The 57,671-nt window shown below is 28.1% G+C and carries 56 protein-coding genes, 4 pseudogenes and 1 riboswitch (1 of these 61 running past the window's edge); of the genes and pseudogenes, 9 read left to right on the forward strand and 51 right to left on the reverse strand.

Going from position 1 to position 57,671, the window contains the following annotated elements; all coding sequences use genetic code 11:
* Window positions 1–123 precede the first annotated feature (123 nt).
* From hcp to WJW32_RS02945, 13 genes are all read right to left on the reverse strand, one after another.
* On the reverse strand, window positions 124–1,761 hold the full coding sequence (gene hcp / locus WJW32_RS02885; protein WP_340254711.1) for a hydroxylamine reductase: 1,638 nt from the start codon (window positions 1,759–1,761) through the stop codon (window positions 124–126).
* A gap of 129 nt (window positions 1,762–1,890) precedes the next feature.
* Entirely contained in the window at window positions 1,891–2,616 is a 726-nt protein-coding gene (locus WJW32_RS02890) for an EcsC family protein (protein WP_340254714.1), read from the reverse strand.
* Between the two features lie 22 nt (window positions 2,617–2,638).
* Window positions 2,639–3,136 (reverse strand): GNAT family N-acetyltransferase, encoded by a 498-nt coding sequence (locus WJW32_RS02895; RefSeq protein ID WP_340254716.1) that lies wholly within the window; start codon window positions 3,134–3,136, stop codon window positions 2,639–2,641.
* Between the two features lie 127 nt (window positions 3,137–3,263).
* Window positions 3,264–3,542 (reverse strand): STAS domain-containing protein, encoded by a 279-nt coding sequence (locus tag WJW32_RS02900; protein WP_340254719.1) that lies wholly within the window; start codon window positions 3,540–3,542, stop codon window positions 3,264–3,266.
* A gap of 11 nt (window positions 3,543–3,553) precedes the next feature.
* The gene (locus WJW32_RS02905; RefSeq protein ID WP_340254722.1) at window positions 3,554–5,548 is read right to left on the reverse strand and encodes a methyl-accepting chemotaxis protein; all 1,995 of its coding nucleotides are present in this window, start codon (window positions 5,546–5,548) and stop codon (window positions 3,554–3,556) included.
* A gap of 37 nt (window positions 5,549–5,585) precedes the next feature.
* Complete coding sequence (locus tag WJW32_RS02910) at window positions 5,586–5,972, reverse strand: ATP-binding protein (RefSeq protein ID WP_340254957.1); 387 nt, start codon at window positions 5,970–5,972, stop codon at window positions 5,586–5,588.
* 24 nt (window positions 5,973–5,996) lie between these two features.
* Window positions 5,997–7,379, reverse strand: a complete 1,383-nt coding sequence (locus tag WJW32_RS02915) for a SpoIIE family protein phosphatase (protein ID WP_340254725.1) — start codon at window positions 7,377–7,379, stop codon at window positions 5,997–5,999.
* A 133-nt stretch (window positions 7,380–7,512) separates the two neighbouring features.
* Complete coding sequence (locus tag WJW32_RS02920) at window positions 7,513–9,417, reverse strand: SpoIIE family protein phosphatase (protein ID WP_340254728.1); 1,905 nt, start codon at window positions 9,415–9,417, stop codon at window positions 7,513–7,515.
* 319 nt (window positions 9,418–9,736) lie between these two features.
* On the reverse strand, window positions 9,737–9,937 hold the full coding sequence (locus WJW32_RS02925; RefSeq protein WP_340254731.1) for a hypothetical protein: 201 nt from the start codon (window positions 9,935–9,937) through the stop codon (window positions 9,737–9,739).
* 19 nt (window positions 9,938–9,956) lie between these two features.
* Entirely contained in the window at window positions 9,957–10,139 is a 183-nt protein-coding gene (locus tag WJW32_RS02930) for a hypothetical protein (protein ID WP_340254734.1), read from the reverse strand.
* A gap of 21 nt (window positions 10,140–10,160) precedes the next feature.
* The gene (locus tag WJW32_RS02935) at window positions 10,161–11,336 is read right to left on the reverse strand and encodes a DUF1343 domain-containing protein (protein ID WP_340254737.1); all 1,176 of its coding nucleotides are present in this window, start codon (window positions 11,334–11,336) and stop codon (window positions 10,161–10,163) included.
* Between the two features lie 113 nt (window positions 11,337–11,449).
* Window positions 11,450–13,243: an aminopeptidase P family protein gene (locus WJW32_RS02940; protein WP_340254740.1), complete on the reverse strand. Its 1,794-nt coding sequence runs from the start codon at window positions 13,241–13,243 to the stop codon at window positions 11,450–11,452.
* A gap of 171 nt (window positions 13,244–13,414) precedes the next feature.
* Window positions 13,415–13,576, reverse strand: a complete 162-nt coding sequence (locus WJW32_RS02945; RefSeq protein WP_340254743.1) for a hypothetical protein — start codon at window positions 13,574–13,576, stop codon at window positions 13,415–13,417.
* Between the two features lie 214 nt (window positions 13,577–13,790).
* Between WJW32_RS02945 and WJW32_RS02950 the strand changes: the two genes are divergently transcribed.
* Together WJW32_RS02950 and WJW32_RS02955 are read left to right on the forward strand one after the other, a co-directional pair.
* Window positions 13,791–14,378 (forward strand): YdcF family protein, encoded by a 588-nt coding sequence (locus WJW32_RS02950; protein WP_340254746.1) that lies wholly within the window; start codon window positions 13,791–13,793, stop codon window positions 14,376–14,378.
* Window positions 14,379–14,554: 176 nt separating this feature from the next.
* Window positions 14,555–14,641: riboswitch (cyclic di-GMP riboswitch) on the forward strand.
* A 203-nt stretch (window positions 14,642–14,844) separates the two neighbouring features.
* Window positions 14,845–15,807, forward strand: coding sequence for an HD-GYP domain-containing protein (locus WJW32_RS02955; protein ID WP_340254749.1), 963 nt, complete (start codon window positions 14,845–14,847; stop codon window positions 15,805–15,807).
* Window positions 15,808–15,889: 82 nt separating this feature from the next.
* On the opposite strand, the gene WJW32_RS02960 is transcribed toward WJW32_RS02955, so the two are convergent.
* The 8 genes from WJW32_RS02960 to nadA form a co-directional block, all read right to left on the reverse strand.
* Entirely contained in the window at window positions 15,890–17,665 is a 1,776-nt protein-coding gene (locus WJW32_RS02960) for a methyl-accepting chemotaxis protein (RefSeq protein ID WP_340254752.1), read from the reverse strand.
* Window positions 17,666–18,740: 1,075 nt separating this feature from the next.
* Window positions 18,741–20,183: a DEAD/DEAH box helicase gene (locus WJW32_RS02965; protein ID WP_340254755.1), complete on the reverse strand. Its 1,443-nt coding sequence runs from the start codon at window positions 20,181–20,183 to the stop codon at window positions 18,741–18,743.
* A gap of 173 nt (window positions 20,184–20,356) precedes the next feature.
* The gene (locus WJW32_RS02970) at window positions 20,357–21,601 is read right to left on the reverse strand and encodes an aspartate kinase (protein WP_340254758.1); all 1,245 of its coding nucleotides are present in this window, start codon (window positions 21,599–21,601) and stop codon (window positions 20,357–20,359) included.
* A 23-nt stretch (window positions 21,602–21,624) separates the two neighbouring features.
* Window positions 21,625–22,890 carry a homoserine dehydrogenase gene (locus WJW32_RS02975; protein ID WP_340254760.1) on the reverse strand — a complete coding sequence of 422 codons (1,266 nt, stop codon included), beginning with the start codon at window positions 22,888–22,890 and terminating at the stop codon, window positions 21,625–21,627.
* 185 nt (window positions 22,891–23,075) lie between these two features.
* Window positions 23,076–23,222, reverse strand: a complete 147-nt coding sequence (locus WJW32_RS02980; protein WP_340254762.1) for a hypothetical protein — start codon at window positions 23,220–23,222, stop codon at window positions 23,076–23,078.
* 93 nt (window positions 23,223–23,315) lie between these two features.
* Window positions 23,316–24,155, reverse strand: coding sequence for a carboxylating nicotinate-nucleotide diphosphorylase (gene nadC / locus WJW32_RS02985; protein ID WP_340254764.1), 840 nt, complete (start codon window positions 24,153–24,155; stop codon window positions 23,316–23,318).
* Window positions 24,136–25,440: an L-aspartate oxidase gene (locus tag WJW32_RS02990; protein ID WP_340254767.1), complete on the reverse strand. Its 1,305-nt coding sequence runs from the start codon at window positions 25,438–25,440 to the stop codon at window positions 24,136–24,138. The genes nadC and WJW32_RS02990 overlap by 20 nt, the downstream gene beginning before the upstream one ends.
* 40 nt (window positions 25,441–25,480) lie before the next feature.
* The gene (gene nadA, locus WJW32_RS02995; protein ID WP_340254770.1) at window positions 25,481–26,383 is read right to left on the reverse strand and encodes a quinolinate synthase NadA; all 903 of its coding nucleotides are present in this window, start codon (window positions 26,381–26,383) and stop codon (window positions 25,481–25,483) included.
* 470 nt (window positions 26,384–26,853) lie between these two features.
* On the opposite strand from nadA, the gene WJW32_RS03000 reads away from it, so the two are divergent.
* Window positions 26,854–27,249 (forward strand): hypothetical protein, encoded by a 396-nt coding sequence (locus tag WJW32_RS03000; protein ID WP_340254772.1) that lies wholly within the window; start codon window positions 26,854–26,856, stop codon window positions 27,247–27,249.
* A 73-nt stretch (window positions 27,250–27,322) separates the two neighbouring features.
* Here the strand turns inward: WJW32_RS03000 and nagZ are convergent, their stop codons facing one another.
* Entirely contained in the window at window positions 27,323–28,492 is a 1,170-nt protein-coding gene (gene nagZ / locus WJW32_RS03005) for a beta-N-acetylhexosaminidase (protein ID WP_340254775.1), read from the reverse strand.
* Window positions 28,493–28,524: 32 nt separating this feature from the next.
* Window positions 28,525–29,127, reverse strand: coding sequence for a methyltransferase (locus WJW32_RS03010; protein WP_340254778.1), 603 nt, complete (start codon window positions 29,125–29,127; stop codon window positions 28,525–28,527).
* Window positions 29,128–29,439: 312 nt separating this feature from the next.
* Between WJW32_RS03010 and WJW32_RS03015 the strand changes: the two genes are divergently transcribed.
* Window positions 29,440–29,739, forward strand: a complete 300-nt coding sequence (locus WJW32_RS03015) for a hypothetical protein (protein WP_340254781.1) — start codon at window positions 29,440–29,442, stop codon at window positions 29,737–29,739.
* Window positions 29,740–29,876: 137 nt separating this feature from the next.
* On the opposite strand, the gene WJW32_RS03020 is transcribed toward WJW32_RS03015, so the two are convergent.
* From WJW32_RS03020 to deoD, 3 genes are all read right to left on the reverse strand, one after another.
* Window positions 29,877–30,575 carry an RluA family pseudouridine synthase gene (locus WJW32_RS03020; protein ID WP_340254784.1) on the reverse strand — a complete coding sequence of 233 codons (699 nt, stop codon included), beginning with the start codon at window positions 30,573–30,575 and terminating at the stop codon, window positions 29,877–29,879.
* A 38-nt stretch (window positions 30,576–30,613) separates the two neighbouring features.
* Window positions 30,614–31,879: an MFS transporter gene (locus WJW32_RS03025; RefSeq protein WP_340254787.1), complete on the reverse strand. Its 1,266-nt coding sequence runs from the start codon at window positions 31,877–31,879 to the stop codon at window positions 30,614–30,616.
* 145 nt (window positions 31,880–32,024) lie between these two features.
* The gene (deoD, locus tag WJW32_RS03030) at window positions 32,025–32,738 is read right to left on the reverse strand and encodes a purine-nucleoside phosphorylase (protein ID WP_340254790.1); all 714 of its coding nucleotides are present in this window, start codon (window positions 32,736–32,738) and stop codon (window positions 32,025–32,027) included.
* A 202-nt stretch (window positions 32,739–32,940) separates the two neighbouring features.
* Here deoD and WJW32_RS03035 point away from each other — a divergent pair, with 202 nt between their 5' ends.
* A complete protein-coding gene (locus WJW32_RS03035) occupies window positions 32,941–33,210 on the forward strand; it encodes an oxidoreductase (RefSeq protein ID WP_340254960.1) in 270 nt (89 codons plus the stop codon).
* A 109-nt stretch (window positions 33,211–33,319) separates the two neighbouring features.
* Here the strand turns inward: WJW32_RS03035 and WJW32_RS03040 are convergent, their stop codons facing one another.
* The gene (locus WJW32_RS03040; RefSeq protein WP_340254793.1) at window positions 33,320–33,970 is read right to left on the reverse strand and encodes a hypothetical protein; all 651 of its coding nucleotides are present in this window, start codon (window positions 33,968–33,970) and stop codon (window positions 33,320–33,322) included.
* 346 nt (window positions 33,971–34,316) lie between these two features.
* Here WJW32_RS03040 and WJW32_RS03045 point away from each other — a divergent pair, with 346 nt between their 5' ends.
* The gene (locus WJW32_RS03045; RefSeq protein WP_340254796.1) at window positions 34,317–35,423 is read left to right on the forward strand and encodes an N-acetylmuramoyl-L-alanine amidase family protein; all 1,107 of its coding nucleotides are present in this window, start codon (window positions 34,317–34,319) and stop codon (window positions 35,421–35,423) included.
* 289 nt (window positions 35,424–35,712) lie between these two features.
* On the opposite strand, the gene WJW32_RS03050 is transcribed toward WJW32_RS03045, so the two are convergent.
* The 3 genes from WJW32_RS03050 to WJW32_RS03060 all read right to left on the reverse strand — a co-directional run bounded on the left by WJW32_RS03050 (window position 35,713) and on the right by WJW32_RS03060 (window position 37,535).
* Window positions 35,713–36,171, reverse strand: a complete 459-nt coding sequence (locus WJW32_RS03050; RefSeq protein ID WP_445330198.1) for a methylated-DNA--[protein]-cysteine S-methyltransferase — start codon at window positions 36,169–36,171, stop codon at window positions 35,713–35,715.
* A 231-nt stretch (window positions 36,172–36,402) separates the two neighbouring features.
* Window positions 36,403–36,942, reverse strand: coding sequence for a hypothetical protein (locus WJW32_RS03055; RefSeq protein ID WP_340254802.1), 540 nt, complete (start codon window positions 36,940–36,942; stop codon window positions 36,403–36,405).
* A 38-nt stretch (window positions 36,943–36,980) separates the two neighbouring features.
* Window positions 36,981–37,535 (reverse strand): host-nuclease inhibitor Gam family protein, encoded by a 555-nt coding sequence (locus WJW32_RS03060; RefSeq protein ID WP_340254805.1) that lies wholly within the window; start codon window positions 37,533–37,535, stop codon window positions 36,981–36,983.
* A 294-nt stretch (window positions 37,536–37,829) separates the two neighbouring features.
* Here WJW32_RS03060 and WJW32_RS03065 point away from each other — a divergent pair, with 294 nt between their 5' ends.
* Window positions 37,830–38,147, forward strand: a complete 318-nt coding sequence (locus WJW32_RS03065) for a carboxymuconolactone decarboxylase family protein (RefSeq protein WP_340254808.1) — start codon at window positions 37,830–37,832, stop codon at window positions 38,145–38,147.
* Between the two features lie 71 nt (window positions 38,148–38,218).
* Here the strand turns inward: WJW32_RS03065 and WJW32_RS03070 are convergent, their stop codons facing one another.
* The 5 genes and pseudogenes from WJW32_RS03070 to WJW32_RS03090 all read right to left on the reverse strand — a co-directional run bounded on the left by WJW32_RS03070 (window position 38,219) and on the right by WJW32_RS03090 (window position 42,026).
* Window positions 38,219–38,956, reverse strand: a complete 738-nt coding sequence (locus tag WJW32_RS03070; RefSeq protein ID WP_340254811.1) for an amino acid ABC transporter ATP-binding protein — start codon at window positions 38,954–38,956, stop codon at window positions 38,219–38,221.
* Between the two features lie 10 nt (window positions 38,957–38,966).
* Window positions 38,967–39,638, reverse strand: coding sequence for an amino acid ABC transporter permease (locus tag WJW32_RS03075; RefSeq protein ID WP_340254814.1), 672 nt, complete (start codon window positions 39,636–39,638; stop codon window positions 38,967–38,969).
* Between the two features lie 15 nt (window positions 39,639–39,653).
* A complete protein-coding gene (locus WJW32_RS03080) occupies window positions 39,654–40,448 on the reverse strand; it encodes an amino acid ABC transporter substrate-binding protein (protein WP_340254817.1) in 795 nt (264 codons plus the stop codon).
* 215 nt (window positions 40,449–40,663) lie between these two features.
* Window positions 40,664–40,885 (reverse strand): annotated as a pseudogene (locus WJW32_RS03085) (nitroreductase family protein); the annotation flags it as partial.
* 175 nt (window positions 40,886–41,060) lie between these two features.
* Window positions 41,061–42,026: a stalk domain-containing protein gene (locus WJW32_RS03090; RefSeq protein ID WP_340254820.1), complete on the reverse strand. Its 966-nt coding sequence runs from the start codon at window positions 42,024–42,026 to the stop codon at window positions 41,061–41,063.
* 196 nt (window positions 42,027–42,222) lie between these two features.
* Here WJW32_RS03090 and WJW32_RS03095 point away from each other — a divergent pair, with 196 nt between their 5' ends.
* Window positions 42,223–42,456 carry a hypothetical protein gene (locus WJW32_RS03095; protein WP_340254823.1) on the forward strand — a complete coding sequence of 78 codons (234 nt, stop codon included), beginning with the start codon at window positions 42,223–42,225 and terminating at the stop codon, window positions 42,454–42,456.
* Between the two features lie 68 nt (window positions 42,457–42,524).
* On the opposite strand, the gene WJW32_RS03100 is transcribed toward WJW32_RS03095, so the two are convergent.
* A complete protein-coding gene (locus WJW32_RS03100) occupies window positions 42,525–42,713 on the reverse strand; it encodes a hypothetical protein (protein WP_340254826.1) in 189 nt (62 codons plus the stop codon).
* 129 nt (window positions 42,714–42,842) lie between these two features.
* Window positions 42,843–43,910 carry a transglutaminase domain-containing protein gene (locus WJW32_RS03105; RefSeq protein ID WP_340254829.1) on the reverse strand — a complete coding sequence of 356 codons (1,068 nt, stop codon included), beginning with the start codon at window positions 43,908–43,910 and terminating at the stop codon, window positions 42,843–42,845.
* 374 nt (window positions 43,911–44,284) lie between these two features.
* Between WJW32_RS03105 and WJW32_RS03110 the strand changes: the two genes are divergently transcribed.
* Window positions 44,285–44,488: a cold-shock protein gene (locus WJW32_RS03110; protein ID WP_277730872.1), complete on the forward strand. Its 204-nt coding sequence runs from the start codon at window positions 44,285–44,287 to the stop codon at window positions 44,486–44,488.
* A gap of 105 nt (window positions 44,489–44,593) precedes the next feature.
* Here the strand turns inward: WJW32_RS03110 and WJW32_RS03115 are convergent.
* The 14 genes and pseudogenes from WJW32_RS03115 to WJW32_RS03180 form a co-directional block, all read right to left on the reverse strand.
* Window positions 44,594–44,872 (reverse strand): annotated as a pseudogene (locus tag WJW32_RS03115) (IS3 family transposase); the annotation flags it as partial.
* A 133-nt stretch (window positions 44,873–45,005) separates the two neighbouring features.
* On the reverse strand, window positions 45,006–46,898 hold the full coding sequence (gene ltrA, locus WJW32_RS03120; RefSeq protein ID WP_340254839.1) for a group II intron reverse transcriptase/maturase: 1,893 nt from the start codon (window positions 46,896–46,898) through the stop codon (window positions 45,006–45,008).
* A gap of 734 nt (window positions 46,899–47,632) precedes the next feature.
* Window positions 47,633–48,480 (reverse strand): annotated as a pseudogene (locus WJW32_RS03125) (IS3 family transposase); the annotation flags it as partial.
* Between the two features lie 69 nt (window positions 48,481–48,549).
* A pseudogene (locus WJW32_RS03130) lies at window positions 48,550–49,233 on the reverse strand (DUF4280 domain-containing protein).
* Window positions 49,230–49,748 carry a hypothetical protein gene (locus WJW32_RS03135; RefSeq protein ID WP_340254842.1) on the reverse strand — a complete coding sequence of 173 codons (519 nt, stop codon included), beginning with the start codon at window positions 49,746–49,748 and terminating at the stop codon, window positions 49,230–49,232. Before WJW32_RS03135 ends, WJW32_RS03130 begins: the two are co-directional and overlap by 4 nt.
* Before the next feature lie 22 nt (window positions 49,749–49,770).
* On the reverse strand, window positions 49,771–50,082 hold the full coding sequence (locus tag WJW32_RS03140) for a hypothetical protein (protein ID WP_340254844.1): 312 nt from the start codon (window positions 50,080–50,082) through the stop codon (window positions 49,771–49,773).
* A 397-nt stretch (window positions 50,083–50,479) separates the two neighbouring features.
* Window positions 50,480–51,448 (reverse strand): Rpn family recombination-promoting nuclease/putative transposase, encoded by a 969-nt coding sequence (locus tag WJW32_RS03145; RefSeq protein WP_340254847.1) that lies wholly within the window; start codon window positions 51,446–51,448, stop codon window positions 50,480–50,482.
* 129 nt (window positions 51,449–51,577) lie between these two features.
* Entirely contained in the window at window positions 51,578–52,282 is a 705-nt protein-coding gene (locus WJW32_RS03150; RefSeq protein WP_340254963.1) for an IS6 family transposase, read from the reverse strand.
* 43 nt (window positions 52,283–52,325) lie between these two features.
* Window positions 52,326–52,766 carry an SMI1/KNR4 family protein gene (locus WJW32_RS03155; protein ID WP_340254850.1) on the reverse strand — a complete coding sequence of 147 codons (441 nt, stop codon included), beginning with the start codon at window positions 52,764–52,766 and terminating at the stop codon, window positions 52,326–52,328.
* Window positions 52,767–53,604: 838 nt separating this feature from the next.
* Window positions 53,605–54,018: an Imm48 family immunity protein gene (gene imm48, locus WJW32_RS03160; RefSeq protein ID WP_340254852.1), complete on the reverse strand. Its 414-nt coding sequence runs from the start codon at window positions 54,016–54,018 to the stop codon at window positions 53,605–53,607.
* 33 nt (window positions 54,019–54,051) lie between these two features.
* Window positions 54,052–54,450, reverse strand: a complete 399-nt coding sequence (imm48, locus tag WJW32_RS03165; protein WP_340254855.1) for an Imm48 family immunity protein — start codon at window positions 54,448–54,450, stop codon at window positions 54,052–54,054.
* 17 nt (window positions 54,451–54,467) lie between these two features.
* Entirely contained in the window at window positions 54,468–54,971 is a 504-nt protein-coding gene (locus WJW32_RS03170) for a hypothetical protein (RefSeq protein ID WP_340254857.1), read from the reverse strand.
* An 8-nt stretch (window positions 54,972–54,979) separates the two neighbouring features.
* The gene (locus WJW32_RS03175) at window positions 54,980–57,046 is read right to left on the reverse strand and encodes a hypothetical protein (protein ID WP_340254860.1); all 2,067 of its coding nucleotides are present in this window, start codon (window positions 57,044–57,046) and stop codon (window positions 54,980–54,982) included.
* Window positions 57,047–57,554: 508 nt separating this feature from the next.
* A protein-coding gene (locus WJW32_RS03180) for an SMI1/KNR4 family protein (RefSeq protein WP_340254863.1) crosses the window boundary here: on the reverse strand, window positions 57,555–57,671 show its end. 354 nt of this gene lie beyond the right edge of the window; 117 of the gene's 471 nt are visible here — the last part of the coding sequence; its start codon lies off the right edge, out of view; it ends in the stop codon at window positions 57,555–57,557.

Genomic DNA, 57,671 nt, shown 5'->3' on the forward strand with positions numbered 1-57,671 from the left:
TGTTTTGGGATTAAGAGCTATAATTTTTCCAAATTAGAGATTTGATCAATTGGTATTTTATAGTGAATAAATAATTACATTTGTACGAAATTTAGGTAGCTACTTAAATAGCTACGCTTTTGATTAACCTTGCATAAACATTTGCACATCATCTTCTACATTAGTAATCCCAGCTATTCCAAAGTTATCTACTAATACTTTAGCAACGTTTGGAGATAAGAATGCAGGTAGTGTTGGTCCTAGATGAATGTTTTTAACACCCAAGTATAAAAGTGATAATAAAACTATTACAGCCTTTTGCTCATACCAAGCTATATTATAGGATATAGGTAATTCATTTACATCATCAAGTCCGAATACTTCCTTAAGTTTTAAAGCAATTACTACTAACGAATACGAATCATTACATTGTCCTGCATCTAAAACTCTTGGTATTCCTTCTATATCGCCTAAATCAAGCTTATTGTATTTATATTTTGCACATCCCGCAGTTAATATAACTGTATCATTTGGTATAGCCTTAGCAAAATCTGTATAGTAGTTTCTTGATTTTGCTCTACCATCACAACCAGCCATTACAAAGAATCTCTTTATAGCACCAAATTTAACAGCATCTACAACCTTATCAGCAAGCGCTAATACTTGATTATGCGCAAATCCTCCTACTATTTCTCCGTTTTCTATCTCTGTTGGAGAATTACATTTTTTAGCCATCTCTATTATTTCACTAAAATCCTTATTTCCATTTTCATCAGCATTTATATGCTTACATCCCGGTACACCTGAAGCTCCTGTTGTAAATAATCTTTCTTTATATGAATCCTTTGGAGGAACAACACAGTTTGTAGTCATTAATATAGGTCCATTGAATTTTTCAAATTCTTCTGTTTGCTTCCACCATGCATTTCCGTAGTTTCCTGCAAAATGAGAGTACTTTTTAAATTCTGGATAATACTGTCCTGCAAGCATCTCACTGTGAGTATAAACCTCTACTCCAGTTCCTTCTGTCTGCTTTAATAATAACTCTAAATCTTTTAGATCATGTCCTGATATTAATATACCTGGTTTATTTCTAACACCTATATCAACCTTAGTTATCTCTGGATGTCCATAAGTTCCTGTATTTGCTTGATCTAATAAGGCCATTCCATCAACACCATATTTTCCAGCTTCCATAGCAAGTCCAACCAAATCATCAGCAGTTAAACTATCATCAAGTGTTGCAGCTAAAGCCTTAGCCATAAAACCATGAACATCTTCATTATTGTATCCTAAGTTCATAGCATGCTTCATATAAGCTGATAAACCTTTTAATCCATAAATAATAAGCTCTCTTAAACTTCTTACATCTTCATTTTCTGTCGCTAATACTCCAACAGTCTCTGCCTTTTTATCAAACTCAGCTTCTGTAACTGCAGACCAATCAGTTGCATCACCAGTTACATTACCACCAGATTCTTCAACCTTAATCTTCAATTCTTCTCTTAATCTTAAAGTCTCTTTAACTCTATCTAAAATAGCTTTTCTATCAAAGTTAGCATTAGTTATTGTTGTAAATAAGTTTTCAGTTATATACTTATCTACCTTATGATCAATAACTCCTACCTTTCTTCCTTCATTACTTACTATCGCAAGTCCCTTACTTACATAAACCAATATATCTTGTGACTTTGCTACTGATTCATTCTTACCACATACACCTCTTACTGTACACCCTTTACATCCTGCTGCCTCTTGACATTGATAACAAAACATACCCATAGTTAACTCCTCCTCATCTATATTATGTTTAATTAATTTTCTTATGTTGTGTTGCTATGAGTAAAGTTTACTATATCGGTATAGTTTATTCCGTAACATGAGTTACGATTTTTGATTTTTTTAATATATTTATGAAAATAACCTCATTCGATAAGCTTGAATAGCAGTTTTGCTAAGTCTATCTATAAGCTTAGAATTAACATATGCACCTACAAAAGCTCCAATTCCAGGTACCATCTGTAAAAGTTTTGCTAAATCTATATAATCTCTATACTCTTGTTGAAAAGCTCTCCAGTCAAAAGAATCAATGTCATCAGGTAAAGAATGAAAATATTCTTCAAAGTTTTCCATTTTATCAAATACCTCATTTACTTTACTCTTACTTGCAAAAGTCATGTGGAATATATTTAATATATAAATTCTTTCTTTATAATCATTAACATCAAAGCCATATATAGCAGCAATATCATAAAGTAACTTCATTTTAATACTTAAAAGTAAAGGTAAATCAGCAAGACCTAACATTATTCCACCGGCTCCAGTTCCTGCACCTTCTATTAAAGCAGTAGTTTTATATGTTTTAGTTTTTTGAGCCACTAATTCTTCTCTTTGTCGAAGTGATAAATTTATATAAGGTTTCTTAGTAATATATTTCGAACCAAACAAAACTACTCTAGTCATATTTTTTATAGCAGAAGTTACTATTTCATGATATTTTTCAGGTAACAAATTATTAAACTTATTTTGCATATGCTTTGACGCTTTTTCAACCAAAGATGGTTTTTTTCTCATTTTCTTCTTCCAATTATTAAGTTCTTTTATAGCCATTTCATTATAGAAATCTATTATAATCACCTACCTATATTGTATTCAGTATTTATTTTAAATTCTTCTTCATTAAAACAGCTGGCAAAAGCTTGCCTGTCCAATTAAGCTGTATATCTTCAAAATCAACAAATCCATTTTTGTGCCAAAACTCAGTCACAGAATCATCATAACCAGTAACTACATCGATTCTTATACAACTGCTTTCTAAAGATAATATATATTTTTCTAAATCTTTATATATTAAACTTCCCAAACCTCTATTTTTATAATTATTGTGTATCATAAGTAAAGATAAATACGTTTCCTTATCTAACTTAAAATCTACTACTCCAACTATTTTTTCAGAGTCGATATCTACTATCTTACAACATAAAAATCCCATTTCTTTCATTGATTTTAGTTCTTCAACCATCCACTCAGTTGTTATTTTTTCCTTATCCATATGATTAATCAAAAATTTTTCATTAGAATTGTAAACTTGAATAATTTCATTTAAATCCTTATCTTCAACTAAATCTACTCTAAACCCATTTGACTTAAATAACATTTTATCCTCCTAATCTATGACTAAATATTTTTACATAATTATACAATATAGTTTTTTTAATTTCTATATATGACTTACAACAAAAAAAGACTCAACGAGTCATATTTAACTCTTTGAGTCTTTTAAATTATTTAATTTCAAATACCTTGTCTAGTCTTGTTAATTCAAAAATCTTCATAACCTTTGAATTTATTGAATTAAGTATTAAGCTTCCATTTATCTCATTACACTTTTTATATATTCCTACTAATACTCCAAGTCCCGTACTATCAATAAATGTACAACCGCTAAAATTAAGCATAAAATTTTTATTGCCTTCGGCTATCAAATTATTCATATTCTGTCTAAATTCTGCTGCTTCGTCTACTGCAAAATTTTCAGGCATTGATATTTTTATCTCACTCATTTCTATTCACCTCAAATTTTAAATTTTTCTACTAAATTATTTAAGCTAACCGCCATAGCACTAGTTTCTTCTGAACTAGCCGCTAAATTTTGAATTATAGAAGACTGCTCCTGAGCTGCTGCCGCAACTTGTTGACTACTTTCAGTTGTAGTCTCAGTAGTAGTTGCTACAGAGTCAATAAGCTGTATTATTTGATCCGAACTTGCAACTTCATCCTTTGTAACATCTACAACTTGATTGACATCATTACTTATTTGCTCTACTGCATCTATAATATTTATAAATGATTTATCTGTTTCTTTTGCTACAATAACTCCATTTTCTACTGCCTGTTTAGCTATATACATTGAACTAACTGCTTTTTCTATTTGAATTACCATTTCGTTTACCAATGAAGATATTTCATTTGATTCAACATTTGTTTGTTCTGCAAGCTTACGAACTTCATCAGCTACTACACTGAATCCTTTTCCATGTTCGCCAGCTCTGGCTGCTTCTATAGAAGCATTTAACGCTAATAGATTTGTTTGACTTGAAATATTATTAATTGTACTGATAATACCACTAACTTTTTTAGAAAGATCATCTAAAACTTGAAGTACATCTTGTGTTTCAGTTGATACTTTACTAATATTTTCAATGGCTTCAACTGTTTCTTCAACTTTTACTCTTCCTTGTTTAGCAGCATTCATAGTATTATCAGAATTTTCCTTAGCTGTAATCACTTTATTTTTTGCTATTTGAATCAAACTTGAAAGTTGAACTAAAACCTCAGATGTTTCAATTATTGATTTATTTTGGTTTTCTGCATTATATGCAACACTTTGTATATTATCAGCTATATGTTCTGTTGACGCGCTTATTTCTTCTGATGATGCTGCTAACTCTTCTGATGATGCTGTCAACTCTTCTGATCCAATTCTAACATGCTTTATTATATTTGATTGATGCTCAATCATATCATTGAAATATTCACCTAACACCTGTATTTCATCATTTGTAGTTATATTTGATCTAACTGTCAAATCTCCTTCTCCTGCTTTAATCATTAATTTTTCTAGATTTTTAATAGGATTTATAATATTCTTAGTTGTCATCAAATAGGCTAAAAGCATTGCAATTAATAAAGATAATATAGTTATTATTATTGTAATTTTTCTAATATTTAATGCTGAAGCCATATATTCTTTATAATCAGCTGTTACTACTACAGTCCAATCATTAACAGGAACAAATTTTACAAATTTATATCTTCCTTCATATGTATAATAACCTTCACCAGCTTCACCAGACTTCATTTTATCTACTAACCCTTTTAACTCACTATCATCTATACTCCCTATATTTTCATTCAATATTTTTTCTTTTGTAGGATGATTGATAAACACTCCATTTTTATCAATCATGTAAGCATATCCTTTTTCTCCAACTCTTAATTTTGATACATGACTTGAAATATTATCAAAACTAATGCTTGCACATATTGTACCTACAACTTTACTATCAATTACTAAAGGATACGCAATAGCTATTACAGGCTCATTATTATCTTTGTTTAATATAACATCACTTTGAGCAAAAGATCCATTTAATGCATTTTGAATATATTCTCTATCACTTAAATCAATATCAGTCTTTTCGTTCCTAGTGCTCATAATTTCTTTACCAGAAGCATCTGTTATATATAAAGACTCTATTTGATTTTTGTTTTCTTCTTGTAATTTCAATAAATATGTATATACTTCATGATTGTTTTCATTATATCCAGCTGCAGTATTAACTATATCTACATCATTGATTAAAACTTGAACATACTTACTTACAGAATTTATGCTCTGTTCTATAATCTCTGCTGTTTGTTCAGTAAGTTCTCTTAGTTCTTCCTCAGTTGCATGCTGTATTGAACGAGAAGTCATAATACTAGAAGTAACCCCCAAAATAAGAAGCGGAATTAATATAAATATAAAAAACATAGAAATCAATTTAGTTTTCAAACTTTTTTTCATTATTATCCTCCATTTACTATTCATTAACATTTATTTTTTATCCAACATTTAAATATTTTTGTATAACTAATTTATTATCTTTAAACTCTATTTTATCGGCAATACAATTTATAAGAAATAAACCTCTTCCACTATCACTTAATAAATTTTCATCTGCTAGTTTATTTGGAATACTTAAATTTTTAAACCCATTTCCACAATCCTCTATTTCAAATTCTATATTTTTATCATTACAAATATATCTTAAATAAATAGGCTTGTCATTATCACTGTTATTACCATGCTTAAAAGCATTTGTTAAAGCTTCTGTAAGTAATAGTTTAATATCAAAACAATCATTTAAAATATTCAGTTCCGTAACAACACTATCTATAACCTGTTTATAATTATCTAGTCCATATAAAATAAATTCATTTTTTTTCATTCTCACACTAAATCTCACCTCATTCTATTTTATTTCTAATGCAAGTAATGTACAATCATCTTTTATTCCTTCTACATCAGTTAACATACTCTTCAAAGAACTTTTTATATTATTTTTTAATTCAGTTATTGTAATAGTTTTAAAATACTCTTCTTTTATTTCCTCATTGTCAAATATGAAATCTAGGCCATCTGTGAAAAAATAAAATTTATCCCCTGATTTAAAATGAATTATCTTTTCATCAAATTCACTATCTTCAAACATACCAAGAAACGGACCTCTAACAATTCGATTTTCAGTATTACCTTTATTATTTTGATATATAAATTGATTAATTCCAGCTCCTACTATCTTTGATTCATTTTTTCTAAAGTCAAAGCTAAAACAACATACTGCTATATATCTTTCTCCTATATATTTAGCAACCTTTTTATTTAAACTATGAACTATTTTAGATGGATCGTTATTAATTAAAACTTCTTCATTAAACAAAACATTAAATGCAGATATATTAAGAGCAGCTGTAATTCCTTTACCACTCACATCTCCAATTATTCCAATAATTAAATCTTCATTAACTTTATGAGTATAAAAAAAATCTCCACTAACTGTCTTTGCTGGTATATAAAGTGACTCCATATGTGCTTTATTCACAAGAGGAAATGGCTTTTTCAAAAGTTCCTTTTGTATCTTAGCAGCAGAATTTAATTCTCTTTTTCTTTCTGTAATATCTCTAATTATAGAAAGAATTGCTGGTTTACCTTTATATAGCAAATAGCTTGAAGATACTTCTATATCTATTTTTGTATCATCACTAAAAACAGCTTTATAATCAAATGTAGTCTTTTTTGTTTTATTTTTTAATATTTGCTTCATTTTCTTATTCATAGTTTTTGCAAAATCAGGAGAATATTTATAAGCACTTTTTCCAATAAGATTTTTCTGATATTTCAAAGCTTCTTTATTTGCCAAAACAATTTCTCCACCTACTGTAATAATTATAGCATCTGGAGATATGTCAACAATTTGGCGATATCTTTCTTCACTTTCTTTAAGTATATTCTCAAAACTCTTTTTCTCAGTAACATCCCTTAATTGTTCAACAACAAATATCACTTTTCCTGAATCATCTAATACAGGATTGTACCTATATTCCATGTATTTATTAATTTCTGGAATATATTTTTCTCCCTGTGTTATTTGCTTAGTTTCAATTGCTTTTTCACAAAGACAATTAGGACAATTTTGATTTCTATTAAGCATCTCATAACATTTCTTCCCCTTAACTTCTTCATAACTTTTTTTAAAAAAATCATAACCAGCTTCATTATAAAACAAAACTGTATTATCAGGATTATATACACCTATAATATCTGAAATTCCTTTTAACACTCTTTCTAACTTCAACTCATATTCATCTCCTATATCAATCAAACAGTTCATATATTATTTTTTCTAAAAAATACCACCAATTAGTATTATAGCATAATCCTTCAAAATTTTTGATAATTTGCTTAAATAATTAAATCATATATAATATTTATTTTATTTCAATTTTAATTAAAGTACAATCATCTACTATAAATTCATTATCAGCTTGTATAAATCCTAAATTATTATTTAAAAAACTTACTAAATCTCCATTATTAAATCTTTGGATTAAATCTTTACTTACTTTTTCGTCATCTACTATAAAATCTAACCCATCTGTGAAAAAATAAAATTTATCACCTGATTTAAAGTTAATTATCTCTTGCTCAAATTTACTATCTTCAAACATTCCTAAAAATGCGCCTTTAATTATTTTTTCTTGACAATACTCTTTATCTGAAACATACATAAATTGACTTACCCCAGCTCCAGCTATATTCGCTATATTATTCTTAAAGTCCAAACTAAAGCAACAAGCTGCAATATATGTTTCTCCAAGAAATTTAGCTACTTTTTTATTTAAATCATTTAGTATATCAATAGAGTTTTGATTGTGTAATATAGCTTCATGAAATAAAATATTAAAAGCTAATGTACTTAGTCCTGCACTAACACCTTTTCCACTTACATCACATATTACCCCTATAACAAAATCATCATCTATAACTTCTATGTGATAAAAATCTCCACTAACTGTTTTTGCTGGAACATATAGTACATCCATATTAGCTTTATTATAAAGAGGAAATTCTTCTTGTAAATATTTCATCTGCATTCTAGCCGCTTTATGAACACCTGTTTCTTTTAATATTTTTCTCATATTACATACTTCTTTTGCCATTATACCTATTTCATCTTTATTTTCAATCAGATTTTTCAAGCAAATCTCATCATTAAAATTAAAATCAGCTGTATTTTTAATTATATGTGTTATTTTTAAAATAGGTTTTGAAATTGTTTTTCCTATATATAACGCAATCAACATAACCATACAAATTGATAAAAATACTATTATCATAGTCAAAACTATTTGTATTTTAAGTGATGAATAAACTTCACTAGTTGGTACTATAAAGGCTAAAATCCAACCATTATTCAAATAAGAATAACCTAATATTTCACCTTTTTTATTTGATTTGTATTCTATAATTCCCGAATCTTTTTTTTCTATTTCTTGTGATAAGAATTTCAATTTTTGATTATATATTGATTTTAAGTTATCTTTAACCTTAAAATCACGATGAATTAAAAAATCATAATTTTCATTCATTAAAAAAGCATATCCACTATCATATATTTTTATGTTTTTAATAGTATCTCTCATCTGATTTGTATTAATATCTATTCCTACAACCCCAATCAAAAGGTCATCTTTAAATATCGCTTGTGTATAAGAAATTATATTTATACCTAAATCAGTTTCATCATAAGGCTCACTCCATATACCGTTTTTCTTTTTTATAGTATTATAATACCAACTCATTTCTTTATTTTCAGGATAAAACCACTCTATATATGGATCATTTGGATCTGGGTCTGAATCTAATTTTTCTAAAACTTCATTTCCTTCTTTATCAGCATACCAAATCTCATGTACATCTCCTGTAAGTTCTGGATTAAAAGTAAAATAAATTGCTTCTATTCCACTTTTTATATTTATCCCCTGATCTTTATTTGAAATCTGTGCAACTTTTTTTATTATGGAATCCATATTTTGTTCATATTCATTTATATAAAAATTATGTTTTTCATTAAATTTATCAATATCAAATGTTGCGCTAATATACTGATTAATTATATTTACAGAGTTTTCAATCGATTTAAAATCACTATTAAATTCATTAGAATGACTTTGTGAAAGTAATGTTAATTTTTCAAAAACTTCTCTTTTACTAAAATTATAATTGATAAATACACTTATACTACTTATCAATAATGCAGTAATTACAGAACATAAAATCATAGCAAATGTTATTTTTACTCTGACTTTATTAGTAAATTTTATTTTTCCCATATAAGATCACCTATTTATGTATTAATTTGTATATATTTACATTAACTTCGTCATTTTAAAAGTAAACCTTTTTTGGCTATATAAACTCCATCCAAATTTTTCACCATATACATTCTCATTAAATTATACACCTTTCTGTATTCTGAATACAATCGAATTTATTTTTCGTAGGTGAAAAATGAAATTACCAAATCAGAAAATAGATTTATAATACAACACAATATTAGTATTTATGGTATTATACCTATTAGAGATAAATAATAGAATCCTGGTCTATTTAATAAATAGACCAGGATTTTATTACTTTAATATATTTTTTTTAATCTTTTTTCTTTAATTTTTTCTCTATCTCACTTACTGTCTTAAATGCAGTTTCCTCTAAACTAGATCCAATAATATCTATCCTTGAAGGAGATTCTTCCTCACTTAACTTCTTATGGACATCTATAATCGCAAATTTAACAGCAAAATATATTATCAAAAATAGAATCAAACGATCTAAAACATATTCCCCTGACATAATATCACCCTTTTGTAACTTAATTCAATTTATCTTTAATATTCTTTAAATCTTCTTCAATATTACTTATTCTTTGTGACATGCTTTTAATTTTTTTAGGTAATTTAAAAATAGCGCAAAAAACAAAATATAAAATACCAAATAAAATTATTGTGTTTACAAGTTGAATAAAAACCTCAATATCAAAACTTATAACTGGCATTTTTTATCCCCCCAATCTATACTAATACATTAAATACTTCTCTCTTTCGACCTTAAACTTATTTAAATCATCTTGATAAGAATCAACTATCTGCTCAGGAGTATATCCAATCTCAAGCAACTCTCCATATTTTGAAGTCCCCATTATTTTTTCAAACATAACTATATTTTTACTACTTTTAGGAATTTTAAATTTCGTTAAAGAATGTGCATACGTCAATGAATATGTACCAACCTTACACGGATTAAATTTATGATAATCAGTTACATTAAGTTTTACTCCACCCTTGTCCCCTTTATTTTCTGGAATAAACTCTACACCTTCAAGGTTTGAATTATTTAAAAGCTCAGCGAATTTATTACTGTCTATCCCTTTCCCACCTATCCAAGTAAACTTATCTCCTTGACCTATTCCTGTTCCTTCACCAATACCAGTTGCCATATATCCAAAAGCAGATTCTATAGTCGGTATATTAGGAGATGTCATAACCCATGGCAATCCAGTATCCTGATATATCATGTCTCTACTGTAATTCAACATAGGTACAACAGTTAAATTCGCACCAATATTTCTATTAAAAAACTTAGCCAACTCTCCAGCAGTCATTCCATGACACATAGGAAGATTGTCTATTCCAACGAACGACTTATACTTATCCTCAAGAACAAAACCTTCAATCTTGTTAGCTCCTATAGGATTAGGTCTATCCAGAACTACTATTTGTTTGTTATACTTTTGAGCTGCTATCATACAATAATTTAAAGTTGAAATGTATGTATATGTTCTAGACCCTATATCTTGTATGTCAAAAACTAAAACATCCACATCTTTAAGCATGTCCTCACTCGGCATTCTAGTTTTTCCATACAAACTGTATACAGGAATATTCATATTAGAATCCATATACGACTTTACATATTTACCCGCAGGAGTTAATCCATTAAGTCCATGCTCTGGAGTATATATAGACACCAAATTAGTATTTTCATAGTTGTATAACTTTTCAAAAGTATTTTGACCTATGCTATCAACCCCTGTTTGGTTAGTTATAACCCCTATATTTTTTGAATCTATTAACTGACTGTATTCACTTATCAACCTTTCATTTCCTAGAACAACTTTATTATCTATTGGTTGCTGTGTTGGATTTGAAGCAATCATAGATAGAGAAATTAAAAAAGCAAAAAAAGTTTTCATAATACCTCCCCCATATTAAATTTCATTTTATCTAAAGTTTATCATGATTTTAGTTTCTTTGTAAAACATTAAAAGACCATGTACAACAATTTTGTACATGGTCTTTTAATGTTTTACACACTCTTAGTATATTCTCTTAACCATTCTCTTTCATCATCATCTAAATAATCATATAAAGTGTTATATACTAATTCGTGATATTTATTCAAATAATCTCTTTCTAATTTACTTAACTGATTTACATCTATAGCATCTAAATCTATAGGTGCAAATGTAACTACTTCAAACTTCATAAATTGCCCATACTCATTCTTCTCTGCTTTTTTAGTTATAAGTTCATTTTCTATTCTAATACCATGTGAGCCTTCTATGTATATTCCCGGTTCATTAGTTGTTATCATTCCTTCTTCAAGTATCTCACTGTCAAATATATGAGGAGCTATTTTCCATCTGAATCCATTAGGAGACTCATGTATATTAAGTAAATATCCTACTCCATGTCCTGTTCCACATTTATAATCTATTCCTAAATTCCACATAGGGGTTCTAGCTAATATATCTAGATTATATCCCCTAACCCCATGTAAGAACTTTGCCATAGATAAATTTATCATACCTCTTAAAACAGCAGTAAAATGTGTTTTTAATTCATCACTTAAATCACCTAAAGCTATAGTTCTAGTTATATCTGTAGTTCCATCAATATAATGTCCACCTGAATCTATTAAAAACAAATGCTCTTTTTCAAGTTTATAATCTGTATCCTTTGTAGCACTATAGTGCATCATAGCAGCATGTTCTTTATATCCAGCTATAGTACTAAAGCTTGGCTGTATAAATCCATCTTGCTCTTTTCTTAAATCTTCTATCTTCTCAGTGGCACTCATTTCTGTTATATCTATTTTCCCAATATTTTTCTTTAACCAATGCATGAATTTTGTAAAAGCTACCCCATCTTTAATATGGCTATTTTTGATATTTTCTAACTCTATATCATTTTTTTTAGCTTTAAAGAACATAATCGGATTAAAATCGTTTATAATTTCTACACCTTTAGGTATGCTATTTAAAATTGCATAGTTAATATTTGTTTTATCTAGTAATACACGTTCATTTTTATCTATATTTTTTATAAAGTCATAAACAGCATTATATGACAATATATTTATATTTACATCATTTAGTTCTTTTAATATTTCATCATTTAATTTATTCTCATCAATAAATAAAAATGCTTCATCCAATCTAACTATACAGTAAGAAAGAACAACAGGATTGTACTTTACATCATCCCCTCTTATATTGAATAGCCATGCTATATCCTCTAATGTAGCTATAATATGGGTAGTTACATTTTTTTGTTTCATAATTTCTCTTAATCTAGATAATTTAGAGCTGCTGCTCTCTCCAGAATACTTAATATCCATCAAAAATGCCTTTTTGTCAGATAGTTTTGGTCTATCATCCCATATCTTGTCAATCAAATCATATTCATAAGATATTTTTATATTTTTATCACTTAACTTATCTCTTAAGTTATCCCCTATTTTAGCAGACACTACTTTTCCATCAAACCCCAATGTAGATCCAATTTCCATAGATTCATATAAATACTCTTCTACAGTAGGTATACCTTCTTCACCCATTTTGAATAATTTAATTTTACTTCCCTCTAACTGAGTGGCAGCTTGTATGAAATATCTTCCATCAGTCCAAAGACCTGCTTCATTTTGAGTTACTACTACAGTTCCAGCTGAACCTGTAAATCCAGAAATAAATTCTCTACACTTAAAATAATCTCCTACATATTCGCTTTGATGGCTATCATCTGATGGAATTATATAGGCATCAATATCGTATTTTTTCATTAAATTTCTAAGTTCATATACTCTATCTCTTACATTCATGGTAAATCCCTCCTCATCTTCTAATTTACCATTTAATGCAAATCACTTCAACAATAACTATACTAACCAAAGCGAACTTAAATACTCTATCAGTATTTAAGTTCGCTTTTTCAATTTGAAAGTTTGTTCCAATAGAAACATTTGGTTGACTTAAAACCTCGGCTTCTATTATTACCTTATTTTCTTGTGATTTTTTTCCTTATCTACAATAGCTATATTTTCGTATACCGTTTTAAAAGGTAACAACCTATCCTCTTGAAAAACACATCCTACACTATCCAAATTACTTGTTATTTCTTCTTTATTAATTTCTAAATCTAAACTTCCTTCCATCTTTTCATCCCCTGCCATCATTTAACTTAGATTATATAATATTTTACATTTATTATCAATTTGATGCTACCAATATACTTAAATTGCTTTAAAATTTTTTAGTACCTAACAACTTATTTTTTAATATATAAATGTAATATTTTTATAACCATTTTTTGTGTTATAGTATATATACTATAAATATAGTAAAATATATACAAAGGATGAAGTGAGTATGAAAAAAACATTAATAGTAAAATTAATTAAAATAATAGTTTTAATATTAGTATCTTCTTTTATTATGATTGAAGGACTTATTATAATTAATGGCCAAGAAGATAAGGAATATGATGTTGAATATCTAGTAGTTTTAGGATCAGGTCTTTGGGGAGATGTTTTATCGCCTACATTATTAGGTCGTATGAATAAATCTTTAGAATTCATAGAAAATAATCCTAATGCTAAAATAGTTGTTTGTGGAGGTCAAGGTAAAGGCGAAAATCTTACTGAAGCTCAAGCTATGAGAGACTACTTAGTTTTAAATGGAATAGATGAAAATAAAATTATACAGGAGAATAAATCTACAAATACAATGGAAAATCTAAAATTTACAAAAGAAATCCTAAAAAAATCAGATGGTAAAGACAACCATAAAATTATGATTGTTACAAATGAATTTCATTTATTTAGATCTAAATTTATAGCTAAAAGATTAGGATTTATTCCTTATGGTATGCCCTCTAAAACGATAACCAGTATAGCTCCTAAATATTTTATAAGAGAGTACTTTGCAGTGATAAAATCATTTTTTTTTGATAGATAAAAGTTGTATTAATGCAATATTAATACTGATTATTTATTATTATTTTTTAATATTATACGAATTATAATAAATAATCCTTTAATATTAAATAAAATATTGTTATAATGGAATATATTGATAATAAAATATACCAATTATTTTATTATCTATTTTTTTAATGACAACAAAATAATATATTACGATAATAGCAAACTTACCTAAAGGTAAGGACGCAAAGACATGGGTCTAAGGGATATAAATTCTATGATTGCCAGTTTGCCGAAAAGTGAAATAAAGCTTATTTTAATAAGTTTTATTTTGAGTATTAAATAAATCTCAAAGCAGATAATTATTTAATGCTAAAATATATAACATAAAAATGTTAAGGCAAAAGATGTCTATGTCCTATAGACATCTTTTTTTATTTTTATAGATTTCTAATGATATTAAAATAATATAACAAATTATAATCAAGGAGGACTGGTATATGAAATTAATTTTTTTATCAGACAAACATGTTGGAAGTGAATTGTCAAAACCTGTTTATAATAAAAACGGAAATATTGTATTAAACAAAGGAGGAAAACTGTCAGATTTTGCTATAAAAAAACTAAATGGACTTGGTATTTATAGTGCTTATGTTGAAGAAGAAGGAACTGAAGATATTGTAGTAGAAGATGTGATTGATGTAAATACGCAATTAAAATGTATACAGCTTTTAGAAGAAGCATTTAATTCTATAAAAAAAAATGGATATTTTGATGAATCACAAATAACAAATTTACTTAAAGAAATTTTACAAAACTTATCTATTTCAGAAAATACACTTTCAGTTTCTAATGGCGTAAGAAATATAGAAAATAGTATATATGTTCATAGTTTAAATGTTGCTATTCTCTCTGCTATTATAGGTATCAATTTAAACTATAATTATGAAAAATTATATAATTTAGTGTTAGGTGCATTTTTACATGATATAGGATATGCTTTAAGTGATGATGAAAATCATACAGTAAAAGGTATAGATATTTTAAGAAATAGTAAAGGAATAAATGTTACTTCTTATATAATAGCACTTCAGCATCATGAAAGAGTAGATGGATTAGGTTATCCAAATCAACAAAATGGAAATGATATATATGAGTTTTCAAAAATAGTTGCTATATGTAATGAATATGATAATTTGATTTCAAAGAAAGGATTGCAGCCTTTTGAAGCTTTTGAAGAGATTATAGGAAAATCATCTACATATTTTGATGAAAATATAATTAAAGTTTTCAAAAAAAATATTTATATATATCCAACTGGTATGGAAGTTAAGCTTAGTAGTGGAGATGTAGGTGTCGTATATCAACAAAATAAATATATGCCAATGAGACCTATTGTTAAAACAAAAGATAAACATTATAATCTTTTGGAAGAATTAACCCTATTCATAGTTAATAAATAATATTACTTTCTTATATTATATATAAATACCCTATGGAATAAACTTTTTAATGTCTACTCTATAGGGTACAGTATAATCTTATCTATAAGCTAAATTTTTTAACTACTTCATCTAATCTATTAGCTACAGTTTTTAAATCATTAGCACTACTTGATATATTCTGCATTATACTACTTTGTTCTTCCATAGAACATAAAACCATTTCAGTAGATGCACTTGATTGTTCCGTTATAGCTGATATACCTTCGATTGAAACTATAACCTCATCCTTATCTTTATTCACAAGATGTATATTTTCCACCAATCTATCTATATTCTTCGTCATATTTTCGATAGTTTCATCTATACTTTTAAATGATCTTTCAGATTCTTGCATAGATAGAATCGCTTCTTTATTTATATCCTGACCTTTCCCAATATTTATCTTAACTTCACCTACTTGACTTTGGATTTCTTCTATCATATCACTTATTTTCTTTGTAGATAATCCTGTTTGTTCTGCTAATTTTTTTATTTGGTCTGCTACAACTGCAAATCCTCTTCCAGCCTCCCCTGCTCTTGCAGATTCTATAGCTGCATTTAAAGCTAGAAGATTTGTTTGTTCTGCTATATCTTCAATAGTATTTACTATCTGTCCAATAGAATTGGATTTATCTGCAAGAATTTCTACATTCTGAGCTACTTCTTCATTTGCCTTTGTTGTTTCTTTAAACTTATCTACTAATGCTTTCATATTCTTTATTCCTTCGATATTTGCCTGCTTTGACTTATCAGTATCTTCTTTAACTTTTTTAGAAATATCTACCGAATCATTAATTTCATTTGCAAGCTTTTGAAGATTTGTCACACTCATTTGAGCTTCCTCAGCCTGATCTCGTGATCCAGAGGCTAATTCTTCCATAGACATATTCACACTTTCTATTCCGTCTACTATTTCATTTGTAGAATTTGATATTCCATATGAGCGGTCCAAAACCTCACTTGAATTTTCTTTTAACATACCTACAATTACCCTAAGTTCTTTTCTCAAATTAACTACTGCTTTAGATATAATACCTGTCTCATCCTTGTATGTAAATATTTTTTCAAAGCTTTTATCATAAGCTAAATCTAAATTAGCAGTTTTGTTGACAAGATCTGTTATTACTAAAATGGGATTAGCTATCTTCTTAGCAAAATATAAAGACAAAATAATACATATTAACAACACTACTACCGATAGTATTATAGTTACTTTAATACTATTATTAACCTGCTTTTCTAGCAAATCTTTTTTATGCACAATAAACTCGTCTATATCATCTGTATAATTACCTGTTCCAATTACCCATTCGAACTGTTTAAATGCTCTACTATAAGCACGTTTTGGAGATGCTTTTTCTTCTCCTTTTTTAGGAAATAGATAATCTGTATATCCTCCACCTTCTTTTAATCCATTAGATATAATTTCTTGTATTATATACTTTCCAGTTGTATCTTGTAGATTAATCCTATTAGTTCCTTCTACATCTTTTCCAAGCAAAACAACATTTTCACCATCATATGTATCTATCCAAAAGTATCCTTCTTCTCCATATCTGACGTCTCTAACTATATCAGCACCTTGTTTTTTGGCTTCTTCTAATGTAAGTTCTCCTGTTTCATATTTACTATATATACTATCTAACATAGTTATAACACTATCAACTTGTTGTTTAATCATTGCATTATAATCTTCTCTAACTGATATTTCCATTAGTTTTATCATATTATCATTTGCTTTTTTCATTGAATAGATATTACTTCCACCTATAAACAATGTTGTAAGTATAGATACAAAAATTGTCAATAATATTATTTTGTCGCTTATTTTTTTCATAATGGATTCCCCTTTCGATAGTCTTAACTAATATATCGGATATTTTCTGAATTTTCTTTATATTAATAATAAAAAAACAATAGATACAATTTACAATTAAATTTAACCTGTTAATACTTTTTATTCTTTTGAAAGCTACTTAAGCGCTTAGCTCACAACAAAAAAAGATGTTCATTAAAATGTTAGCTGCCTAAATTTCGTACAAATGTAATTATTTATTCACTATAAAATACCAATTGATCAAATCTCTAATTTGGAAAAATTATAGCTCTTAATCCCAAAACAAATGACATTAAAATACCGCTAATGTTGTAAATGTTTTTAATAAAACTTAGTAGTTCTAAGGTTTCTAATGTGATAAGGTGAGAGTATTTAAATCTTCCTTGTTTTGTTAGTATTTAAACTATTATAATCCTATTCCTAACAGTGTTTGGAATCTCATATACCCTAGCAGTTTTATCTGCTTGAGCATAATCTGATATGTCTATATTTTTCCAAAGAAGAATTTAGAAGGTCTTTGAATCTATGTGAGCAATGGACATTTCCAGAATCGAGATACATTGCAACTGTTTCAGCATTTTTTCCTGCCAAAGCAGCTGATAACTGATATCCAGATTGATTTTTTTTCTTTGAAAAGTTTACTATGAATATCTTCAAATTGAGATATATTTGTAGCATTCATTCGCCTTAAAAGAATATTAATTTGAGATTGGTCAGGGAAACTATCCATGTTAAATAAATTTGCTGATAGTTTTTCAGTTCCGAGCTTTTCATAAATAATACCACCTTTCTTATTTTAGAGTACTTGTCGAATGGTAATTCTTTTATAAGAATATGGTATTATTTTTTTGTCTTTTATTCTATGGTAAAAATAGGGGATGAAGTTTTAATTTATAATAGAGTTTTTAATAACCCACAGACCCTAAAAAAATAACCCAGATTTCGTTTGTACGAAATCTAGGTAGCTGATTTTTTGTTAATATTTCATAATCCTTAGTTTTATTAAAATATTGACTTAATCAGCGGTATTTTAATGAGCATCTTTTGCCATTTAACCACCTATATTCAATTAGTCTTATTCATCACACTTACTAACTCTTCTAACCCTTCCCTTAATAGGTCTCCCCTGAAGAGCATTATAAACCATTTCACCTTTTCCATTTAATATCTCTACAAAAGTAGAAACATCTATTATATTTATAATCCCTATATCAGCAGCAGTCATTCCCTCTACATTACAAAGAGTTCCAACTACATCAACTGGGCGCATCTTAGTTTTTTTACCTGCATTTATATGAAGCTTCATAATTCCTTCACTTACTTTTTCACTCTTTAGTGGACCCATATCTAATTTTGTACTATTTTTTTCATTAAAATCAGCTATACATTCATCAACAGTAATCTTATCTGGATGTTCTTTAGGTTCTATTTCCTTATTTATATACTTTTGTATAACATCTATAAATTTCATATCATTTTCTGTTACAAAAGTAATAGACTTACCTGATTTACTTGCACGAGCAGTTCTTCCTATTCTATGAACATAATCTTCCTTATCCTCAGGTGTATCATAATTTATAACATGAGTTATACCATCTATATCAATACCTCTCGCTGCAACATCTGTAGCTATTAAGTGTCTGAATTTACCTTTTCTAAAGTCATTCATAACTAAGCTTCTATCTTGCTGTTCCATCCCACCATGAATTTTGTTACAAGATTTTATCCAAGGATATAGATTATCACAAAGCTCATCAACCATTCTTTTAGTATTACAAAATATCATGCATCTATCTGGATTCTCAACTACTAAGATATCCTTTAAAAATTCAAATTTATCATCTTCATCTACAGAGTATCTTTCCTGATCTATTTTATCAACAGTTAGATTTTGAGTTTCAATTTCTATTTGCTCGTAATCTTTCATATATGATCTACACAGATTTTGTATATCTTTAGGAATAGTTGCAGAAAGTAGCATAGTTATCCTATGTTTAGGAAGTTTTTCTATTATAGCTTCAATCTGCTCTATGAATCCCATATTTAACATTTCATCCGCTTCATCTATTACTAAATACTTGATCATAGATAAATCTATAGTTCCTCTTTCCATATGATCTATCAATCTTCCTGGAGTTCCTACTACTATATGTGTCTTTTGCTTAAGTTCTTTTTCCTGTCTTCTAAATGAGAACTGTCCATATACTTCAGATACCTTAAGTCTTTTGAATCTACCTATATTAAAAAACTCTTCTCTTACTTGAATTGCAAGCTCTCTTGTTGGAGTAACAACTAAAGCCTGTGGCTTATTCTCATCCCAGTCAACCTTGTCACATATAGGTATTGCAAATGATGCTGTTTTTCCACTTCCTGTTTGAGATTTAACAACAACATCTCTTCCTTTAAGTGCTATTGGAATCACCTTTTGTTGAACTTCAGTAGGTGATGTATAGTTTAATCTATCTATAGCCTCTAATATTTCATGGCTCAAGTTATAATCTTTAAAATTTAATGTCATTATATAATCACTCTTTTCATGTTTATTTTATCCGTAAGTACTAATATAACACAAAATAGATATTTAGATAAGTACAATTAGTTTTTCCATTTATACTATCGTTAATCTATAATTTGTTAACTATATAAAAAAGTAAGTGCCATGTCTAACTTTATAGTCCATGGCACTTACTTTTAAACAATCTCTTGTTCAAATACATAATTATCGCTACACAATCTAAACTCTTGATTTACATACTGTAAAGCTTCTCTTCCTTTTTTCTTATCTATTATACAAGATATCTTTATTTCTGATGTACTTATCATCTGTATATTAACTCCTAGTTCATAAAGACTTCTAAAGAAAACAGATGCAACGTTAGAACTTCCTGCTATTCCAATACCTACTACTGATATTTTTGAAACTGACTCATCTATGATTATATCTTTTGCATTAATTTTGTTTTTTAGTTCATTTGATATTCGTTTAACTTCTTTTAAATCCTCAACCTTTACAGTAAACGATATGTCATTTATATTCTCCCTGTTTATATTTTGTATTATCATATCAACCTGTATATTGTTCTTTGATAAAGTATCAAATAATTTATATGAAATACCTGGTTCATCTGGAACTTCAAGTATTGAAATTTTAGCTATATTTTCATCTAAAGAAACCCCTCTTACCAATACATTCTCCACCTTATTCACCTCCACAACCTCTGTCCCATTACATTTATTAAAGCTAGATTTCACTACAAGTTCTACATTGTATTTTCTAGCAAGCTCTACACATCTAGGATGAAGAACTTTAGCTCCAAGACTTGCAAGTTCCAACATCTCATCGTATGAAATTCTATCAAGAAGATTTGCACCTTTTACAATTCTAGGATCTGATGTATATACTCCATCTACATCAGTATAAATCTCACATCTAGTTGCATTTAATATAGCTGCTAGTGCAACTGCTGTTGTATCTGATCCACCTCTACCAAGTGTAGTTATATCATTTTTTTGTGATACTCCCTGAAATCCAGCTACTATGACTATTTTTTCTTTTTCTAGTTCGTTCTTTATCCTTATAGTATCGATATCCTTGATTCTAGCTTTTTTGTGCTTATCATCAGTTATTATTTTACATTGATATCCGTTTAATGATATGACTTCTTCATTTAGTTCTTGTATAGCCATGGCAAGAAGAGATATAGACATTTGCTCCCCAGTTGATAAAAGCATATCCATTTCCCTACTTGATGGATTTTCATTTATCTTCATAGCTTTTTCAATCAATTCATTAGTAGTGTTGCCCATAGCTGATACTACAACAACTATTTTATTATTTTTATATTTTGCTTTTACAATTTGTTTAGCTACATTCTTTATCCTATCTATTGAACCTACCGAACTTCCTCCATACTTTTGAACAATTATATTATCCATACTCTCCTCCCCCTTTTATGTCATTATTTAGCCTCGTATTTCAAATTCATTATATCTCCTTCAATTCTCATGTAGCAGTATTCTCTCTCAAGAATATTTAATTTACCTACAAACTGCTCTATTTTATCAGCACTTACAATATCAGTAATAACAATTAAATCTTCATTCATACTGAGTATTTCATATTTCAATTTATTTGAATCCATCAATTTTAAAATTTTTGCTATATCGCTCTTGTTACCAGGACTAACTCTTATATAGTATCTTCCTTCAAACAAATCTATACCAGCAGATATTAACTTTCCATTTTGAACAAAATTATCTCTCTTATATTGACCAGTTACAATATCGAATATATCTGAAACCACTGCATTTGCAGTAGGACTCTTACCTGCACCTTGACCGTAAAATTGTAGTTCCCCAATAACATTTCCTGTAATAGATACTATATTAAATGCATTTTTCACAGTTGTAAAAGTAGAATTTTCATTTAAAAGTATAGGCTCAACACTTGCAGAGTAGTTATTATCACTTGAAATAGCACTTCCAACTAACTTTGATACAAGTCCTAACTTCTTAAACATCTTTATATCAACTTTATTTATAGAACTTATACCTCTACACATAATGCTGTCTACATCTGTTTTGTTATTAAAGGCTATAGATGATAGTATCGCAAGCTTTCTTTTAACATCATATCCTTCTATGTCATCAGTAGGATCTGCCTCTGCATAACCTAATTCTTTAGCTATATCCAAAGCCTCATCAAAGCTTAAGTTTTCATCACACATCTTTGTCAAAATGAAATTTGTTGTTCCATTTAGTATTCCTCTAACATTGCTTATATTATTAATTCTAGCACTTTGTTTTAAAGGTTTTATAATAGGTATTCCACCTCCAACACTTGCCTCAAATAAAAATCCTCTATTATACTTATTAGAAAGATCTAACAGTTTATCTATATACTTTGAAACAACAGCCTTATTTGCAGTTACAACATGCTTATTGTTTTTAAAAGCAAGACACATATACTCATAAGCCTTGTCGATTCCACCCATAACCTCGATAACAATATCAATTTCAGGGTTTTCTAATATTTCTAAAGGATTTTGTGTGAATATTTCCCTAGGTACATCTACATTCCTTTTTTTATTTATATCTCTAACTAATATTTTGCTAACCTCAATTTCTTTATTTAAAAGTCTTCTCAAATTGTTTTCAGTATTATTTATAATTTCGTATACTCCTGTTCCCACTGTACCAAATCCTAAGAGCCCTATTTTTATCATCTCAATACCCCTTTCTTAAATCCCAATCTCATTTTGTCTTTCTGTAAAAGACATTTGTATTTGTATAGAAAACATTATATCACAGTTTTTTTAATTTACAATACTCTTTTTATTTAAATTTTGTAGATTTATTATAAAAATTATTTTATATATATTAAAAAAAGGACTTTTCAGTCCTTTTAATTTTAATAAGATTTATTTTTGCCTTCGTTTGTAACCGTTTGTATATCCATCAAAGTAGTATCAATATCTAACGTATATTTAAATATATTATTTTTATGATTTTGATGTATATTTTTGTCTTTTTTTTGATTTTTAACCTTTTTAATCACAAAAAAACCTCCCTTCTGTCTATAATATTTAATTTACCCAAGACAGAAGGAATATACATAGTAAATTTATGGTGAAATATAAAGATTAAAATCTTAATTTTTGATTATCAAATTCTTCATACTTATATCCAATACATTAGCTGAATGTGTAAGAGCACCACATGATATATAGTCTACTCCAGTTTTTGCTATACTCCTAATTTTATCTATTGAAACATTACCTGAAGCCTCCGTTATAGCTTTCCCATCAATTATTCTAACAGCCTCTTTCATATTTTCTATATTCATATTATCTAACATTATTATGTCTGCCTCTGCTTCTAAAGCTTCTTTAACTTCTTCTATACTTTCAACTTCAACTTCAATCTTTCTAACAAATGATGTATTTTCTTTTGCAAGCTTTACAGCATTTTTTATCCCTCCACATGCTTGTATATGGTTATCCTTTAGCATAACACCATCTGATAAGCTAAATCTATGATTGCATCCTCCTCCAACTTTAACTGAATATTTTTCAAAAATCCTTAGATTTGGAGTTGTCTTTCTTGTATCTAAAAGTTTTGCTTTGGTTCCATCCATTTTTTCTACCATTTTATTTGTTATTGTTGCTATACCACTCATTCTCTGTAAAAAATTTAGAGCTACTCTTTCCCCTGTAAGCACATTTATTGTACTTCCTTTTATAATCCCTATAATCTGCTTATTCTCAATTTTTTCACCGTCTTTAACATTAAATTCAACATGAACATTTCCTAGTAAATCAAATACTCTTTTAAAAACATCTAACCCTGCAATAACTCCATTTTCCTTTGCTATGAGTTCTACTGAACATAAACTAGGTTCACTTAATATTGAATTTGTTGAAATATCTCCATAAACACTATCTTCTATTAATGCATTCTTTATACTCTCATCAACAATTAACCAATTCATTTTTTAGATCTCCTCTCACTTTAATAAGCTCATTCAATGCTATTTTCACGTTTTCTTGTCTTATATTTGCTGCATTTACACAATTATAGCTTTCATCAAATTCTAACTTATTAAGTTCTATTTCATCTATATAATCATTTATAATTATAGATGCTCTTCTAGAAAATACTAATGCTTCCTGAAGTGAATTACTTGCCAATCTATTTGCTCCATGAACACCTGTACAACTAACTTCCCCACAAGCAAATAGTCTGTTCATTGATGTTCTTGAATATGTATCTACAGTAATCCCACCCATAAAATAATGTTGTGCAGGAGTAACTGGTATTCTATCCTTTGTCATATCTATTCCCTTATTTATACAAGCTTCATATATACTTGGGAATCTATCAACTATATACTGACTATTTTTATGAGTTATATCTAAAAAAACACATTCTGAATTTGATTTTGATTCTTCATTAAGAATAGCTTTTGAAACTACATCTCTTGGTAATAATTCATCAACAAATCGTATACCTCTTTTGTTTAATAGATATGCGCCTTCTCCTCTAACTGCTTCTGAAATAAGGAACCTTCTATTTTCTCCTTTTTCATATAAAGAAGTTGGATGAAATTGTATATAATTTATATCCTTAAGATTGATTTTATGTTTACAAGCTATAGAAATACCGTCACCAGTAAGTGTTTTAACATTAGTTGAATTTTTAAATAATCCTCCAATACCACCACAAGCTAATATGGTTATCTTGGAATAAATATTTATTACTTCATTATTCTTTACAGCTATTCCGCCAAAACATGTATTATTTTTCTCAATAATATCAATTAAACAGCTCTGTTCTATTATTTGTATATTACTTTTCTCTTTAACTCTTTTTAATAATACATTAAATACTTCTCCACCTGTTCTATCTTTACAATGAACTATTCTATTCTTGCAATGAGCAGCTTCTCTAGTATATTGAAGTTCTCCATCTACAGTGTCAAACTTAACGCCTAATTTAATAAGGTTATTAATATTATCAATAGATTCTTCTGCCAAAATTCTAACTACTTCTTCATTATTTTTATATTGACCTGCTTTTAAAGTATCCTGTATATAATTCTCAATATCATATTTATCTCTTGCTGTAGCTATACCCCCCTGAGCTAAATATGAGTTACAATCATCTACCTTTTCCTTCGTAATCATTATCACTTTAAGATTATTTTTTAAGTTCAGTGCACTATATAAACCTGCAATACCAGTACCAACTATAAGTACATCTGCATAAACTTTCATTTTATACGCCCCCAAGAATTAATTATAAAGCGAAACTTAATTATCCTAATTCATGCATTTTTCTTAAAGCATTTTCAGCCTTAATTCTTACCTCTTCATCAATATGAATTTCATTTGATAAGTCTTTAAGGCAATTATACACATCTGTTATAGTTGTGATTTTCATATTCTTACAGACCATATCTAATGAGTGAAATTTCTTATTAGGACTTATTTTTCTAAGTTTATGTAATATACCCACATCAGTAACAACTATAAATTCTTGTTTATTACTATTAGACGCATACTCTATTATTTGTCCTGTGCTTCCTATAAAATCTCCTAGTTTTCTAACTTCTTTCGTACATTCTGGATGAACTAAAACTTCTATATCTTGTCCATGCTCTTCTTTCACTTTTATAACATCTTCCTGTCTTATATTATTATGTATACAACAGAATCCATCCCAGAGTACTATTCTTTTTTCTGGTACTTTTTCTTGAATATATGATCCTAAATTTTTATCTGGAACAAATATTATTTCATCACTTTGAATATTTCTACATATATTCATAGCACTTGATGAAGTACAACACACATCAGAAATAGCCTTAACTTCTGTGCTTGAATTTACATAGCACAATATCTTAGCGTTTGGGTATTCTTTCTTCATTTTTTCAATTTTATTAGGACTAGCCATAACTGCCATCCCACATAGTGCTTCTTCATTAGGAAGTAGTACTGTCTTATTAGGAGATAATATTTTAGCACTTTCTGCCATAAATTTAACCCCACAAAAAACTATTACATCAGCATCACTCTCAAAACCTACCTTACTTAAATAATAAGAATCACCAACATAATCTGCTATATCTTGAATTTCAGAGTTCTGATAATAGTGCGCCAAAATAATAGCATTTTTCTTTATTTTCAATTCTTTTATTTTGTTAACTATAGAATTCATTATTTTCACCTCTGTATAAATTTTTTATGTAGTAAACACAGGTGTATATACACCTGTGTTTACACTATATCATCTTAGAATATATTTATCAATACAAAACATATTCTTCGTTTATCCACAATTTAAAAATCATATAATTTCCCATACAAAAAAAAATTTGCTTTATTCTAACTCATAGTTCATATCGCCAACGAGTCCTAACTGACTCCATTGCTCAAAATAGTTGTAACTTTAGTGATTTAATCAACATTATACTCTAATTAAAAATTTTATAATTTCTTTCATTTCATCACCTTCCTTTTATTAGTACATATTGTACTAATATATTTAATTAGTATAAGTTATACAATTTATATTGTAAAAAAATATGTTTTCTATATGTAATTTTTTAGTTGGAAATGTTTATAAGGTATTATAATTCTTAAACATGTAAAAATAATATTACATTCAATTTAAGGAGGTTTTTTATAATGAAGCAAAGAGAAAAAGATCATAATGTAAATACAAATAAAAGTGAAAATTTAGGTTTAGAAAATGCCCGTAGGATAGACGACCTTATAGATTTAGTTGAAAAACATACAAGAACAGAACGTCATCTTGAGCAGCATTCTGATATTTCTTCTCCTGAACAAATTGAACATTCTAAAGAAGTTCAATGCGAAAGAGAGCACAAAATAGAAAATTTAAAAAATATAATAGCATATGGACAACATGAGAGCGATAATGAACTTGAAAATCTAGAAAAAAATTACCATTACTCTCAAGGATATCTAGATCATAATCAAGAAAATATGAATGAACAAGATGTTGAAAGAGCCATTGAAAAACAAGAGCATCGTAAAGATCAAATGAAATTTTTAAAATAGAAAAATAAAAGGACTATCTCATAATAAAATATATGAGATAGTCCTTCTTTAATAAAAGATAGGTGATATCCACTTAAATATCCTCTAAATTATATTTATGTTTTAATTTAATAATTCTTTTTACACTTTCATCAATTCTTTCTATACTGATTTTCCCACTATTTACAGCTTCATTTAAAGCTTCTAATGCCTCTATTTGCTTTTCTTTAGTATGACACATCAAAATAATATCAGCCCCTGCTTTAACAGCTTCTACTGATGCATCTTTAGTACCATAATTTTTTGCAATAGCACCCATTTCCATATCATCTGTAATTATTACTCCATTAAAATTCAATTCATTCCTCAAAATATCAGTCAATATTGTTTTAGACAAAGTAGCTGGTTTTTTACTTTCATCAACATTAGGTAAAACTATATGAGCTGTCATTACTGCATCTGCTCCTTTGTCAATTGCTTCTTTAAAAGGAATTAGTTCAAATTTATCAAGCCTTTGTTTATCGTGATTTACAACTGGAAGTCCTATATGAGAATCTACCTTTGTATCGCCATGGCCAGGAAAATGCTTTACAACAGAAATAACATTTGAATCTTGAAGCCCTTTCATAGTAGCAATTCCCAATGTCTTAACTATTTCAGAATCCGTTCCAAATGACCTATCTTGTATAACTGTATTTTTAGGATTACTATATATATCAAGTACTGGTGCAAAATCCATATTGAATTTAAAATCATTAAGCTCAGTTCCTATTTGCTTGCCTATTTTATAAGACAAACCTTTATCATTTTCTTTTCCTATTACTTTATTAGATGGAAATTTTGTGCTTCCTTCAGGCAATCTTGTAATTCTTCCACCTTCTTCATCAACTGATATAAACAGAGGCAATTTATTCTTTGAATTTATACTTTTTATATTATTATTTAAATTTAAGAGTTGTTCTGAATTTTTTATATTACGTTTAAATAAAATAACTCCTCCTACTTTATAATTTTCTAATAAATCACTAAAATCCGAATCAACTTCATATCCATTAAAACCTACTATTATCATCTGTCCTAATTTTTCTTCTAAAGATAAACTGTTAATAATATCATTTACTTTATTTTCTTCTAACTCTTTTTTAGTTAAAACCTTTTCTTTGTTTTCTTCAACTTTCTCCATATTACCATCGTTTTTTATATTTACAAAGATTAATGCTAGTACTAATAATATTAATGTAATTTCAATAAGTGTCTTTTTCATCGCTATTCTCCTTTTATGTCATAGTCAATATATTAAAATCCATATATTAAAAATCTCTCACTATTATCGCTCTTATATAAATTCTCCACTATAATCTCATCTATTAATATAAAAGGTGTATTGTTTTCTAAATAATATATGTAATCCTCCGATGGATAATATAAAATCAATTCTACTCTTCTTTCATATTCTTCTACTGATAGTAAAATATTATCTATAATTTTTCTAAATATCTGTATAGAAAAAGGGTTAAAAAAATAAAATTTATTATCTGCAGGTTTTATATTATACTCCTGAGCAAAACAACATAAAAAATTAATCTTATCTATATTCTTTTTATATTTTTTCAGATAGCTATATTTATTTTCAATAGCTTCTAAATAAAGTTCTTTATCCATTTCTACACCTATAACATTTGAATTATAAAAATAGTTTATGTAAAAAACAAGTCTTCCCTTACCACATCCAAAATCAACAATATTATCATCACTTTCTACCTGATATTGTTTAAATAATATTTCAAGTGCAGAATATAAAGTAGCCTCGTATGGATGATAATGAAGCGAACTTTTATCCCATTTTCGATGTCCTGTTGTCTTTATATTTAATAAATTTTCATAATATTTTTCTTCCATTTAATTTCCTTTCTTGTTTACAAATGTCAAATAATTATAATAACAGCTCAAATTTGTATAGTTATTTGCTTGTTAATATTATATACCATAAGGATGTATACTTACATAAAAAATTCGCTTTATTCTAACGCATAGCTCATGTAGCCAACGAGTAATACGAGCTGCATTGCTTAAAATTAATTGAAAGCTTAAATCTTTAATCAATGTTATCACAAAATTTAAAATCATATAATTTCCTTATATATATAGTACGAATAAATTCTATAAATAGTCGCATAATAATATTAAGAAAATCAACTTGGAGGTTATCAAATGGATACTAAACAAGAGTTTTTAGGAGCTATAAGAAGTGAGTTAGACGATTTAGTTGTTGGAGCTTTACATCTAGAGCAAGTGTATATAAATGAAAAAGATGCGAAAAATAATGATGGTATACAAGTCGAGTGGCATGGTGGAGTATTAGAAGGTCATTATTATGTAATTGATAGTGACTTATATACAGACAAAGCTCGTAAAAAAATAAGAGCTAAATTAGACGTTATATCATCTAAAATACATGAAGGAGCAAAAAAAGGTTTAATTCAAAATGAACAAGATTTATGGCGTCAGTAAGTTAATATTTTAATCAAAAAAATAATGCTTATTAAAATATCAATATTAATATTTTAATAAGCATTATTCCTTAGCTTAAAAACTATTAATTTTTAGCTATATAATTATTTTTTTCATATTTTCTTTATACTTATCATCTATTTTTGAGACAACAAGTTAAAAGGATATTGATTATAAGGTTTTAATTCAAATTTACATACCTTTTTATCCTTTGGATGAATAAATTCTATGCTTTTAGCCCATAAAGCTATTTGAGTATATCCTTTCATCTTAACAAATCTTTTATTATATTTATTATCTCCCCATAAAGGCATATCTGCATTTGAGAATTGGACACGTATTTGATGATGTCTTCCTGTTTTAAGATTTATTTTTACAAGACTTAAAATTCCATCTTCCTCTGTATTAACACTATCTATAACTTCATATTCTAAAATTGCTTCCTTAGCATTCTTATTTTCTTTAGAAACCACCTTTGACATATTAATTCTACCTGTTTTTAAAAGATAATCTCTAAGTATTCCTGTTTTACCATCAGGCTTTCCACAAACTACAGCATAATATTCTTTTTTAAATGTTTTATTCTTCATTTGCTCTGATAGACTTGCATTCGCTTCTTTTGTTTTTGCAAATATCATTAATCCTCCAACCGGTCTATCTAATCTATGAACTAATCCTATATAAGGATTTCTCGCCTTAGGATAAGCAATCTTCAAATGCTCTTTCATCATAGAAAGCATGTCCATATCATTTGTTTTATCCTTTTGAGAAGGAACCTTAGGTGGCTTTTCTGCTACTATAATATAACTATCTTCATAAACTATATTTAAATTCATAATATCTTTCTCCCTTTTTTAATATTCTTATTTTCAACTTAAATACCATTTCTCAACTTAACCATTTTATCATCTTTTACCTTACCAGCTACATACAAATTCACCAAAGAAAGTGATGCTGCCAAAAAAAATATATATTGTGGTCCCCATAAACTCCATATAATTCCACCTAAGTAAGCACATATAATTGAAACTATATGGTCTAGACTAAGCCCTAAAGATAATGTAGGTGTAATATCAGAAGGTTTCACAGCTATAGAACGCAAATAAATTGTCCTTATCATACCCATTTGAGTAGACATTCTATCAAATATAAGCACCATATAAGCTAAAAATAAAGGAATACCAACAGTAGCTAATTTACCTGTTGAAAATCCAGCACTTAATAATCCATAAACCAAATAGACAAAAATAAAAGATAAGGCATCAGCATAAAGTAACTTCTTGATTCCAAACTTATCAATCCACCTACCAACAGCCGGGATAAAAAACACACCGACAAATGAACCAATAATACTTAAAACTGCTAAAGTATCAGCTCTTTTATTTAATAGATCAATCAGTACCCAAGGTCCATAAACAATCATTATCTGCTTTTGTACTCCCCACATAACCACTAAAATATAATAATACTTATATTCTTTTCTAAAAACGAAATTTATCTTTTTATTGCTTTTTATTGGTTGTCCAATTAGCTTTTCTAAAGCAAAAAACAGAATAAATACAACTCCCAAAATACATGCTGATATAATAAAAATCCACTTAATATTACTTGTAAAGCTAAAAAATCCAACTCTAAATCCAATAAAAACCAATATACTTGCTAACACAGTAAATATCGTTGCTAATCCTTTATATTGACCTACTTTCTTACCAACATTATCTTCATCCTTAATTAATGACATACCTATACTATCTTTTATAGGCATAAACATATGCATTCCTAATGAATTAATAAATATAAAAATCAGCATAATTGTAAAAGGCGGAGTAAAAAAGCCTAATGTTACTATACCTATTATACTTAATAATTGTGCTACCATAGCAATACGTATATCTGAAAATAATGATAATGAAGCAACAATAAATATAACGAGAACTCCTGGTAATTCCCTTGGGAATTCTATAAGCCCCCGTTGATATGCTGTAATGTTGTAAGCATCTTTAAAATAATTAGAAATCACATCATTACTAAGACCTAAACCAAGCGCCGTAAATGCAATAATTAGATAATAAACCAATTGAACTTTACTCTCATTCTCAAGCTTTTTAAACATTTTGTCTAATCCTCTTTTCTTATACATTAATAATAGCCCCATACACTATTATAATCTAAAGTTATATAGCGTAACTATATATTTCAAAATTTTATGCACCTAATACCAACATAAAAAAGGTAACTGTGACTTATCAAATAATTTTCCAAGTCATAGTTACCTTATAATTTTATTATTCAGCCATTTCTAAAGCAATTTTCATCATATTTGTAAATGATTCTTGTCTTTCTTCAGATGTAGTCAATTCTTGAGTTACTAAATTATCTGAAACTGTTAATAAGCAAGCTGCATTTTTTCCTAATACGTTTGCATTATGAAATAGAGCAAATGCTTCCATTTCCACTACAGTACATCCATGATTTTTACAAATATCCTTATACTGCTCGAAGTTCTGACGATAGAACACATCAGATGAATGTATTCTCTCTTTATGTATTTTAATTCCTAAATCCTCTGAAATTTTTTCCAACTTACTGTTTAACTCAGAAGATGCAGCAATTACATCTTTGTCATATCCAGATTGAACTTTAGCATATGTAGATTCACTCCAAACTTCATTAGCTAATATTACATCATATAAATTTAAATCCGCAGTATAAGCTCCACATGAACCAATACGGATAATGTTTTCTACTCCATAAAACTTAAATAATTCATATGAATAAATACCAATACTAGGCATTCCCATACCACTAGCCATTACAGAAATTTTACGTCCTTTATATGTTCCTGTATATCCAAATACATTACGTACATTATTAAATTTTTCAACATTTTCTAAAAATGTATCAGCAATAAATTTTGCACGTAATGGATCTCCTGGCATTAATACTGTTTTTGCAATAATTCCTTGTTCTTTTACTTCAATATGAGCTGTTGGTATCATATTAAAACCTCCTTACGATAATGTTTCTATTTAAAATAGTTTCATATAAAGTCTAACACTTAGATAATGAACTTGACAAGCCTGAATTAATTTAATACATTCTAAAAATATATATCTGAAAACTCTATAGATAAGCTGTTACCCCCTAAAAGATCATTTAAATTCTTTTAATATTAAGCTAGAAACCCTTTTAAATTATACAATATTTTTCACAACTTTAGTTCATCAATACGATTCAAAGATATTAATGCAGATTGCATATGGTAGAATGAAAACTACATATAATGTTGGTGAAAGAGTTACAAATACGTTAGGTAAAGCTATGATAAAGGATGAAATAGACTATATAGTAGATGCATTTGCTAAGGCTGGTAAACGATCAAAGGAATCTAGATTTGAAGGTGTTGAAATTCATGGTGCTCACACATATTTATTGAAATGGTTGGAGGTCTTAAAAATATTAATAATATAAAGAATATCTTGAATGAAACAAATATAGATTATTTTGCTATACAAAGATTAAAAATTATATAAATTTCTATAGAAAAAGATGCGTATGAAATCATACGCATCTTTAAATTCTATAACAATGAATTAAAGAAAGTATATATACTTTCTTTAAAATAAAGTATACAAATCAATTCACTTGATAATATTACTAGTGGATAAACATACATACTTTTACCAAAAGACAATCCAGTCAATTCTTTCCCATAACTATAAAGCAATACATACTGAGTAATTTTTGCAACTAACAAAATGCCTAAACTAGCTTCAATAGATATAGCTGATACCACAATTGCCAAAATCGTACACATAATAGGTATTACATATGATATATTAACCAAAACTATTAACTTCTTAAAATTTATAGTCTTATTCGTTAATATATTTGCAAAGGCTATGAAACTCATTAACATTAAACTCTCAATAAAAACAGTCTTTGCTCCAATCACAAATATATTTCCCCAACTAGCTAAACCTGTAACTCCTGAAATTTCAAAGTTACCAATCAAGTTCATATATATATTGTGAATGACATTATTTAAAGAACTACTAGCCAAATAAATCATATTAATTAAACTAAATACCACAGAATAACACGCTAAAACCACTACACTTTCAAATGCACTAAGCTCAGAACATGATGATTGTACCATTGTTATTGAGCCTTTAATCCTTGAGCTAAAATTGTTTCTACCTTCATTATAAAGTAGCTCTCTTTTTTGCATATTTGACACCTCTTTTTTAATTTTGTTTTGTTACATTCATATATTAACACCTTTTTTTTCGTTTTTCTAGCATTGTTATTTTTTTAATTTGATGTTTTTTTTATATTTTTTCTCAACAAAAAGATTATGTATTTTTGCTCCCTAAAAACACATCTCTATTATTTCAAAACACACAGTTTCTTATGTTTATAATCATGATTAGTTTTTAGTAACAACTTTACGATTTTTTGTAGGTTTTTTAGTTTTTTATCGTTTTCGTTATTTTTTTGACACATTTAAATAAACTATATTTTTATATCAGAACATATATATATATTAAATAAACTTATATAAAGAGGTGATTACAATGAGTGATCCGTTAATAATTATAGACCCCGGTCATGGAGATGTTGACCCTGGTTGTTCTTATCAAGATATTTGTGAAAAAGACATTGTTCTTGATATAAGCTTATATCAACTTAAAAGATTTGAAGAACTTGGAATAAATGCTGTTATAACTAGATACTCTGATATATACCTTACTCCCGACAATAGAACTCAATTAGTTGTAAATTCTAAATCAGTTTATTGCATAAGCAATCATATAAATGCAGGTGGTGGAAAAGGATGTGAGGTTATTCATTCTATACACAATGATGGAAAATTAGCTTATAAAATATTCACTAACTTAGTAGAGACCGGTCTGTATCCTAGAAGAGTTTATTCAAAAGAAAGTACTCAATACCCAGGACAGGATTATTATTTCATGCACAGAAATACAGGTTCTTGTATAACTAATATAGTTGAATACTGCTTTATAGATAATCAAGATGATAGAGAAAAATTACTTAAAGATTGGAAAATATATGCTGAACAAGTTATAAAAGCTTTTTGCGAATATATAAATCATCCATATGAGAACAAAACAGAGTATATGCATGCAGTTAACAAACTTGCTGATTATGGCTTTATAAATACTCCATCTTACTGGATACAAAGCGATTTCTATGAAATACAGTATTTTGAAGAATTGGTACTTAACTATACTGGTAAAAATGATTTTGATAAAGCTATTATTTATCTAGCTCAATGTAATATTATAAATTCTCCTAATTACTGGCTAGATAATGATACTTATAGTATTGAAAATATTCAACTTTTTATTATAAAGCTTGCCGATAATATAGAGTATTTTGAATTTGCAGATTCTGTTTATACCCTTTATGAATACGATGTAATAAACTCTCCTTATTACTGGATAGACAATGCTTCATATGAAATAATATATTTTGAAGAATTAATTGTTAATTATACTAATAAATCTACATTTGAAGATGGAATTATCTATCTTGCTGAGTGTAATGTTATAGATTCTCCTGAATATTGGTTAAATAATGATACTTACAGTGTTGAAAACGTGCGTCTCCTAATAATAAAACTTGCAAACAATGTAGAACAATTTGAGAAATCATAATAAAACATGAGGTTTATGAGACTTGTGAGGTTTATAATATTGATTATAATACATAGTCGTAGATGAGGTAATATTATAGGTATTACATTTAATCTATAGTATAAATCTTCTCTACATTCATTATCTATTATCATCTATTCTAGATTTCTATGTGTGACAGTTATTATTCTTATTATCTATTTTTACTGTCTCATTTCCTCCAATCCTCTACCTTATAGGTACAAAAGGAAAATAAATCAATTTTTGACCTACACTTGTGTAATAATTAAATAACTTTACTAAAAATGTTTTATTTATGCTCTTTCTCATGATCTAATAACCACTTTTTCCTATCAAGTCCACCTGCATATCCTGTCAACTTTTTATTTGAACCTATAACCCTATGACATGGTACTACTATACTTATAGGATTTTTTGAATTTGTCATTCCTACTGCTCTTACTGCTTTTTCATTCCCAATTTTAATAGCCACATCCTTATAACTTTTAGTTTCACCATACTTTATATTAGTAAGTTCCTTCCATACATTCTTTTGAAACTCAGTTCCTTTTAAATCTATTTTCAAATCAAACTCTTTCCTTTTTCCTTCAAAATATTCATTTAATTGTGTTATAGCATCTTTTAAAATTTGAGGAATATACTCAGAACTCTTTTCCTCTTCTTTTACATGAGTAATTTCTAAAATATATTCTTCACTACTTGCGATTTTTAATGTACCCATCGGAGTTTTTAAATATTCAAAATACAAAATCCCCATCTCCTTACTTTTAGTATTATTATATCAAAAAAAGATGAAGCATATATGCCTCATCTTTTTGGGAGTTCCACTGGGTATTTCAGACCATATTTTGATTAGGGGTTTCAAAATATATTTAATAGAACTTATTATAGTTTAATATATATATACCTCTTTATTTACTATTTAAACATAAATATCATATTTTTTTAATTTGGAGTAAAAACTCCGTCGGAATTAGAATTAGTCATTCATAAATAATAGCTGTATATTTTTTTGTATTGATATTTCTTCTATATCTTCTAAAAACTGATTATAATTTTCAAAGTTTCTTATAGATACATATGCTTTATTATCACTCGAAAAATCATCATCTAAATATCTTATTTTCATACCATATTTAGTAAATCTTGCCCCCATATATACATCTCCAATTTGAAAACATTTAATATTTTCCCACTCAATTTTTATATTAGGTCTTTTTCTATATAATGAATATATCTTAATCCCATAATCATCAATAACCATACGTGTATTTTTAATTGTACTATCATAGATAATTATTATGAATATAACTGTATAAAATAAATCCCATAAGCTCAATTCTTGTGAATTATCGGACGTAGAGTATCTAAGGGAAGATTCTCCAATTTGTACAATAGAATTTTTATAAAATAAATATATATCCTTCACAGTCAAGAACATAACAAATATTATTATAACTAATAATAAAAATAATATAATTTTTTTTCTTTTATTAGAACTCTTATACTCGTTATACAATAAATCCCCACCTATCTTATATACGATTCTTTTATTTTTTAAAACTTAATTTCAAATTTACCAGGCTTAATTTCTATATCTAATCCATCAACTTCAATTACTTCCCCTGTGATTTTATTGATTATGTTTTCATTATCTATAATCAAGTTTTTCTTTAAGTCTACCCATGATAGATCTTCTTTGACTTTTATGTAATGTTCATATCCTTCTAAAACTTTTATACTTTCCAAAACCTTCTCTTTGTCAATCTTAAAATCCGACTTATCCTTTTTAATTATTATCTTTCCAGCAGGTAGAGAATATGTCTTTTGAGTTTTAGTCTCTTTCATTTTTACAGTCTCAATATATTCTCTTAGCTTACTTTCAAAAAAACTTTTCTCATTCTCCATTTTCTTTTTTTCTTGATGTAGCGCTGCCTTTATTTGATTTATCTTATTTACAGCAACTCTTTCAAATCTCTCATATTCTTCACTTGATTCTTTTATTTTATCTAATGCCCAATCAGCTTTATTATCATTGTCTATTTTCCAAGTTTCTTTTTCCTCTTCTTCTACATTTAAAAATAAATCTGATAATCTGAAATTTTCATCCATTTTAATTTCCTCCTTTATTTTATATACAACTTAATTTTACTATAATATTGTTTTTTTTGTATATACTATCTATGATTTATATATTTTGAAAAAATAGAAGAAATATCTTTTAGCTGTATATTCAATATAATTTTGATATATATATTAAATTCTTCATATAATGTATATTTTATCATATCACGCCTTTGCATTACATATTTTGTATAAATATGTAATATAAAGGAGGCATTTGAATTTCTTTTGGTGAATTATATTAAAGTTAAAACTTAATATAATAATTTAGGAGGTAAAAATATGAGTGAACAAACTAAGGTTAGTAATGCTTTTTTTACTTTTATGAAAGAAGCGCCTGAACATTCAAAAGCTTGGATGAATGTTGTTAAAGAATTAGATTCATCTAGTGCTCTTGATTCAAAAACTGAAGAACTTGCATACATAGCAGTTTTAGCAGCAACTAGATTAGAGAGCGGATTGTCTTTTCATGTTAAGCATGCGAAAAAATTAGGTGCTACACGTGAAGAAATTATTAGTTCCGTTTTAATAGGCTTACCAGCTGTAGGAAATATAGTTATTCAAGCATTACCAATTGCATTAGATGCATACGACGCTTAACAGTATTTATGAAAAAAGAGCTGTATCTATCTAGTAATTAATTTCTAGATTAACACAGCTCTTTTTTATAGTTACTTATTTATTATCTGTTTTAAAAATCTTTTAGTTCTTTCATGTTTTGGATTATTGAATATTTCATTAGGACTTCCTTCTTCTATTATATTTCCATTATCCATAAATATAACTCTGTTTGCAACTTCTTTTGCAAATCCCATTTCATGAGTAACTATAATCATAGTCATATCTTTTTTTGCTAAATTTCTAATAACATTTAGTACTTCTCCTACAAGCTCTGGATCAAGTGCTGATGTTGGCTCATCAAATAATATAACTTTAGGATTTAATGCCATGGCTCTAGCAATACCAACTCTTTGTTGCTGACCTCCTGATAATGTAGATGGATAGTTATTCATTTTATCAGAAAGTCCAACTTGATTTAATATCTCCAGTCCTAAAGACTCCGCATCTTCTTTACTCATTCCCTTATTTACTATTAAAGACTGGGTAATATTTTCAAGAGCTGTTTTATTTTTAAATAAATTATAATTTTGAAAAACCATTGCAGTTGATTTTCTTAAATTGTTTATATCTTTTTTAGATGGATTAGCTGCATCTATAGTTATATCATCAATATTTATTATTCCACTCTCTGGTTTTTCTAGATAGTTTATACATCTTAAAAATGTTGATTTACCTGATCCAGAAGGGCCTATAATAACTACAACCTCTCCTTTTTTAACATTTAAATCTATCCCTTTTAAAACATGTGTATTATCAAATTTTTTATGAATTTGTTTTATATCTATCATTTCTTCACTCCTAATATGCCTTAGACATATTTCTTTCTAGTTTATCTATAATATAAGTAAATAAAATGGTAATTATCCAATATATTATTCCTACAGCTAAATAATTCTCAAAGAATCTATAACTTGCTGCCGAACCCATCTTAGCTGCCGCAAGCATTTCAGACACTCCCAATACAAAGGCTAATGAAGTTTCCTTCATAAGACTTATAAAAGTATTCCCTAGAGATGGTATTGCAATTCTTGCAGCTTGTGGAAGAACTATTTTTGCCATTCCTTGAAAATATGTCATTCCAACTGATAAAGCAGCTTCCATCTGCCCTTTATCTACAGAATTAATAGCGGCTCTAATAATTTCTGACATATAAGCTGAGCTATTAATACTCAAAGTTAAAAAGGCTGCTGTATATGCATTTATTCCTCCTAATGAAGGTATAATTTGCGGAAGTCCATAATAAAATATAAATAATTGTACAAGTAATGGTGTTCCTCTAAAAAAAGAAACATATACTTTAGATAAAGGATACAGTATTTTTATTCTATATGTTCTAATTAAAGCTATACTAGTTCCCACTGCTAACCCGATAACTATCGATATTAATGCTAAACTCAATGTAATTGGTAAAAATTTAATGAATTCTGGAAATCTACCTATAAAATACTCTACTGAAAAATTAATATTCATTTAATCCACCATCTTCTATTCTTTAGTAATGTCTATTTCAAACCATTTTTTAGATATTTTTTCTAAAGTTCCATCAGTTCTCATATCTTCAACTGCTTTGCTTACTTTCTCTACTAATTCTTTATTTTGTTCACTATTAACAAATGGAAATGCATTTTCTATTTTACTTACAGGTTCTCCACCTAATTGAATATCTAGTCCTGATTTTTGAACATTAGTCATAGCTGCTAACTTATCATTTAAAACTGCATCAATTCTTCCAAGTGCTACATCTTGAAGTGAGCCTAAAAAATCTTCATAAGTAACTACTTCAATTTCATTGTTTACATCAAACTCTTTTATAATTTGTTCATAGTTAGATCCAAGACTTACACCTACTTTTTTACCTTTTAAATCTTCTAATGATTTAACATCTTCATTTCCTTTTTTAACTATTAATTGTGCTCCACTATATACATATGGTGTTGGGAATATATATTTTTCTTTTCTTTGCTCTGTTATAGTTATTTGATTTGCTATTGTATCGATTTTTTTAATATCAAGCATTCCAAATAATCCACTAAATTCAGATGTTGCATATTCTACTTCATATCCTATTCTGCTACTGATTTCATTCCATACATCTATTTCAAAACCATCTAATTCCCCTTTATCATTTTTAAAGGTATAAGGATGATATCCTCCTGACGTTCCAATTTTTATTACATTTTTATCTGTTTCATTTACAGTTTTTGAAGAACAGCCTACAACCCCTACTAATATAATAAATATTGTTAATACTAATATAATTCCTTTTTTGTTTAATTTCATTTTGAATCCTCCCTTAAATTTATGTTCTTATCAAATTGATAATTTCATTTTAACATTATCAATTTGATAATGCAAGATATTTTTTGTTTTTACATCAAAAAAAGCTATTAAACTGCATAAAATACAGTTTAATAGCTTTAATTTAAAAGTATAAGTTTTTCTAACGCCTATACTCTTTTCTCATTTTGATATAAAATTTAATTAAAACTTTTTTCTTATTTTATGTAATTAACTACATCCTCATTTCTTTTTGGTGCATTTTGTTTTTTATCTAATGCTTTATATCCTAAAGCTACTGTATACTGTGGTTCGTAACCATCAGGAATATTAAGCTTTTTTATTTTATCTTCTTGTGCTAAATAAAATTTACTAAATCCAATCCAACAAGATTCAACATCTATACTATCTGCAGCTAACAACATATTTTGAGTAGCAGCTGATGCATTTACAGTTTAGATTCTTCATTTATTTCAGATAGTATATCCTTGTTTTGTATTACAGTGAAGAAAATTTTATAATCCCCTAGTATATCAAAAACAGCATGAATACGATTAATATCGAATTCATGCTGTTTAAGAAATCTATATCTAAATTGAATTTTTTATACTAAAACTAATTATTCGTAGCAGTTCCATCTGTAACTACTTCATCAGTAGCAGTTTCATCTGTAGCTACTTCATCAGTAGCAGTTCCATCTGTAACTACTTCATCAGTAGCAGTTCCATCTGTAACTACTTCATCAGTAGCAGTTTCATCTGTAACCGCTTCATCAGTAACAGTTTCATTGTCTACGTCTTGATCTTCGTCAATTTCAATTGTTTCAGTTTCCTCATCCCAATCTACTTTTAACCCTAAGCTTTCTGCAATAAATCTTAATGGTACAATAGTTCTATTATTCATTGTTTCAGCAGGAACATCTAGCTTAGTTTCAACTCCATCTATGTACGCTATATCACTTCCTAATTGAAGTACTATTTCTTTTCCATCCTTTGTTATCGTAACTTTTTTATCTTCTTGATTCCAACTTACATCTGCTCCAAATCCTTCTGATATAGCTCTTACAGGAATTAACGTTCTGCCCTCTTTAATAACAGGTGGTGTATCAAATTTCATATTCATTTTTTTAGATATTACATTATCAACAGGTAATGTTTTAATTCCAGGATATTTGTTGTTAATTTCTTCTACCTTTTCTTGTATCTTCTGAAGTTCGTCTTGAGAATAAGATTTCTTTGCTTCTTTTTTAAGTTCTTGTATTTTTCTTTTTATTTCATTTCTTTTTTTATTATCCATTTGTTTACTTTCTGGTTTTTCAGTATCTTCTGTATCTATACTATCTATTATAGATTCGTTGCTTTCTATTTGTTTATCTTCTAAAATACTATTTTCTTTTACATTTGAATCTTTGCTTTGCTTTTCATCTGAACTCTTTGAATAATTTGAGCGACTATTTTGCGTTTTTCCATTGCTATTTGACGATCCTGAATCTTTCTTCCCTTTTGCAAAAGAAGCCATGGGTGCTACAAATATTAATGTTATTACTAAAAATACAGATACCATTGCTTTAACTTTTTTCATATTAATCCCTCCTTGAATTTTAAATTTATTGATTTAATCTAATATTATTACATTTTTCGCAATTTTAAAATAGTCTAGTATTACTATATTTTTATTCAATCATTAATTTAAATTATTTTTTTTGGTATTCTTGTCATAATATGCAAATACATGTTATAATCATCATTACTTGTCAAAAATAAGGAGGTATAAAAAAATGGCACATCAAGGAATAATCGGAGGAATAATTTTTATATTAATTGGTTTATTTTCAATTATCTGCACTATTAAAAAACCTAATTTTTTCTGGGAAAGTAGAAAAGCTCTACGTATGAGAAAATTACTTGGAGATAAAATAACATCTATATTCTATATAGTTGTAGGTGCTTTAGCTCTTGGTGGTGGTGCAATTTCATTTTTAGGCGGACTTATTGAAGCCTTCGCAGGGTAATTTAGTATATAAAAAATAGAATTTCTTAATATATTAAGAAATTCTATTTTTATTAGTTATATTATTTTTTATGCTTTTTCATCGTAAGAACCTGCTCTTTTATGTGAAAGCTTAGATCTTTTCGTAAGTCTTTTATTATTTGGATCAATTTTTTTGCTATCTACAATTCCAATATCACTTCCTTGTTCAGAATACATTTTTCTAAGCTCTGAATTTGATTTTCCACGTGTTTTCATAAGATTTTTATTATTATTCATTTAAGTTTCCTCCTTCTTTTTGTTTCTTTATTAATTTAACCAATCAACAAAAAGATATAGTAACAATTATTGAAAACCATTTATATTTTTGGAAGTGCTTTATATATTTTTTATTATAATTTTTTTATTTTAATTAAAATAAAGTATATAAGTAATTATATCTTCATATTCTTCTGACTTAATCTCAATCTCCCATCTATTTAAAAACTTATTTAACTTCAACTGTGTATAATTACTTCTAGGTATAATTTCTATATTTTTCCCCTGTACTTCATTTCTATTTAGATAGTATTTGTGTATATTTGGATCAAAATTATATAGTGATACTCCATCTATCCTTATATCCACTAATGATAACATTGTTTCTTTTCTAACTCCTTCATATTTTGTGTTAGCTATAGGATAAAGAGTTCTATCCCAAGAATGAGATTTACCTATAAATTCATCTGTAGCATTAAAATATTCATAACTTCCCTCATGTATTTTATCAGATATATTTACATATGAAGGATCATTCCAAGTTGTATCTAAATGATACCATTTTCCTTCTATACAAACTATATTCCAAGCATGATCTACTCCAGTTATCAATTTATTTTGTATGCCTACTTTATCTAACATTAACTTCGATAAATGTGCATATCCTGAACATACAGTTTTTCCTTCAAACAATGCTGTATATGCATTTGTTTTTTCCTTAGTTGTATCATACTCTATGTTTGTTACGATCCAATCATTTATAGCTTTTTCTTTTTCATAATCAGACATTGTGAAATCCGTTATTGATGATATAATTGAATTTACGCGTTCTTTCACCTTAGAATATTCTTCTTTAGTTAAATTATATCTAAATGATATTTTGACCTTTGCTTTGTAAGCATAACTAGTTGTCTCCGTTTCATAATTATTTACCAATACTGTGTATTCTCCATTTTCATCAATCACCTTTTTTACTATTTTCCCAACTCTTTGGAGCATATCAGAACTATCCCCTTTGTAGGTAAAGTTCACTTCATTATCTAGATTTTCTATAGCAAACTTTATATTATCTTCAATTTGATCTAAATTTGTACAAACTGAATCTGTATCAATAATTTGGATTGCTTCTAAATTTTCTTTGATTATATTATCAACCTCACTACATCCAGTTAATAAAATTAACATTAAGCCCATAATTACTCCACTTATTATCTTCATAATTCTATCTCCCCTATACTTTAAATTATGAGTTTTTTATAATATTATATAATACACATTTTATCATATTGTATACTTATATTAAATTCCATATATACCCTAATTAAAATGTAAATCCTGATATATATTTTCCTATAGTTATTTATATATGCTTATTTATTACTTTCATTTTTGAGAAATTTCCAATAAAATTTATAATAGTAATATACTCAGTTCATTTTTAGAAAAAAAAAGCTTATCGTTTAATTCAGGTAGTATATAATTTTTAAAAATACAAAAAATAAATACGATTTTAAAATCAAAAATCAATGGTAATTAATAAGTTAATAGAATTTTACATGTTTTAATAATTTTTATTAAAGGGAGGCGTTGTAATGAGAAATGGTGTAGTAAAATGGTTTAATCCGGAAAAAGGATACGGATTTATAACTTTAGATGAAGGAGAAGATGTATTTGTTCATATATCTGCCGTAAAAGAAAATGGACCTAGAAAAGATTTAGAAGAAGGACAAGATGTTTCACTGGATATAGTAAATGGAGATAAAGGACCTCAAGCTTCAAACGTTACTAAAATATAATGTTCTCTATTTATCATTCAATCTTATCTATTATGTTTTTCCAACTATGGATAACCCAGATTTCCTCCAATAGAAATCTGGTTTATTTTGGATTATCAACACTTTTTAGGACACTTTTTTGTCGGACATTAATAATCTATATTCCACAGGGCTAAGGTAATCTAATGAGCCGTGTATTCTGTAGTTGTTATACCAATTTACATAATCAAACAATTCATATTCTAGCTGTTCAAAATTTTCAAATATTTTATTAAAAGCAAACTCTGTTTTTATAACCTTAAAAGTAGCCTCTGCTACGGCATTATCATAAGGACACCCTTTTTTGCTTAGGGAACGCCTTATTTTAAAAGTTGTTAACAGTTCATCTATAGCTCTATTCTTAAATTATGGTGATAGGTAAGGATTTGATATTATCTCCACCTTTTCCCCCACCTCACACCGTACGTGCGACTTTCATCGCATACGGCGTTCCATCACATTATTGTGTATGCAACTGTTGTTTAACTATTTACAAAAGTTAAAAATTTACTACCAACTTTTCATTTCCGCATTTGGTGCGGTATTTGTTCAACTTCGTCAACATCTGTTGGTTTTCTATCAGTGGCAAATGTTTCGTGATAGTTTCTTCCAATGTTGCATGAATTAAGATATGTACATCTTCTAAAACTATTACTAGATTTCCATATTCGTCCGTTCCACCATCCTTTTTTGGGATGATGTGATGACAATGGAAGTTTGTTGCCGATAGTAGAGAGCCTGTAACTGCACATTTTCCGTATTGAGATACAAACTTTGAGATTCTATTATCATTGAACTCTATTGAGTTCTTTGATTCTCCTTTAGTTTGCATAACTTTTCTAATTACGTTCATTGAAACTCCCAATGATTTGTGCATCAGTTTCCTACCATCTTCGGTATATGGACTTAGATTTCGTCTTAGAAATTTTGGTGGACTCGTTTGTACATACCTTATTGGTATAACTGGAAGTCCATCTAAATACCTCATTTCCTGACTTTTGCCATACTTTTTGAGTATTGCCCCAAAGTCTTTAAGGCTTCCACTCTTTGATAGTTCTAATCTGTTGAACATTACATTTCTAATAACTTTTCCTATTTCGGCACAATCAAGGTTAATATTTGTAGCTATACCGTAATAGTGGTGTATTCCCATAACTGTGGAGTTATAATGTCTGATATTCTTGCGTTGATATTCTGTTGATTTGGGGTGTTGAATGTATTTTACTGTTTGCTTAAGATTTCTGGCTACATTCTTTACCGCCTTGTCACACATATGGGAAGTTACTGTATGGGTTTTTCTCTTTTTTCTCACCTTTATTTTGAATCCAAGAAATTCTGTGTAGTTTTTCCGTACATTAGTTATCTTAGATTTTTCAGGGCTGATTTCGAGTTTTAACCTATCCATTAACCACATTTTACTAGCTTTGAAGGTTCTAGAGGCTGTTTCATAATCTCTACAGAAGATTTTGAAGTCATCTGCATATCTAACTATGTACATCTCCTTTAACTTGCTAGTACTCCTTAACATTGCATATTTGTTTCCTTTGTTTTCTCCTCCATTTTTGTTATAGCTGGGTGTATACTTCTTGGTCATAGGGATATTTTCCCATTGGGATTCTATCCACTTATCGAACTCATTTAGTACAATGTTTGCTAATAAAGGGGATAGTATACCACCTTGTGGCGTTCCTTTATTGGGGATTTCTTCTGTTCCGTCAGGATGTATTATTGTAGCTTTTAACATAGCTTTTATAATACAGATAAGTTTCTTGTCTCTAATCCCTAATGACCACATTTGTTTTATTAATTTATTGTGGTCTACATTGTCAAAGAATCCTTTTATGTCAACATCTACTACATAGTGGAGATTTGCTATTTGCATATGTTTATAAACTTCTGCTATGGCGTGTTCAGCTGACCTCCCTGGTCTGAAACCGTATGAATGGTTGCTGAATTTTGCTTCGCAAATAGGTTCAAGGATTTGTAATATGCACTGTTGAATTAATCGGTCTGTTATAGTTGGTATCCCTAACGGTCTTAATTTACCGTTTGGTTTGGGGATATTCACCCTTTTAACAGGCTCAGGTTCGTAATGATATAGTTTTTCTCTAACTAGGTTTACTACTTCTTCTACTGATAGGTTTTTGATATAGTTAATATCTTTGCTATCAGTACCAGAAGTTTTACTTCCTGTATTACTCTTGATATTGCGGAAGGCGAGTTGAATATTTTCTTCGCTTATTATCAATGGCATTAGTTTTTGAAAAACTTTATTTTCTTTACTTTCTGAGTATAGCTTGTCTAATTTCTCTTGCTGATTATAATATTCATTATGCCTTAATTTAGAATTAGTTAGGGGTTTCATTTGGTTGTAATTAGCAACTTTTGACATAGGCATCATCCCCTTTCTTTGGTAGAGGACAATTTTCTTTGTCTTACTCGAAGCTATGTAATAATTAAACTAAAATTGGTTGTTTTCACAATTTGAAAAAATGTGACTAAAGGCTGTTCCTCCATTACCATTACAGTAATTTCATCAGTCATGCCTTCGCTCTCAGTATCCGTAAATTGACTTATGTATTCGTCAAACCCTCGAATGGGAGGTCAGTTACCTTTCAACGTTCCGTTATTTCTATCTTTACATATACCCGTAGGTCATTGCTATGAGCCTGTATGCTTGCAGTAGCCTGTAACTACTCATGGATTTTCATAGAAACGATTCTTACTCACCCACACATACGTAACTGTTTTTCTGTTACTAAGCCATTTTTGACTTATTAGCGTTTTAGACCCGTACATTCACAATTTCGTCAGTCATTATTTCAGACATTCTAACCATAGGTATTTTATAGACTCCCGAACTATCAGTTGCGGACTCTACCTCTAGAGCCTTTTCGTGTTATATAGTTGTTGCTTATATATCTTACGACAACCTTCGCCCGACTTCACCGAGCTTCACACCATTTCTGGCATGTCGGAGTATTAGAGGAAGCACTTCAAGGCGTTACCCTATCATTTTACTTCTCGAAATAACAGTTCTCCTACTTAACTGCTTGTGATTTATTACCTCAAATGAGAGGTTTTCAAGTCAGTGTTTGTAGTGCCTAAGCTTTTCACTTAGGAACGTTTCGCACCATTTCCCCTATCAGTATGTAGTATTTTAATCTCATTAAGGGGTCTTTTAATCTTGGAAAATGCTCTACATACAAGTTGAGCATCTTTGTTCTTACCCGCAGCATACCCGATGATTTCACGGTTATATAAATCTAATAATATACATATATAGTTCCACTTTCCTTTGACATTTACATAGGTCAAATCGCTTACCACAACCTCTAAGAACTTTTCTCTATTAAATTTCCTATCAACTATATTCTCAATTTTTTCTTCGTTACATTTAGGTGTATATACTTTGTATTGTTTAACTGTATAACTAGAGACGAGTCCATATTTTCTCATGATACGCCCGATTCTTCTTCTAGACACTTTATATCCCTTTTTATTCAATTCGTTTTTAATTTTTCTTGTACCATAGTTATTTCTACTTTTCTTAAAAATAGTTATAATCTCATTGTCTAATTTACTATCGTATAATTTTTCCGCAGAAGTATAATAAACAAGACTTCTAGATATATTTAATAGATTACACATTGCGCTGATACTGTACTTATCTTTATTTGCTTTAATAATAGCTATTTTCGTCCCATTATCAGCGCCGCTTGCTTTAAAATATCATTTTCCATCTCTAGTCGCTTAATCTCTTTTCTGAGTTTTATAAGTTCATTTTCTTCATCGCTTCTATTATCCTTAGCTTTAAAAGATTTTGTATTATTATAATCAGAAACCCATTTATTTACCGTTGATCTCGCTATATTATATTCTTTAGCTATTTCCTTCACGGATTTACCGTTGTTAGCTAATTTTAATATTTGTTGCTTAAATTCATCTGTGTATCGTTTTGATTTATTAGACATGATATCTCCTCCGATTTTATTTAATTAATATTATCATGTCCGAGTATTTATTGTCTAATTAAGTATAGCCTATCCAACATTTAACCCTAGCAAAGCTTTATACTCTGGATCACTTAGGTCATACTTTTCTTTTAGCCTTGATGCATATGCTTCAGTTTCTTCCATCATCCCATCCTTATTTTCATTTAAAGATGACATTGTAGATTCCATAGCATCTTGTGCCTGTTCTTGCCCATTATCAATTATTGTTATATTTCCACCATAGATACAACTAAGTGTACAGGTAGTCAATAGTGCCATTTTATCTTCTACTAATACGTCTTCTTTTCCACCGTCTCACCCAATCTTTATTATAGGTATACATTCTCCTGCACATTTTTTTACAAAATCTTCATTGACTTCTTCATTTGGTTTTTTGCAAAAGAAATCCATTACATGGTCCATAAATCCTTTTTCTCTTTCCTGTACTTCCTTCATTATTTTTTCTGCTGCTGCTTTGACAGATGGATTTTCTGGACTCGTACAACCTCCAAATGATAATATATTTTCATTTGGTTTGCTATCCTCTATATTTAACTGTGGCATATTATGTATGAATTCACCATGGCTTAATTGAACAACAATATTACTTAACCTTAGTCCACAAGAACACTGTATCGTTGCTCCATGTACTACGTAGCTAGTAGGTTTCTCTGTAATTGCTTTTATAGCGCCATATATCCCCGCAGCAGCAACTTCTGCACCTATCATCATATCACCTCTACTTCTTCAAAACTTACTCCTACAAAACCTCTTCTTAAAATACTTTCTGCCACATCTAATGAAACAATGAAGTAATTTTTAGTAACTCCTTTTATTTGAAATATGTTATGATTTTGTATTTTACTTTTATCAAGTACAATATTTTCTTCCCAGTTATTTTTGTAATATGTTGTTTTTTCACTAATTGCATCTATTATATCTGTTAGTACCATATGATATACTTTTTGTATCTGTTGCTCTATATTAGATAGTACAACTGTTTTATAGATTAAAGTATGCTCATGCATTTCAAATACTTTTTTTAACTCTTTTGATATTAAAAATACAGGGTTTTCTATAAAATCTGTATAAATGCTATCTTCATCCCCAATTACAAATATTGTTGAAACATCATTTAAAGCACTTTCCTGATTTTTTGTAAATACCATGTGCTTATTACTTTGAAAATCTCTTAATTTTATCGAGTTTCCTATTTCATTATCTTGGTTTAAAATAAAATATTTCATATTTAATCACCTTTTATATAAATTACTTGAAGCTGTGATGAGGAAAGATGTAAAAATGGAACATCGTCTTGATTAAAGGTATTGTTTTAAAAATAATATTAGATTCATATTTCTCAAGTAGTTTTTTTAATCTATCTGATGTTAAATAAATTTGTCTGTCTACTATATCTAAAAAACAGGTATCAGGCTCCGATTTTACATTAAGAATAATAGTATCATCGATTTTATGTGCATTTAACTCATTAATATTTCTTTTATCAATTTTTTGTGCTAATTCTATAATAAAAGGTGTTTTTGTATATCTTTCATCTTGTTTTAATAAGAAATAATCCATATCTATTCTTTCACCCCATTTTCTTTATATAGAATTTCACTTTGGTCCATATATTCTCCAGCTAGAATGTATATGTCATGAGTTTTTCTCATTTCTTTGTATTTAGAATTTTCCGTAAAAATTAGTATTAAGCTTCCCGTTTCATCAGTTTTAATAATTTTTGGACGAAATGATGATGTATATTTGTATAATTATCTATGAATACTTGGGTTATATAACTTACAAAATCTTGATTTTAATTTTTTCCTATGAATTTAACTTAAAAAACAAAAAAGGAAAAGCTATATTTCTAATGAAATTTATAGCTTTTCCTTTTTCTATTTTATACGTATTATTTTTGTAATTTTTAATAATTTAAATTCTAATTATAATATTGTTTTTAATATTTTTGCAATCATTAATGAATTAACTGCTCTTTTACTTTTTCTATTTCCTCAGCAGATACTTCTAATATTTCCATAATAATTTCTGTGCTATATCCTCTTTTTAATGCTTTCTTTATTCTTTCTATCTGTTCTTTTTTTATTTTATCTCTTTCTTGCTGTGCTCCTTTTTCTTCTCTATGTTTCAATTCTTCCTCTAGCTTTTTCCCTAAATTACTTACCATATCATCCACCTCCATTTTAGATGTTTCTACTAGTAATTCATATATATTATCTTTTACTTCTCCTTCAAATCGGTTTCTAAATATATTTATAATCCAACTTCTAAATGCTTTTTCTTGTTCCTTTGTTGCACCTTTTTTTATTATTTTTCCTATTATCTTTAATCTATTTATTATTTCATCTACTTCTACATTCTGATCTAGTAAAAATATAGAACTTACTACATTTGCTATTTCGATTAATTCCTCTTTATCCATTCTATTTATATCAAATAATAAATATCTAAAATCTATTATATTGTCTTCAAATAATTCATATCCATTTAATATTTCTTTAAAATTTCTTGCCGCTGTCCAATTGTTTTTACCGTTATATAACACCATCGGAATAATTGCAGGTAATCTATAGTCTTTTCTCTTTTTCATATTATCCTGTGTATTTTTAAGTTCATCTCTCCATATTTCTGTCATATACATTAACAGCCTTATTGGCATTCTAAAGTCTACTTTTGATTGAAGTTCTAATAATATATAAAAGATTATATCTTTACCATCTATATTTACTTTATATACTATATCTGCTTCTTCCTCTTTAAAATCCTCTTGTATAAATTCTTTATCTATTAATATTAGATTTTCTTCTTTTATTAACTCTACCCAATCTTTTTTTACAAAACTTCTTAAGAATTCCATGAAATTTTTCTTATGTGAAAGTATATGTTTATATCCTAAATCATGTTCGTGATTTATATTATCATCCATCATTGTCACCTGCTTTTTCTTTAATTATACCATAGAAAAATCTATTTGTTCCACTTCATAATTTTTGCAGTTTTTTCTCTGGTGCAAAAATTAAAATAACAAAAAATATTTTGCTAAATCAGTACAATTTTATGCAGTAGTTCCCATAATTTTATTTATAAATTGAATCTCAGAAAGGGCACATTGAATTTCTTCAACCTGCCCTTTCCTTATCATGTTCATTATTTCAATTCCACAAATAGTTTTTTGTGCTGTTTTAAAATTTTGAAATCCTATCATAGATTTTATCTTCCGTTTGATAAATCTATGATCCTGTTCCACAATGTTATTCAAATATTTTACTTGCCTAAAACCTGCTCTACAAGTTAATACTCCTCCATAAATAAGTTCTGGTATAGCCACTTCATAAGCTTTGTTCTTATCTACAGTTATCATTCTTGGCTGTTGGTTATGAATTGAGCTTAAGGCTTTCTTAAAAAAATTCTTGGCAGCTTGTTTATTTCTTTTTTCACTAAAATAGAAATCAATTGTATTTCCATTTGAATCAACTACTCTATATAAATATTTCCATTCTCCTTTAACCTTTATGTAAGTTTCGTCAACGCGCCATGAATCATTTGTTTTCTTTAGATATTTCCTTATTTTCTTATCTATAATTGGAGAATATTCATGTACCCATCTCATTATTGTTGTGTGAGATATTGATAAACCTCTTTCGCTCATCATTTCTACTAAATTTCTATAGCTTAACGAATATTTCAGATACCATCTCACACATAAAAGTATTATTTCTGATTCAAAGTGCTTACATTTAAATAAATTTTCTGACATAATCGTTTCTCCAATCTGCAATTTTTGAGATAATTATATCACTATTTTAATTTTTGCACCAGAACCACCTTATACAGTCCATCTCTAATATTCCATCTTCTTCTATATAGGCCATATCACAATGATAAACTGAGCCCGTATCATTTCCTTCTACAGAAATACATATTAAATTTTCTACTGGATCTATTCCTATAGGGAGGAACTTAGATGGTATTAATTTTCCTTCTTTATTGTATACACAATAATTTTTTTCAAGATTAAACTCTACCTCATCTGAAAGAGGACAAAATAGCATAATTGAAGAAGTTATCATTACATTATCATTTTCATCTTTAGTATCAAATCTTCTTCTATCAGTCTTTCCACCATTATTCAATAGTAAAAACTGCCTATAATCATTAGGAAGTTTAAACCCATACTTTTTTTCAAAAGCTTCAATATCTTGTACCTCAATAGATTTAAATGTATATTCAAATTTAATATTCATAACCATTCCTCCAAAAATTCATAAATTTATACCATTTTAATTTATCTTATTAGCATTTATACAAAAACTCATACTTTAATATATAGAAAACATTTATAACTAAAAACCCCTTATTTTCTACATTAAAAATCTTTTAATAAGTTAAATGATTTTTCTGATGCTATTTCTGGTTGGTCTTCAAAAGGTGGATATATTTTTCTTCTGGTGGCTTTAAGCTACTATTTTTATTTTACAGTTATACTAGCAAATCATATTATTTAATTTTCAAAGTTCAAAAATACATATAAAAATTGTATTAAATCCATACTGACTTATATAATTAATGTTATTTATAAATTAAATCTAAAAAAACAGTTATCATATGATAACCGTCATAGCAAAAAAATTATTTAACATTATTAAGTAAATCTTGTTTTCACTTTTTAATTTCAAAAAAACAAACATCTATTTGTCCAAATTTCGTTCTTTAGACCCTCTACCACAAATGAATACAACGTTTTTCCTTATTTAATTTTTACTTTTCATAGGCTCATTTATTTTAAAATCTTAAAATTTTGAAACTCGCTATCGCTCAAACATTCAAAATTTCTTAACAGATTTTAAAATCAATTTCACCTTGAAAACTTAAAAATTAAATAATAAGAAAAACTTATGTATTCACTTTGTGTTAGAGAGATTTTCTTGTTTATGTAGATTTATTTCTATAGCAAAATACATAAAAAGATTTTTTAGTTTATTACTCCCAAAAATATAGACAAAAACATTTTTGGGGGATAATTATATGCTCATTCTACTTTCTTCACCAGAACCCTTTATCTTATTCTCTGTGTTTTTAAGTTCATCTCTCTTTATATTCCCCAGTAACAATAACATCAATTAGGTTTGTAAGTCTATCATATACTTCATTATAATTACTGTCTTTATATTTAGGATATACATATTTTCCTTGATATATCATAATCCTAAATATCTCACTACCACCTTTTTCAGTACTATCTAATATATTTTTTATAATATTAATTGTTTTTTGTTTAGAATACTGAAAAACTTCCATTATAACTTTCTCAATGGCAAAATATTGAATACTTAATAAAATCTGATTTTCTTCTGCCATTATACTTATCATTCCAAATGAATAAGCAATTAACAATTCTTTTTCCTGCTCAGTTAATTCTTCCAACTCAATCTCAAGAATTTCAAATAGATTTTTAGCCAATTCCTTACACTCTACTAAAAATATCTTTTCTTCCACTTATATCATAACTCCCATTCTCTGTAACATAAATTACTTTTTCTTGAAATCTAAATACATCTTCATAATTCTATCAAACATTTTATCACTTTCATCCTCAGCATACTCATAATACATTTCTATTCCTTCGTGAATTATACGATAGTAAGTTGGATTTTTTTCTTTTTTTGTGCTATCAATTAATAACTGACAAAAAGTTTTCGCTTGTTCTTTTGAATACTTAAAAACCTTTATTAACACATATTCAGTTGTTACACTAACAATATCAGCTCCAATATTTTCTTCCATTCCATATGCACTTATCATACCAAAAGAAAATATGGCTAACATTTGTCTATCAAATTCTGTAGAATCTTCAAATTCCATATCCATTACTTCAAATAATCTCAAAGACATGTTTTCACAATTTTTAATAAAAATACCTTTATCCATTTATTCACATCCTTTTTCTAAAAAATAATTATTTTTCCCTCTGGATACGATCCCTTCCAGCCACAAGGAAAATAACCTTGCTCATAAATATTTAATAATTCATTATAAAATGGTTCTTCCTTATATTCACAGAATGCATATAATGCTAGGAAAAACATTAAATTTGATTTTATTGTTCTTTTTATATCTTCAGATTCTCCATATTTAATATTCCATCTTTTTTCTACGTGGTCAGAAATTTCTGGCAATACATCCTTTTTTATTACTGTAATAACATCATTCCAACGATATTTAGTCTCAACTCGATATACAGTAATATATGAACTTACATCTTGCCACTTATCTAGCAAAAGATTAGCCCATCTTGTACTTGAACAATGCTTTATTGTACTTTCCATACCTTTAGAATAACTAATTTCATATTTAGATGTAGCACTCATACTTCCACAATTTTCAAACCAAGATATATTTTTTAATCTTTCCACCATATCTTCAACTGATTTTTTAACCAATTTTTCCATTAAAGTTCTCACCTTTCTATAGCGTTTATTCTTCCTGGTATTCTAGGAACTTCATCTACTTCTGTAAGTCCATATGTCCTTTGCTGATTTGCACTTATTTCAGTAATTAAATCCGCATCATTTTCTGAAAATCCCGCATTAACCAGAGAATCTTTCAATGCATAATTATATTCTCTTACTGTTGGTTTACTCCCTTCCATTTCTCCCCCCTTTCTAAATTCATCCCAAAATCCTTCCATAGTTTCATGTGCCTTATAATGGCTACTTTCCTTCTCTATAAATATATTTCCATCTGCATCAATTGCTAATCCTTCTTCTCTTGGAATAACCTCTCTATACGCAGCATCCTGATTTAAATGATGTGATTGTCCTACAGCATCATTTTTCTGATAGCCATGTCGTTTAATTGGAATTTTTTCACCATCTTCTAATGTTAAGTTATACTCAGAATTACGTATATTCATTATCGCATCGACTTCCTCATCTGAATATATTCTATTCCCTTGAGCATCTTTTCTATTTTCTAGTTTTCTTCTTAAACTATTTTCTGAACGTGTATTTCTTTTCCCCTCTTTTATTTCAACTCTATCATTATCAATATTTTCATTTAAATGTTTTTTTTCACCATATTTTAATTCTGCTTCTCCTGCACCCTCAGCAATCTCGTCTATATTCTTCTTAGCAGTTTCTTCTGCTCCACCAATCATTTTTGATATATTATCATGTATTTCAGATAAAGTGATTTTTTCTATATGAAAACCCGCTTGTCCCCAATCTACTAATTCAGGTATCCATGCTGGAACTGGCACTTCTATATTTCCAATTTTTTCAGGTATTTTCTTAGCTTTTTCTACTATATCATCTATTTTAGTTACCACACTTGCAGGCACATTTTTTATTCCCTTTAGTATATCATCTGCTAATTTTAGTTTATTAAGCTTATTCACAAGATCAGCTTTTTCTATTATACCAGTTACTTTTGCAAATGCTTTTGTTTTTGATATACCCTTTACAAGCTCTATGCCCTTAAAAGCCATTTGAACTTTTTGTGCTTGAGCTAATTTTTCAATTTTTCCAATTGATGCAACTTTAGTTGGAAGAACAATTGTACCTATTTCGAACCCAGCTCTACCTAAAAATCTTGCTCTTGTATTTGCATCTCCGTGAATGACATTCTTAACAAAAGAATCTCCTATTGCTTCATCAATAGCTGCAAGTACTGGAATAGGATTTAAAAGCATCTGTCCAAGCCCTAGAGTAGTCCTTATTGGATGTCTACACATATCATATATACCTGTAACCACTCCATTTACACCATCACCAATACCACCTAAGAGATTTCCTACTACGGATAACATAGTTGGTTCTTCTACTTCTTCTTTAAAGTATCCCATGGCACCCGTGGTCGCTTCCCCATCTATGGGGTATTCGGGGGCAAAGATAGCATCCGTCAGTGCTTTTGGTTTAGTTGCTGCACTTATAAGGGCTAATGCACCTGCAACAAAGCCTACTGCAACTGTTGCTCCAGCACCATATGTTGCAACTGTTGCTGCTATTCCTATGCCTATTACTGCTACAGTTGCTACTGCTGCGAGTGCACTACCCATAAGTTCTAATAGGTTAAATGGTTTTTCTGGAGCTACTTCTGGTTCGTCATCATCATAAGGTGGATAGGTTTCTCTTTGGGTTGCTTGTGGTACTACGTCTGCACCTAGGAAGTTATGACTTCCTTCTATGTAAAGAGACGTTTCGCTTTTAGTTTTTTGGGCTACGAGTTTTGTTTCTGCTTTTATGTTTATTTTTTTTGGTGTGTTAAATTCTATGCTATCTTTTGCAGTAAGTGTAATAGATTTATTGCTTAGTATTTGTATTCCTTCGTTTTCATCTAAGGATATACTCAGAGGTTGTTTTGTAGCTCCTTCTAGTTTTATGCTATCGGGTTTTATGGAAAGTTTATTTCCATGCTCACTTCTAAGGTATCTGTTATTTGGGTTATGTAATTCACTACAAGTTTCGGCATTTTTTCTTACACATGAATCGCAAAATGCATCTTCTTTATTTGTTGAAAAATACAAAATTGATGCACCTTTTATTTTATCATTGAAAATAGTATTTTGTCTTATAGCGTTTCGTTGTGATAGTATTTATATAGATTTATCTTCTATATAAAAGTCTATATTAAATTACTACTAACAATCCTCATAATCTTATTTATAAATGATCTCTATAAATGTGCTTAACTCCCACGAAATTACTGATTTTTATCTTTTTACAATTTACTAAGCAATATATTTACTGTACTTTTAATTTTTTTGATTGTCTTATTTTATATTATTAAATACATCAACCATGCTCATTTTTATTTCATAATCTGTATTTGCAAGCATATAATATAACTAAATCTTATCTTAAAATTTTTAGTTTCCAAAACACAAAACATATATTTATCTAACTTTCGCTCTTTAGCACCTCTAACACAAATGAATACAGCATTTTTCCTTATTTCAAGCTTAGAATCTTTATTGAAAAGATAAAAATTTATATTACTCTTTTAAATTCCGAATCTAAACCAATACTTTAAATTTAAGCAATATATAGATTTTCAATAAATTCTGTGAAATTTCTGCTTATTAACCTTATACAGTCCATCTCTAATATTCCATCTTCTTCTATATAAGCCATATCACAATGATAAGTTGC

Source organism: Tepidibacter sp. Z1-5 (genome assembly GCF_037844525.1).
In the GTDB taxonomy this organism is placed as follows: domain Bacteria; phylum Bacillota; class Clostridia; order Peptostreptococcales; family Peptostreptococcaceae; genus Tepidibacter_A.

What these genes read in the sequence shown, in the direction of transcription:
- WJW32_RS03045 (WP_340254796.1), top strand. Translation starts at nt 34,317, where the DNA reads ATGAGTGATCCGTTAATAATTATAGACCCCGGTCATGGAGATGTTGAC.
- WJW32_RS03070 (WP_340254811.1), bottom strand. Translation starts at nt 38,956, where the DNA reads ATGATAGATATAAAACAAATTCATAAAAAATTTGATAATACACATGTT.
- WJW32_RS03060 (WP_340254805.1), bottom strand. Translation starts at nt 37,535, where the DNA reads ATGGATGAAAATTTCAGATTATCAGATTTATTTTTAAATGTAGAAGAA.
- WJW32_RS02960 (WP_340254752.1), bottom strand. Translation starts at nt 17,665, where the DNA reads ATGAAAAAAATAAGCGACAAAATAATATTATTGACAATTTTTGTATCT.
- WJW32_RS02920 (WP_340254728.1), bottom strand. Translation starts at nt 9,417, where the DNA reads ATGGGAAAAATAAAATTTACTAATAAAGTCAGAGTAAAAATAACATTT.
- WJW32_RS03100 (WP_340254826.1), bottom strand. Translation starts at nt 42,713, where the DNA reads ATGAATAATAATAAAAATCTTATGAAAACACGTGGAAAATCAAATTCA.
- WJW32_RS03095 (WP_340254823.1), top strand. Translation starts at nt 42,223, where the DNA reads ATGGCACATCAAGGAATAATCGGAGGAATAATTTTTATATTAATTGGT.
- nagZ (WP_340254775.1), bottom strand. Translation starts at nt 28,492, where the DNA reads ATGAAAAAGACACTTATTGAAATTACATTAATATTATTAGTACTAGCA.
- WJW32_RS02990 (WP_340254767.1), bottom strand. Translation starts at nt 25,440, where the DNA reads ATGAAAGTTTATGCAGATGTACTTATAGTTGGTACTGGTATTGCAGGT.
- WJW32_RS03015 (WP_340254781.1), top strand. Translation starts at nt 29,440, where the DNA reads ATGGATACTAAACAAGAGTTTTTAGGAGCTATAAGAAGTGAGTTAGAC.
- WJW32_RS03105 (WP_340254829.1), bottom strand. Translation starts at nt 43,910, where the DNA reads ATGAAGATAATAAGTGGAGTAATTATGGGCTTAATGTTAATTTTATTA.
- WJW32_RS02905 (WP_340254722.1), bottom strand. Translation starts at nt 5,548, where the DNA reads ATGAAAAAAAGTTTGAAAACTAAATTGATTTCTATGTTTTTTATATTT.
- WJW32_RS03170 (WP_340254857.1), bottom strand. Translation starts at nt 54,971, where the DNA reads ATGGAAAAATTGGTTAAAAAATCAGTTGAAGATATGGTGGAAAGATTA.
- WJW32_RS03075 (WP_340254814.1), bottom strand. Translation starts at nt 39,638, where the DNA reads ATGAATATTAATTTTTCAGTAGAGTATTTTATAGGTAGATTTCCAGAA.
- WJW32_RS02965 (WP_340254755.1), bottom strand. Translation starts at nt 20,183, where the DNA reads ATGACATTAAATTTTAAAGATTATAACTTGAGCCATGAAATATTAGAG.
- nadA (WP_340254770.1), bottom strand. Translation starts at nt 26,383, where the DNA reads ATGAATTCTATAGTTAACAAAATAAAAGAATTGAAAATAAAGAAAAAT.
- WJW32_RS03080 (WP_340254817.1), bottom strand. Translation starts at nt 40,448, where the DNA reads ATGAAATTAAACAAAAAAGGAATTATATTAGTATTAACAATATTTATT.
- WJW32_RS02900 (WP_340254719.1), bottom strand. Translation starts at nt 3,542, where the DNA reads ATGAGTGAGATAAAAATATCAATGCCTGAAAATTTTGCAGTAGACGAA.
- WJW32_RS03040 (WP_340254793.1), bottom strand. Translation starts at nt 33,970, where the DNA reads ATGCAAAAAAGAGAGCTACTTTATAATGAAGGTAGAAACAATTTTAGC.
- WJW32_RS03010 (WP_340254778.1), bottom strand. Translation starts at nt 29,127, where the DNA reads ATGGAAGAAAAATATTATGAAAATTTATTAAATATAAAGACAACAGGA.
- WJW32_RS03065 (WP_340254808.1), top strand. Translation starts at nt 37,830, where the DNA reads ATGAGTGAACAAACTAAGGTTAGTAATGCTTTTTTTACTTTTATGAAA.
- WJW32_RS02925 (WP_340254731.1), bottom strand. Translation starts at nt 9,937, where the DNA reads ATGTCAGGGGAATATGTTTTAGATCGTTTGATTCTATTTTTGATAATA.
- deoD (WP_340254790.1), bottom strand. Translation starts at nt 32,738, where the DNA reads ATGATACCAACAGCTCATATTGAAGTAAAAGAACAAGGAATTATTGCA.
- WJW32_RS03025 (WP_340254787.1), bottom strand. Translation starts at nt 31,879, where the DNA reads ATGTATAAGAAAAGAGGATTAGACAAAATGTTTAAAAAGCTTGAGAAT.
- WJW32_RS02940 (WP_340254740.1), bottom strand. Translation starts at nt 13,243, where the DNA reads ATGAATGTAAGAGATAGAGTATATGAACTTAGAAATTTAATGAAAAAA.
- WJW32_RS03090 (WP_340254820.1), bottom strand. Translation starts at nt 42,026, where the DNA reads ATGAAAAAAGTTAAAGCAATGGTATCTGTATTTTTAGTAATAACATTA.
- WJW32_RS02910 (WP_340254957.1), bottom strand. Translation starts at nt 5,972, where the DNA reads ATGAAAAAAAATGAATTTATTTTATATGGACTAGATAATTATAAACAG.
- WJW32_RS02930 (WP_340254734.1), bottom strand. Translation starts at nt 10,139, where the DNA reads ATGCCAGTTATAAGTTTTGATATTGAGGTTTTTATTCAACTTGTAAAC.
- WJW32_RS03020 (WP_340254784.1), bottom strand. Translation starts at nt 30,575, where the DNA reads ATGAATTTAAATATAGTTTATGAAGATAGTTATATTATAGTAGCAGAA.
- WJW32_RS03110 (WP_277730872.1), top strand. Translation starts at nt 44,285, where the DNA reads ATGAGAAATGGTGTAGTAAAATGGTTTAATCCGGAAAAAGGATACGGA.
- WJW32_RS03145 (WP_340254847.1), bottom strand. Translation starts at nt 51,448, where the DNA reads ATGGATGATAATATAAATCACGAACATGATTTAGGATATAAACATATA.
- WJW32_RS02955 (WP_340254749.1), top strand. Translation starts at nt 14,845, where the DNA reads ATGAAATTAATTTTTTTATCAGACAAACATGTTGGAAGTGAATTGTCA.
- WJW32_RS02945 (WP_340254743.1), bottom strand. Translation starts at nt 13,576, where the DNA reads ATGGAAGGAAGTTTAGATTTAGAAATTAATAAAGAAGAAATAACAAGT.
- imm48 (WP_340254855.1), bottom strand. Translation starts at nt 54,450, where the DNA reads ATGGATAAAGGTATTTTTATTAAAAATTGTGAAAACATGTCTTTGAGA.
- WJW32_RS02950 (WP_340254746.1), top strand. Translation starts at nt 13,791, where the DNA reads ATGAAAAAAACATTAATAGTAAAATTAATTAAAATAATAGTTTTAATA.
- WJW32_RS02975 (WP_340254760.1), bottom strand. Translation starts at nt 22,890, where the DNA reads ATGATAAAAATAGGGCTCTTAGGATTTGGTACAGTGGGAACAGGAGTA.
- WJW32_RS03000 (WP_340254772.1), top strand. Translation starts at nt 26,854, where the DNA reads ATGAAGCAAAGAGAAAAAGATCATAATGTAAATACAAATAAAAGTGAA.
- WJW32_RS03155 (WP_340254850.1), bottom strand. Translation starts at nt 52,766, where the DNA reads ATGAATATTAAATTTGAATATACATTTAAATCTATTGAGGTACAAGAT.
- WJW32_RS03140 (WP_340254844.1), bottom strand. Translation starts at nt 50,082, where the DNA reads ATGGATTATTTCTTATTAAAACAAGATGAAAGATATACAAAAACACCT.
- WJW32_RS03135 (WP_340254842.1), bottom strand. Translation starts at nt 49,748, where the DNA reads ATGAAATATTTTATTTTAAACCAAGATAATGAAATAGGAAACTCGATA.
- nadC (WP_340254764.1), bottom strand. Translation starts at nt 24,155, where the DNA reads ATGAATTGGTTAATTGTTGATGAGAGTATAAAGAATGCATTAATAGAA.
- WJW32_RS02935 (WP_340254737.1), bottom strand. Translation starts at nt 11,336, where the DNA reads ATGAAAACTTTTTTTGCTTTTTTAATTTCTCTATCTATGATTGCTTCA.
- ltrA (WP_340254839.1), bottom strand. Translation starts at nt 46,898, where the DNA reads ATGTCAAAAGTTGCTAATTACAACCAAATGAAACCCCTAACTAATTCT.
- hcp (WP_340254711.1), bottom strand. Translation starts at nt 1,761, where the DNA reads ATGGGTATGTTTTGTTATCAATGTCAAGAGGCAGCAGGATGTAAAGGG.
- WJW32_RS02970 (WP_340254758.1), bottom strand. Translation starts at nt 21,601, where the DNA reads ATGGATAATATAATTGTTCAAAAGTATGGAGGAAGTTCGGTAGGTTCA.
- WJW32_RS02895 (WP_340254716.1), bottom strand. Translation starts at nt 3,136, where the DNA reads ATGTTATTTAAGTCAAATGGGTTTAGAGTAGATTTAGTTGAAGATAAG.